This is a genomic window from Streptomyces sp. NPDC012935 (assembly GCF_042900345.1).
Taxonomy (GTDB): domain Bacteria; phylum Actinomycetota; class Actinomycetes; order Streptomycetales; family Streptomycetaceae; genus Streptomyces.
Map to the genome: position 1 here is coordinate 57,357 of NZ_JBIBBC010000012.1, position 53,845 is coordinate 111,201.

At 68.6% G+C, this 53,845-nt stretch carries 58 protein-coding genes and 6 pseudogenes (2 of these 64 only partly in view); 30 read left to right on the plus strand and 34 right to left on the minus strand.

The features are described 5' to 3' along the window. Positions 1–525, plus strand: partial view of a TetR/AcrR family transcriptional regulator gene (locus ACFY5C_RS26550; protein ID WP_389448164.1) — the 3' portion only. 72 nt of this gene lie to the left of the window's left edge; 525 of the gene's 597 nt are visible here — the last part of the coding sequence; its start codon lies off the left edge, out of view; the stop codon is at positions 523–525. A gap of 80 nt (positions 526–605) precedes the next feature. On the opposite strand, the gene ACFY5C_RS26555 is transcribed toward ACFY5C_RS26550, so the two are convergent. From ACFY5C_RS26555 to ACFY5C_RS26575, 5 genes are all read right to left on the minus strand, one after another. Beyond that, positions 606–1,109: a transposase gene (locus ACFY5C_RS26555; RefSeq protein ID WP_389448598.1), complete on the minus strand. Its 504-nt coding sequence runs from the start codon at positions 1,107–1,109 to the stop codon at positions 606–608. 386 nt (positions 1,110–1,495) lie between these two features. After that, a complete protein-coding gene (locus ACFY5C_RS26560; RefSeq protein WP_389448166.1) occupies positions 1,496–2,218 on the minus strand; it encodes a dienelactone hydrolase family protein in 723 nt (240 codons plus the stop codon). Between the two features lie 1,007 nt (positions 2,219–3,225). After that, positions 3,226–3,789 (minus strand): cysteine hydrolase family protein, encoded by a 564-nt coding sequence (locus tag ACFY5C_RS26565; RefSeq protein WP_389448167.1) that lies wholly within the window; start codon positions 3,787–3,789, stop codon positions 3,226–3,228. Positions 3,790–4,121: 332 nt separating this feature from the next. Next, positions 4,122–4,430 carry a hypothetical protein gene (locus ACFY5C_RS26570; protein ID WP_389448169.1) on the minus strand — a complete coding sequence of 103 codons (309 nt, stop codon included), beginning with the start codon at positions 4,428–4,430 and terminating at the stop codon, positions 4,122–4,124. Between the two features lie 1,251 nt (positions 4,431–5,681). Next, on the minus strand, positions 5,682–6,626 hold the full coding sequence (locus tag ACFY5C_RS26575; protein ID WP_389448171.1) for an AraC family transcriptional regulator: 945 nt from the start codon (positions 6,624–6,626) through the stop codon (positions 5,682–5,684). Positions 6,627–6,730: 104 nt separating this feature from the next. Here ACFY5C_RS26575 and ACFY5C_RS26580 point away from each other — a divergent pair, with 104 nt between their 5' ends. Beyond that, positions 6,731–7,726, plus strand: coding sequence for a zinc-dependent alcohol dehydrogenase family protein (locus ACFY5C_RS26580; protein ID WP_389448172.1), 996 nt, complete (start codon positions 6,731–6,733; stop codon positions 7,724–7,726). Between the two features lie 26 nt (positions 7,727–7,752). Here ACFY5C_RS26580 and ACFY5C_RS26585 read toward each other — a convergent pair. From ACFY5C_RS26585 to ACFY5C_RS26610, 6 genes and pseudogenes are all read right to left on the minus strand, one after another. Next, positions 7,753–8,562: pseudogene (locus ACFY5C_RS26585) on the minus strand (IS5 family transposase). Positions 8,563–8,673: 111 nt separating this feature from the next. Next, on the minus strand, positions 8,674–9,240 hold the full coding sequence (locus ACFY5C_RS26590; protein ID WP_389448174.1) for a hypothetical protein: 567 nt from the start codon (positions 9,238–9,240) through the stop codon (positions 8,674–8,676). Positions 9,241–9,254: 14 nt separating this feature from the next. Next, positions 9,255–9,632 (minus strand): PadR family transcriptional regulator, encoded by a 378-nt coding sequence (locus ACFY5C_RS26595; protein ID WP_389448176.1) that lies wholly within the window; start codon positions 9,630–9,632, stop codon positions 9,255–9,257. A gap of 431 nt (positions 9,633–10,063) precedes the next feature. After that, on the minus strand, positions 10,064–10,735 hold the full coding sequence (locus tag ACFY5C_RS26600; RefSeq protein ID WP_389448178.1) for an alpha/beta hydrolase: 672 nt from the start codon (positions 10,733–10,735) through the stop codon (positions 10,064–10,066). Positions 10,736–11,118: 383 nt separating this feature from the next. After that, the gene (locus ACFY5C_RS26605) at positions 11,119–11,292 is read right to left on the minus strand and encodes a hypothetical protein (RefSeq protein ID WP_389448180.1); all 174 of its coding nucleotides are present in this window, start codon (positions 11,290–11,292) and stop codon (positions 11,119–11,121) included. An 86-nt stretch (positions 11,293–11,378) separates the two neighbouring features. Further along, a complete protein-coding gene (locus tag ACFY5C_RS26610) occupies positions 11,379–11,813 on the minus strand; it encodes a hypothetical protein (RefSeq protein ID WP_389448601.1) in 435 nt (144 codons plus the stop codon). Positions 11,814–12,283: 470 nt separating this feature from the next. On the opposite strand from ACFY5C_RS26610, the gene ACFY5C_RS26615 reads away from it, so the two are divergent. Then, on the plus strand, positions 12,284–12,526 hold the full coding sequence (locus tag ACFY5C_RS26615; RefSeq protein ID WP_389448182.1) for a DUF6411 family protein: 243 nt from the start codon (positions 12,284–12,286) through the stop codon (positions 12,524–12,526). 179 nt (positions 12,527–12,705) lie between these two features. Here ACFY5C_RS26615 and ACFY5C_RS26620 read toward each other — a convergent pair whose 3' ends face one another. Next, positions 12,706–13,068, minus strand: a complete 363-nt coding sequence (locus ACFY5C_RS26620; protein ID WP_389448183.1) for a hypothetical protein — start codon at positions 13,066–13,068, stop codon at positions 12,706–12,708. 39 nt (positions 13,069–13,107) lie between these two features. Beyond that, positions 13,108–13,548: an ATP-binding protein gene (locus ACFY5C_RS26625; RefSeq protein ID WP_389448185.1), complete on the minus strand. Its 441-nt coding sequence runs from the start codon at positions 13,546–13,548 to the stop codon at positions 13,108–13,110. A gap of 452 nt (positions 13,549–14,000) precedes the next feature. Between ACFY5C_RS26625 and ACFY5C_RS26630 the strand changes: the two are divergent. The 5 genes and pseudogenes from ACFY5C_RS26630 to ACFY5C_RS26650 form a co-directional block, all read left to right on the plus strand. Continuing rightward, positions 14,001–14,390: pseudogene (locus ACFY5C_RS26630) on the plus strand (peptidoglycan bridge formation protein FemAB); the annotation flags it as partial. Between the two features lie 291 nt (positions 14,391–14,681). Beyond that, positions 14,682–14,942: a helix-turn-helix domain-containing protein gene (locus ACFY5C_RS26635; RefSeq protein ID WP_389448604.1), complete on the plus strand. Its 261-nt coding sequence runs from the start codon at positions 14,682–14,684 to the stop codon at positions 14,940–14,942. Positions 14,943–15,298: 356 nt separating this feature from the next. Continuing rightward, positions 15,299–15,655, plus strand: coding sequence for a hypothetical protein (locus ACFY5C_RS26640; RefSeq protein ID WP_389448187.1), 357 nt, complete (start codon positions 15,299–15,301; stop codon positions 15,653–15,655). A 91-nt stretch (positions 15,656–15,746) separates the two neighbouring features. Beyond that, a complete protein-coding gene (locus ACFY5C_RS26645; protein WP_389448189.1) occupies positions 15,747–16,163 on the plus strand; it encodes a hypothetical protein in 417 nt (138 codons plus the stop codon). 374 nt (positions 16,164–16,537) lie between these two features. After that, positions 16,538–17,476 carry a class I SAM-dependent methyltransferase gene (locus ACFY5C_RS26650; protein ID WP_389448191.1) on the plus strand — a complete coding sequence of 313 codons (939 nt, stop codon included), beginning with the start codon at positions 16,538–16,540 and terminating at the stop codon, positions 17,474–17,476. Positions 17,477–17,920: 444 nt separating this feature from the next. Here the strand turns inward: ACFY5C_RS26650 and ACFY5C_RS26655 are convergent. Next, positions 17,921–18,103, minus strand: a pseudogene (locus ACFY5C_RS26655) (alpha/beta fold hydrolase); the annotation flags it as partial. Between the two features lie 46 nt (positions 18,104–18,149). Further along, positions 18,150–18,323: pseudogene (locus ACFY5C_RS26660) on the minus strand (STAS domain-containing protein); the annotation flags it as partial. A 322-nt stretch (positions 18,324–18,645) separates the two neighbouring features. Between ACFY5C_RS26660 and ACFY5C_RS26665 the strand changes: the two are divergent. After that, the gene (locus ACFY5C_RS26665; RefSeq protein WP_389448193.1) at positions 18,646–19,074 is read left to right on the plus strand and encodes an ATP-binding protein; all 429 of its coding nucleotides are present in this window, start codon (positions 18,646–18,648) and stop codon (positions 19,072–19,074) included. A gap of 164 nt (positions 19,075–19,238) precedes the next feature. Here ACFY5C_RS26665 and ACFY5C_RS26670 read toward each other — a convergent pair whose 3' ends face one another. The 4 genes from ACFY5C_RS26670 to ACFY5C_RS26685 all read right to left on the minus strand — a co-directional run bounded on the left by ACFY5C_RS26670 (position 19,239) and on the right by ACFY5C_RS26685 (position 24,898). Next, positions 19,239–21,290, minus strand: a complete 2,052-nt coding sequence (locus ACFY5C_RS26670; protein WP_389448194.1) for a CocE/NonD family hydrolase — start codon at positions 21,288–21,290, stop codon at positions 19,239–19,241. Positions 21,291–21,312: 22 nt separating this feature from the next. Further along, a complete protein-coding gene (locus ACFY5C_RS26675) occupies positions 21,313–22,602 on the minus strand; it encodes an acetyl-CoA carboxylase biotin carboxylase subunit family protein (RefSeq protein WP_389448196.1) in 1,290 nt (429 codons plus the stop codon). Between the two features lie 158 nt (positions 22,603–22,760). Continuing rightward, the gene (locus ACFY5C_RS26680; RefSeq protein ID WP_389448198.1) at positions 22,761–23,585 is read right to left on the minus strand and encodes an alpha/beta fold hydrolase; all 825 of its coding nucleotides are present in this window, start codon (positions 23,583–23,585) and stop codon (positions 22,761–22,763) included. A gap of 473 nt (positions 23,586–24,058) precedes the next feature. Next, positions 24,059–24,898: an SDR family oxidoreductase gene (locus ACFY5C_RS26685; protein ID WP_389448200.1), complete on the minus strand. Its 840-nt coding sequence runs from the start codon at positions 24,896–24,898 to the stop codon at positions 24,059–24,061. Positions 24,899–24,990: 92 nt separating this feature from the next. Between ACFY5C_RS26685 and ACFY5C_RS26690 the strand changes: the two genes are divergently transcribed. Together ACFY5C_RS26690 and ACFY5C_RS26695 are read left to right on the plus strand one after the other, a co-directional pair. After that, the gene (locus ACFY5C_RS26690; protein WP_389448201.1) at positions 24,991–25,362 is read left to right on the plus strand and encodes a winged helix-turn-helix transcriptional regulator; all 372 of its coding nucleotides are present in this window, start codon (positions 24,991–24,993) and stop codon (positions 25,360–25,362) included. A 35-nt stretch (positions 25,363–25,397) separates the two neighbouring features. Further along, the gene (locus ACFY5C_RS26695) at positions 25,398–25,523 is read left to right on the plus strand and encodes a hypothetical protein (protein WP_389448635.1); all 126 of its coding nucleotides are present in this window, start codon (positions 25,398–25,400) and stop codon (positions 25,521–25,523) included. Positions 25,524–25,802: 279 nt separating this feature from the next. Here the strand turns inward: ACFY5C_RS26695 and ACFY5C_RS26700 are convergent, their stop codons facing one another. Beyond that, the gene (locus ACFY5C_RS26700) at positions 25,803–26,258 is read right to left on the minus strand and encodes a VOC family protein (RefSeq protein ID WP_389448203.1); all 456 of its coding nucleotides are present in this window, start codon (positions 26,256–26,258) and stop codon (positions 25,803–25,805) included. 92 nt (positions 26,259–26,350) lie between these two features. Continuing rightward, complete coding sequence (locus tag ACFY5C_RS26705; RefSeq protein WP_389448205.1) at positions 26,351–27,364, minus strand: NADP-dependent oxidoreductase; 1,014 nt, start codon at positions 27,362–27,364, stop codon at positions 26,351–26,353. Positions 27,365–27,478: 114 nt separating this feature from the next. On the opposite strand from ACFY5C_RS26705, the gene ACFY5C_RS26710 reads away from it, so the two are divergent. After that, the gene (locus ACFY5C_RS26710; protein WP_389448206.1) at positions 27,479–28,072 is read left to right on the plus strand and encodes a TetR/AcrR family transcriptional regulator; all 594 of its coding nucleotides are present in this window, start codon (positions 27,479–27,481) and stop codon (positions 28,070–28,072) included. 719 nt (positions 28,073–28,791) lie between these two features. Here the strand turns inward: ACFY5C_RS26710 and ACFY5C_RS26715 are convergent. Then, a complete protein-coding gene (locus ACFY5C_RS26715) occupies positions 28,792–29,424 on the minus strand; it encodes a type III effector protein (RefSeq protein ID WP_389448208.1) in 633 nt (210 codons plus the stop codon). A 128-nt stretch (positions 29,425–29,552) separates the two neighbouring features. Here ACFY5C_RS26715 and ACFY5C_RS26720 point away from each other — a divergent pair, with 128 nt between their 5' ends. The 8 genes from ACFY5C_RS26720 (at position 29,553) to ACFY5C_RS26755 (ending at position 35,709) form a co-directional block, all read left to right on the plus strand. Continuing rightward, positions 29,553–29,984: an Hsp20/alpha crystallin family protein gene (locus ACFY5C_RS26720; protein WP_389448210.1), complete on the plus strand. Its 432-nt coding sequence runs from the start codon at positions 29,553–29,555 to the stop codon at positions 29,982–29,984. A 100-nt stretch (positions 29,985–30,084) separates the two neighbouring features. Then, a complete protein-coding gene (locus tag ACFY5C_RS26725) occupies positions 30,085–30,480 on the plus strand; it encodes a DUF2267 domain-containing protein (RefSeq protein WP_389448212.1) in 396 nt (131 codons plus the stop codon). 59 nt (positions 30,481–30,539) lie between these two features. Further along, positions 30,540–30,974: a DUF2267 domain-containing protein gene (locus tag ACFY5C_RS26730; protein ID WP_389448213.1), complete on the plus strand. Its 435-nt coding sequence runs from the start codon at positions 30,540–30,542 to the stop codon at positions 30,972–30,974. Between the two features lie 328 nt (positions 30,975–31,302). Continuing rightward, on the plus strand, positions 31,303–31,506 hold the full coding sequence (locus tag ACFY5C_RS26735; protein ID WP_104782251.1) for a cold-shock protein: 204 nt from the start codon (positions 31,303–31,305) through the stop codon (positions 31,504–31,506). Between the two features lie 275 nt (positions 31,507–31,781). Continuing rightward, positions 31,782–32,282, plus strand: a complete 501-nt coding sequence (locus tag ACFY5C_RS26740; RefSeq protein ID WP_389448215.1) for an ester cyclase — start codon at positions 31,782–31,784, stop codon at positions 32,280–32,282. 311 nt (positions 32,283–32,593) lie between these two features. Continuing rightward, entirely contained in the window at positions 32,594–32,818 is a 225-nt protein-coding gene (locus tag ACFY5C_RS26745; RefSeq protein ID WP_389448607.1) for a DUF5133 domain-containing protein, read from the plus strand. Positions 32,819–32,956: 138 nt separating this feature from the next. Then, positions 32,957–34,171: a polysaccharide pyruvyl transferase family protein gene (locus tag ACFY5C_RS26750; RefSeq protein ID WP_389448217.1), complete on the plus strand. Its 1,215-nt coding sequence runs from the start codon at positions 32,957–32,959 to the stop codon at positions 34,169–34,171. An 86-nt stretch (positions 34,172–34,257) separates the two neighbouring features. Next, entirely contained in the window at positions 34,258–35,709 is a 1,452-nt protein-coding gene (locus ACFY5C_RS26755) for an FAD-dependent oxidoreductase (RefSeq protein ID WP_389448219.1), read from the plus strand. A 241-nt stretch (positions 35,710–35,950) separates the two neighbouring features. On the opposite strand, the gene ACFY5C_RS26760 is transcribed toward ACFY5C_RS26755, so the two are convergent. Beyond that, the gene (locus tag ACFY5C_RS26760; RefSeq protein WP_389448221.1) at positions 35,951–36,106 is read right to left on the minus strand and encodes a DUF6131 family protein; all 156 of its coding nucleotides are present in this window, start codon (positions 36,104–36,106) and stop codon (positions 35,951–35,953) included. A 797-nt stretch (positions 36,107–36,903) separates the two neighbouring features. Between ACFY5C_RS26760 and ACFY5C_RS26765 the strand changes: the two genes are divergently transcribed. After that, a complete protein-coding gene (locus ACFY5C_RS26765) occupies positions 36,904–37,248 on the plus strand; it encodes a MerR family transcriptional regulator (protein ID WP_389448223.1) in 345 nt (114 codons plus the stop codon). A gap of 171 nt (positions 37,249–37,419) precedes the next feature. On the opposite strand, the gene ACFY5C_RS26770 is transcribed toward ACFY5C_RS26765, so the two are convergent. Next, positions 37,420–37,980, minus strand: a complete 561-nt coding sequence (locus ACFY5C_RS26770) for a DUF3662 domain-containing protein (RefSeq protein WP_389448225.1) — start codon at positions 37,978–37,980, stop codon at positions 37,420–37,422. 164 nt (positions 37,981–38,144) lie between these two features. Here ACFY5C_RS26770 and ACFY5C_RS26775 point away from each other — a divergent pair, with 164 nt between their 5' ends. Then, positions 38,145–38,603, plus strand: coding sequence for an STAS domain-containing protein (locus ACFY5C_RS26775; RefSeq protein ID WP_389448227.1), 459 nt, complete (start codon positions 38,145–38,147; stop codon positions 38,601–38,603). 77 nt (positions 38,604–38,680) lie between these two features. Here ACFY5C_RS26775 and ACFY5C_RS26780 read toward each other — a convergent pair whose 3' ends face one another. Further along, entirely contained in the window at positions 38,681–38,851 is a 171-nt protein-coding gene (locus ACFY5C_RS26780) for a hypothetical protein (RefSeq protein WP_389448228.1), read from the minus strand. A 309-nt stretch (positions 38,852–39,160) separates the two neighbouring features. On the opposite strand from ACFY5C_RS26780, the gene ACFY5C_RS26785 reads away from it, so the two are divergent. Then, the gene (locus ACFY5C_RS26785) at positions 39,161–39,331 is read left to right on the plus strand and encodes a hypothetical protein (protein ID WP_389448230.1); all 171 of its coding nucleotides are present in this window, start codon (positions 39,161–39,163) and stop codon (positions 39,329–39,331) included. A gap of 152 nt (positions 39,332–39,483) precedes the next feature. On the opposite strand, the gene ACFY5C_RS26790 is transcribed toward ACFY5C_RS26785, so the two are convergent. Continuing rightward, positions 39,484–39,882: a DUF6223 family protein gene (locus ACFY5C_RS26790; RefSeq protein WP_389448232.1), complete on the minus strand. Its 399-nt coding sequence runs from the start codon at positions 39,880–39,882 to the stop codon at positions 39,484–39,486. Positions 39,883–40,113: 231 nt separating this feature from the next. Between ACFY5C_RS26790 and ACFY5C_RS26795 the strand changes: the two genes are divergently transcribed. Then, positions 40,114–41,241 (plus strand): sensor histidine kinase, encoded by a 1,128-nt coding sequence (locus ACFY5C_RS26795; RefSeq protein WP_389448234.1) that lies wholly within the window; start codon positions 40,114–40,116, stop codon positions 41,239–41,241. After that, on the plus strand, positions 41,238–41,897 hold the full coding sequence (locus ACFY5C_RS26800) for a response regulator (RefSeq protein WP_389448235.1): 660 nt from the start codon (positions 41,238–41,240) through the stop codon (positions 41,895–41,897). Before ACFY5C_RS26795 ends, ACFY5C_RS26800 begins: the two co-directional genes overlap by 4 nt. A 277-nt stretch (positions 41,898–42,174) precedes the next feature. Here the strand turns inward: ACFY5C_RS26800 and ACFY5C_RS26805 are convergent. Further along, positions 42,175–42,261, minus strand: a pseudogene (locus tag ACFY5C_RS26805) (IS5/IS1182 family transposase); the annotation flags it as partial. 301 nt (positions 42,262–42,562) lie between these two features. Between ACFY5C_RS26805 and ACFY5C_RS26810 the strand changes: the two are divergent. Together ACFY5C_RS26810 and ACFY5C_RS26815 are read left to right on the plus strand one after the other, a co-directional pair. After that, positions 42,563–43,054: a DUF2975 domain-containing protein gene (locus ACFY5C_RS26810; RefSeq protein ID WP_389448237.1), complete on the plus strand. Its 492-nt coding sequence runs from the start codon at positions 42,563–42,565 to the stop codon at positions 43,052–43,054. After that, positions 43,054–43,275 carry a helix-turn-helix domain-containing protein gene (locus ACFY5C_RS26815; RefSeq protein WP_389448239.1) on the plus strand — a complete coding sequence of 74 codons (222 nt, stop codon included), beginning with the start codon at positions 43,054–43,056 and terminating at the stop codon, positions 43,273–43,275. The genes ACFY5C_RS26810 and ACFY5C_RS26815 overlap by 1 nt, the downstream gene beginning before the upstream one ends. Before the next feature lie 450 nt (positions 43,276–43,725). Here ACFY5C_RS26815 and ACFY5C_RS26820 read toward each other — a convergent pair whose 3' ends face one another. The 4 genes from ACFY5C_RS26820 to ACFY5C_RS26835 all read right to left on the minus strand — a co-directional run bounded on the left by ACFY5C_RS26820 (position 43,726) and on the right by ACFY5C_RS26835 (position 46,697). Next, positions 43,726–44,115: a hypothetical protein gene (locus ACFY5C_RS26820; RefSeq protein WP_389448241.1), complete on the minus strand. Its 390-nt coding sequence runs from the start codon at positions 44,113–44,115 to the stop codon at positions 43,726–43,728. A 17-nt stretch (positions 44,116–44,132) separates the two neighbouring features. Beyond that, the gene (locus tag ACFY5C_RS26825; RefSeq protein WP_389448243.1) at positions 44,133–44,573 is read right to left on the minus strand and encodes a protease inhibitor I42 family protein; all 441 of its coding nucleotides are present in this window, start codon (positions 44,571–44,573) and stop codon (positions 44,133–44,135) included. A gap of 17 nt (positions 44,574–44,590) precedes the next feature. Beyond that, the gene (locus tag ACFY5C_RS26830; RefSeq protein ID WP_389448245.1) at positions 44,591–46,207 is read right to left on the minus strand and encodes a WXG100 family type VII secretion target; all 1,617 of its coding nucleotides are present in this window, start codon (positions 46,205–46,207) and stop codon (positions 44,591–44,593) included. Positions 46,208–46,271: 64 nt separating this feature from the next. Next, on the minus strand, positions 46,272–46,697 hold the full coding sequence (locus tag ACFY5C_RS26835) for a type VII secretion target (RefSeq protein WP_389448247.1): 426 nt from the start codon (positions 46,695–46,697) through the stop codon (positions 46,272–46,274). 317 nt (positions 46,698–47,014) lie between these two features. On the opposite strand from ACFY5C_RS26835, the pseudogene ACFY5C_RS26840 reads away from it, so the two are divergent. Then, a pseudogene (locus ACFY5C_RS26840) lies at positions 47,015–47,236 on the plus strand (hypothetical protein); the annotation flags it as partial. A 355-nt stretch (positions 47,237–47,591) separates the two neighbouring features. On the opposite strand, the gene ACFY5C_RS26845 reads toward ACFY5C_RS26840, so the two are convergent. Continuing rightward, positions 47,592–48,512, minus strand: coding sequence for a squalene/phytoene synthase family protein (locus ACFY5C_RS26845; protein WP_389448249.1), 921 nt, complete (start codon positions 48,510–48,512; stop codon positions 47,592–47,594). Positions 48,513–48,661: 149 nt separating this feature from the next. Between ACFY5C_RS26845 and ACFY5C_RS26850 the strand changes: the two genes are divergently transcribed. Then, a complete protein-coding gene (locus ACFY5C_RS26850) occupies positions 48,662–49,759 on the plus strand; it encodes a DUF6183 family protein (protein WP_389448610.1) in 1,098 nt (365 codons plus the stop codon). Positions 49,760–50,176: 417 nt separating this feature from the next. On the opposite strand, the gene ACFY5C_RS26855 is transcribed toward ACFY5C_RS26850, so the two are convergent. Both ACFY5C_RS26855 and ACFY5C_RS26860 read right to left on the minus strand, forming a co-directional pair. Then, positions 50,177–52,111 carry a tetratricopeptide repeat protein gene (locus ACFY5C_RS26855; RefSeq protein ID WP_389448251.1) on the minus strand — a complete coding sequence of 645 codons (1,935 nt, stop codon included), beginning with the start codon at positions 52,109–52,111 and terminating at the stop codon, positions 50,177–50,179. Beyond that, positions 52,108–53,610 (minus strand): tetratricopeptide repeat protein, encoded by a 1,503-nt coding sequence (locus tag ACFY5C_RS26860; RefSeq protein ID WP_389448252.1) that lies wholly within the window; start codon positions 53,608–53,610, stop codon positions 52,108–52,110. The genes ACFY5C_RS26855 and ACFY5C_RS26860 overlap by 4 nt, the downstream gene beginning before the upstream one ends. Before the next feature lie 174 nt (positions 53,611–53,784). Here ACFY5C_RS26860 and ACFY5C_RS26865 point away from each other — a divergent pair, with 174 nt between their 5' ends. Continuing rightward, a protein-coding gene (locus ACFY5C_RS26865; RefSeq protein WP_389448254.1) for a dTMP kinase crosses the window boundary here: on the plus strand, positions 53,785–53,845 show its 5' end (the start). It continues 164 nt past the right edge of the window; only the first 61 of its 225 coding nucleotides appear in the window; it begins with the start codon at positions 53,785–53,787; its stop codon lies beyond the right edge, outside the window.

The following is a 53,845-nucleotide window of genomic DNA, read 5'->3' on the forward strand; positions in this document are numbered from 1 at the left end:
CGCGGCCTCGACGAGGTCAGCGTGCGTACCGTGGCCGCTGCAACGGGCCGTTCCCCGGGCGCCGTTCAGAAGTACTTCCGCACCAAGGAGGAGATGCTCACGTTCGCCGCTGAGCTGGCCGGTGAGCGCGTCGAGCGCCGGATGGCCGAGGTGGACACCGCACTGCCGCTGCGTCAGGCGCTGCGTGACCTGATCCTGACCACGCTCCCCGTGGACGCCGAGCGACGCGCCGAGGTCACCGCCCAACTGGCTTTTGCCGTCCACGCGGCACACCACCCCCGCCTTGCCGCGGTCCGACGGCAGGTCGACCAGGACATCCGTGAGGCACTGGCCACTTGGCTGGAGTCGGCCGGAGGTGAAACCCACGCGACGGCCGTCGCTGATGCCGTCATCGCATTGTCCGACGGCCTGGCACTGCGCATGCTGTACACCCCACAGGAGCACGAACACCTGCTCACAGTCCTGGACCGGGCGCTGGACGACCTGGTCCGGGGCCATGGGACGGCGCGGCATCCCCGCGAGTAGGCGGGGAGACCGGGACGTGCCGGAGTGACCGTCGATCCGGACGGGTCGCGCATCCACCTCGGCGAGGGGCTTTCGTTGGATCATCGGGCGGACCACAGGAAGAGCCCAGCGATCGGAGTTCGGCCAGGTAGACGGTCGCTGTCTAGTCGTAGCGGGTGGCGATACCTCGCCACTGCTTCAGGCGGTGGATGGACCGCTCGACGGTGTTGCGCTGTTTGTACGTCTCGCGGTCGAAGGCTGGTGGCCTGCCGCCCCGGCTGCCCCGCCGCAGTCGGTGGCCACGCTGATCCCCCCGGGATTGGGATCACCGCCTGGATGCCGCGCTTGCGTAGGTGGTCGCGGATTGCGCGGGATGAGTAGGCCCTGTCCGCCAGGACCACGTCCGGTCTGGTGCGTCGACGACCACGTCGTCGGGGAACGCGCAGGCGGGCCAGGACGTCGGTGAAGACGGGCGCGTCGCCGTCCTGTCCGGCTGTGAGAACGAACGCGCGGGGCCTGCAGCGGGCATCGGCTGCGAGGTGGATCTTGGTGGTCGGGGCCCGCCGCGGGACCGGCCGATGGCGTGGTCGTCCGGTTCGCCGAATGGGCCCCCGTTTGCGGGCCCCGACCGCGTGCTGGTGAGCTGAGGCGTCAGGAGGACGCCCGACATCACCCGTTCAAGCTCAGTAGCAAGTCCCACTCGCAGGCGCTGACTTGATCGAGGCCGAAGCCAATGACCGAGAGATGGCCCGGTGGTTCAGGGTGACCCGGATGCCGGCGAATCGCTGGCGGCGGGTCCTGGCTCAGGCGATCAGCAGGCCCTGGCCTCCAACGGTCCCGGTGGTGCCCGCTGCAAGCTTGATGCATCTGGCGGCCACCGCCATCGAGGAAGGCCGGGGCCGTCCTCGATGAGCGGCATCCTGACCGGCACCGATTACGGTCTGTCTGTCCGCCTGCCTGCCTGCCTGTCTGCCTGCCTGCTGGCCCGCCCTCACTTCAGGTGCCGGCCGAAGAATCGGTTCCCGTCGTCCACCTCGAACCACGGGGTACCCGTGTGCCCGCCCATATTGGCGTGCAGCGTCTTCTCCTTGGTGCCGAAGGCGTCGAACAGGTCCAGGGCCCGCTGCCGAGGGTTCCCTTCGTCGTCCCACTGAAGCAGGAGCAGCAGCGGAACAGTGACCTGCCGGGCCTCCTCGCGCTGGGCCCTGGGCACGTAACCCCCGGCGAAGAAACCGGCGGCGGCGATGCGCGGCTCGACCACCGCCAGCCGAATGCCGACGGCCATCCACCCCGAGTATCCGACCGGCCCGCCGATCTCGGGCAGCGATAGGAGCGCGTGCAAGGTGGTCTGCCATTCCGGGACCGCCTTTTTGACCAGGGGGCCGATAAAAGACCCGAAGAGCTCGTCGACCGGCTCGCCGGCCTGCATCGCCCGGCGGAGGTCGGCGCGGGCCTGCTCGTCGGCGGCGGAACGGGGCCGGTCACCGCACCCGGCGGCGTCGATGGTGGCCACCGCGTATCCGTACGCCGCTGAGTGCCGGGCCCGGGCCACCAGCCGCGATTGCCGCCTGGACAGGCCGTTGTTGTGGGCCATCAGGATCAACGGGACCGGTGCGGCGGATTCCGGCGTCCACAGGGTGCCGGGGATCTCACCGAGGGTGAATTCGCGCTCGAGGACGCCATCATCGAGGCGCTGTTCGGAAGTGAACTGCATGGTCGTGCCTTTCGGGAGGGCTCTGGAACGGCGCTCCCGGACGACCTGCCTATCGTCCGACCGTGACCCCGGAGGGGAGCACCCACGTCGATACTGTGTTCACGGGGTACCACCTCCTCGTTCTGTCGCACGGCCTCCGAAAAGGTAGCAACGGCCCCCGTTGTCCGCCAACGAATTTTCGAGCAGGATCGAGGTGCGCGCCCCCACCGCGTCCGAAGCGGTGATGAGTGGTGCCAGCGGGTCCTGAAGGGTCCGCTTACCTCCTACTGGGCCGCATTGATGATGTCGGCGGCCTGTCGATGGTCGCCCGAACCACCCCACTGAAACCGTGGTCTGACGCGGCCCGGGGCTGCGGCTGGTCCACGCAGGATCCGAACCCTCGTGGAGCCGCAGGGGTGCGCACATGTGGCGTATACCCAAATGGCGGGCTCGAGCCCGACCTGGAAAGCGAGATCAAGCCCTCGCGCACCGGCACGGCGTTTGCCGACGGCATGTCCGGGGGGGGATCTGGTGGGGGGCTTGCAGTCACCTACCGGGTCGTGTCGGGTGGTGTCGGCCATGGGACGGCCTGTGTTGTTCGACGACACGATGTTTGACGATCAGTACGCACGGTATGCGCTGCTGCGCGAGACCGATCCCGTCTATTACGCAAGTCAGGTGGGGGCTTGGATCGTCACTCGGCACGACGATGTCGAGCGTGGTGATCGCCGACGCGGTTGGTGTCGAATGCGATCGCTCCGCGGACGACGAGGCTGGCGCCGCCGCCTCGGCGAGAGGTTTCAGGGGCTGACCCAGACCCCCCGACCCAGACCCCCGCCCCCGGCTCTGCGCGCCCATCGTCGACCGCTCACCTTCGGCGGCAACCTGCTCCAGACCCGGTACCGCCTCCTACCAACTCGCCCTCACCCACGCCCGAGCCGCGGCGCAAGACGGCCACCGGCTGACCTCACCCGGTCGGCGGGAGGCGATGCCGTCGTGGCCCGCAAGCGAGTCCAAAGAGCCTCGCGCTATTGCGGTGCGATGGCTTTGAGCCAGTCCTCGACGGCGACGACATCCGCCCACTGCGGGAACAGTCTTTCGGTGAGCATCGTGTGCACCTCGGGGTCGGTGTCCAGGCAGGCATCCGCCAGGACGGTGAGGCCGAAGTCCAGGTCGATGGCGCGCCACAGGGTGGACAGCACCACCGCGCTGGTGGCGATTCCAGTGAGAACAAGGCTGTCGATATCGCGAGCCCTGAGTACCAAGTCGAGGTCACTGCCCGAGAACGCGCTCCCTCGCCTCTTGGTAACCACCACGTCGCCCGGCTGGGGAGCAACATCCTGATGAATTTCGGTGCCAGGGGCCCCTTCGGTGAACAGGCCGGCCCGCACAACGTTCCTCATCACCCTGTTGCGAGGGCTGACTGCCGGATCGCCCGGCCGTAACACCATCACCACGTAGATCACGGGGATGCCGGCAGCACGGGCACCCTCGATCGCCCTGCGCAAGCGCGGCAGATATCCGGAACCGTCGTCGGCGATGGCCACGACGTCCCGTTGGACATCCATCACCAGAAGTGCGCTGCCCGCCATGCTGCCAACCCTTCGCCGTGGGGAAACAAGAGCAAGTCTGGTGGATCACCCGAGCGGCAGCAGAGGTTCTCGAGATTCTCATCAGTCGCGCCGCAGGGTGCCCATGACTGACGGCCATCTCGTTGCGTGCAGCGATGCGAGCAGCGTGGCCCCTCTGGCCCCACCTGCCTCGACCGCTGGAACGACGCGTGGCGCGGGCCACGCTTGGCATGGTCGAAGGAGTGTCCGACCCTCACCCGTGCGGGGTCGCACGACGCCAATGTTGTACGTGTCCTTCTACGCCGGCGACTGGGGTGACCCGTTCCACGCCCGGGACTGGGGTGTCCGGGGGGCTAGACGGCCATGCCGTAGACGATGGTGAATACGGTGCCGAGTGAGCCGATGATGAACACGCCGGTCAGTCCGGCGACGATCAGGCCCTTGCCTTGCTCGGCACTGAATGTGTCGCGCAGGGCGGTGGCGCCGATCCGCTGCTTCGCGGCTCCCCAAATGGCGATTCCGAGACAGATCAGGATGGCGAGTGCCATGACCACCTGGATCATCGTCTTGGCCTCGGTACCGAGAGCCCCGAAGGGCCCCCAGTCGGGCGCGATGCCCCCGATGATCGTATTGATGTCGCCCTTGTCAGCGGCCAACTGCATGGTGTGCCCCTCCCGTTGGTCTCCCGATCTTGTCCTCGAGGTCAGCCCTGGCTGATGTGGTCCACCGTAGCGATTGGACGAGGCGACCTCGAGGGAGTCCAGCACAGTGGCCAGGGGAGTGGGTTGGTCCGGAGCCAGCCGACCCATGACGACACGCGCCTCGGCCACGATGAGACCTGGGCTGACGCGGAGCGACCACAACAACTCGGCGTGGCACGCGGCAGTTGCTGCTCCCTTGCTGTTCACTCCTCGGCCACGGACGTGGAAGGATCGCTGGATGTACCGAGCTGGACAGGGTGGCTGATGATCTGCGGCAGTTTCTGGAACTGCTGGAGCAATCCCTGACACGGTTCATCGCCAACGGCGGGCCGGGATACTTTAGGCCGCTCCCGGCGCCTCATTTAGTGAGCCGTTGTCACTGGAACGGAACGCTGGAACAACTTCCTTGATGAATGGCTCCAACGACTTCCGCTTCTCCTCGTGCGGCAGGCCGGTGTCGATCCAGAGTCGTACTCGTCGACACCGATTTCCTCGTAGGCACGTAGTCGCTCGATGACTTCGGCTGCGGTGCCGATCATCGCGGTCTTGTGCAATGCCTCCGGTTCGAACTCGGGGCGGCCTTCGAACTTCGACTCGGCGCTGGGCGGAAGGAACCCGTTCTGCGGTGGGGTCCTGTTGCCGAACCAGGCGTCGAAGGGTCGGCAGCGGCACCGGCGTGGGGGAGATGGTGTACTCCATCGCGTGGTGCCCGCCGATCCGCACCGTGCTGTACCCGCCGGCCTCGGCCCTCAGGGCCAACTCGGAGAGGTTCTCGAAGAGCTGTCGATGGCTGACCTCCTGGACCCAGCGCGCCATGTGCACGAACAACGAGAACCTCATGACTGTGCGCAAGTCGGCGGCATGGCTGGTGGGTCTCTCCGGGATGGTGTGTCGGATGCCCGGCGTCGCAGGTACTCACGAAGCGCTCGGGCAGGTCGCGCCACTGGCCGCATCGTCCGTTGCTGACCGGCAGGAACGGCCCCAGCTGCTCCCATGGCGCATCCGTTAGAGGCCGTTTCCTTTGGCGGGTACGGCCCTGTGCTCGTGCTCGGTGAGGGGAGGGGGCCCAGGGGTGGTTCCATCCTCGCTGGTCGATTTATTGGCACAGTCCTGCGGTGACGAGCGCGTTGAGGCTGTCGATCAGCGTTCCGTTGCGGCGCTTCTTCTTCTTGCGGTCGTTCCACACTCACCCGGAAACTCCAGCACTCAGTTCTACTGCTCGTGTGTGGGCTGGTCGGGTGCCATGGCGTGTGTCTTGCGGTAGGCGCCGGGCGGTATCCCGAACACCCGGCTGAAGGCCTTGGCGAAGGCGAACTCGGAGGAATATCCGCATTGCCGGGCGATGCCTCGCAGCGGGGCATCGCCCGAAGTGAGCAGTCGGCCGGCTGTGGTCATGCGCCACCAGGTCAGGTATGCCAGGGGAGGCTGTCCCACGACCGCTGCGAATCGCCGTGCGAAAGCCGCCCTGGACATACCGGCGTGCGCGCCGAGTTCCGCCACGGTCCATGGATGGGCCGGATCGTCGTGGATCGCGTGCAACGCATCGGCGACGGCCCGGTCGGAGAGGGCAGCGGCCCAGCCGCCAGCAGCGTTGCCGGCTTGGTCGTGCAGCCAGGCGCGCAGGATGTACACCAGCAGCGTGTCGAGCAGCGCCGGCACTGCGGCATCAGAGCCGGGCCCCGACTGCTCCAACTCGCTGCCCAGCAGATGGACGGCCGCGCGCAAGGCTGGATGGACACCGATGCGGGCGGGCAGATGGACGACGTCCGGCAGTCCGGTGAGCAGGGGGTGGGCCCGGGCTCGGTTGAGCCGGTAGGAACCGCACAGCACAGTGGTGGCCGGGCCGATCCCGAGCGCTACGTCTTCGGTCAGCACCCAGCTTCCGTCCCGTGCTTCGACGACGTCGACCATGCGTGTGGCCGGATGGTCCGCGATGCCGTGCCCGCGTCCGTGCGGGAGGAACACCACGTCGCCTGGGGCGAGCGCGAGAGGGTCACCCGCGGGAGGGAGGAGCCAGCAGGATCCTTCCAAGATGACGTGGAAGCCGGCTCCCTCAGAGGCGGCGAAGCGCATGCCCCAGGGCGCGGGCAGATGGGTTCGGGAGGAATGGGGCCGCCCCGTCCGCATGGCGGTGATGGCGTCGCTGAGCACATCCATAAGCGGCAAACATATCCCAGCATCTGCCCCCTGAGACGAACTGACAAAGAAGCCGCACTGCAAGACATGGATGGTCTCCCACCCCCGTTCGTAACGTCTACAGCATGCCGACACACGCACGAGCAGTGCTTTTCCACGAACTCGGTGGACCAGACGTCCTGAAGCTTGAGGAGGTGCCCATCGGCGCTCCGGAGGCGGGCGAGGTCCGGGTCCGTGTCCACGCCATCGGGCTGAACCGGGCAGAGGTCCTTTTCCGCTCGGGCGACTACTACTACCAGCCCACCCTTCCGGGTTCGCGACTCGGATTCGAAGCCGCGGGAACTGTCGAGGCAGTCGGCCTCGGCGCCGAAAGCTTCGCACCCGGCGACGCGGTGAGCATCCTCAGCGACCAGGAGATGTCACGGCACGGCGTTTACGCCGACCACGTCAACGTGCCGGCGCACGCCCTTGTGCGACGCCCGGCAATGATGGACGCGGTGGCGGGCGCGGCTGTATGGACGGCGTACCTGACCGCGTACGGCGCCCTGGTCGAGGTGGGCCGCCTCCAGCCCGGTGACCGTGTCCTGATCACAGCGGCCTCCAGCAGTGTGGGCCTGGCGGCCATTCAGATCGCCAACCACCTCGGCGCCATCCCCATCGCCGTCACCCGCAGCCCAGCCAAGTCCAAGAGGCTGAGCCTGGCCGGAGCCGCCCACGTCATCACCACAGAAGCAGACGACCTCCTCAGCCAGGTGCACGCCGTGACCGACGGGCAGGGGGCCGCGATCGTCTTCGACGCCGTCGCCGGCCCGACACTGGCCCAGACCGCCACCGCCGTGGCCGCGGGCGGCTCGCTGATCGTCTACGGATGGCTCGACGCCCGGCCCGCGCCCTTGCCCCTGAACTGGCCGCTGAACATCCACGGCTTCGCCGTCGACTTCGTAACAGGTGTCCCAGCTCGCATGGCCCGTGCTCAGGCCTTCGTCGAAGCCGGACTGCGAGCCGGGACCCTTAAACCCGTCATTGACAGCACATTCGACCTGACGGACATCGTGCAGGCCCACCGCCACCTCGAGTCGAACCAGCAGTTCGGCAAGACCGTCGTCAAAGTCCAGCACTGACGCCCGTCCTGGCCCAAGACGCCGTTTCAGTTGGTGAGGCAGCGGTAGCCGATCAGGGCTGCGGCTATGCCGACGAAGGCCAGGAAGTGCTCGGCCTTGCGCTCGTAGCGGCGGTGCAGGCGCCGACATCCGGCGAGCCAGGACGCTGTCCTTTCAACAACCCAGCGGTGTCGGCCAAGACGCTGTGAGGACTCGATGCCCTTGCGGGCGATGCGGTGGCGGATTCGGCGTTGGCGGAGCCATCGGCTCAGGTGGTCGTAGTCGTAGCCCTTGTCGGCATGGAGCTTGGCCGGGCGTCGGCGGCGTGGGCCGCGGCGTGAGCGGATGGGCGGGATGCCGCGCACGAGCGGCTTCAGGCCGAGGCTGTCGTGCATGTTGGCACCGGAGATGCCCAGCGACAGGGGGCAGTCCGTTCCGGTCCGTGATCAGGTGGATTTTCGATCCGCTCTTGCCGCGGTCGGTCGGATTCGGTCCGGTCAGTGGCCCCCTTTTGCCGCCCGCACGCTGACCGAGTCGATGGCACACCGCGACCAGTCCAGCTTTCCTCTGGCGCCGAGTTCGTCGAGGACGACTCGGTGGAGCCTGGCCCACACCGTGGCCCGGCTCCACTGGGCGAAGCGCCGGTAAACCGTGGGCCAGGCCGGCCCGAACACCGGCGGCAGCTGCCGCCACGTGCACCCCGAGGTGGCCACGAAGATGATCGCTGCCAGGGTCTCGCGGTCACCGGCCCGCCGCCGGCCCCCGCCCTGCGAGCGCTTCACCTCCGTCGGCGGCACCACCCGCCGAAACAACATCCATAACTCGTCCGGCACCAACCGCTCAACCAGATCCGTCATGCACGGCTCAACGACCGATCACACCAAAGGAAACGGCCTCTAGGTCACCTAGCCCCAAGTCCGGGACAACGAGCCAACAGCCAGACAGCCGCATGATCGGACGGACGGCTCCTAGTCGACGCAGGGCGCGGTGCTCTTTCTGCCCCGCGCATCTGCGACGGCGTACGGCAGTCCGGGAAGGAGCAGCACCGGGGCCGCCCACAGTGGCAACGTGAACAGCGCCCCGTCTCCGACCAGCCACCGGGAGAGCAGTACTGCGGTCAAGCCGGCCACAGCAGCGACCGCCAGATTCTTACGGAACCCCAGGCTGCCGCGCCGCAGCTCCCAGGTGACCGTGACCGCTGCGACGACGACCCAGAAGGCGACCTCGTCAGCGGTCACGACCCGTTCGGTGGTCCACCGGACCAGGCACATGGCCAGCATCAGCCAGCCGATCGCGAAGCAGACCATCGCCGCCGTGCGCAGCAGTCGGCGGGGGAACGGAGCACGGGCCCGCGCCCAGGACGCGGCGAACTCTTTGACGTCGTCGCCTACTACGTCCTGAGGCGTACGGCCTGCGGCCACCGCGTCCTCGAGATGAGCGGAGAGCTCGTCCAGCATCTCCCGGACGGATCCGTCGTCGATGCCCCGGTACTCCCAATTGCTGCGGCAGACCGCAAGCACCTGCTGATTCGTCATGGTTCGCTGATCCGTCATGGTGCGCTTTCCCCCGTGGGTTCGTTGTCGGTCAGGATCCGCCCCACACGCCCGCTGAAGGCGTGCCACACGGCCCGGCCGCTGGTCAGTTCGGTACGTCCCGCTTCGGTCAGGCGGTAGTACTTGCGTGGGGCGCCACCACTGGCCGACGCGGCGCTGTACGAGGAGATGAGCCCCTCCCGCTCCATCCGGGCGAGCAACGGATAGATGCTGCCTTCGCTCACCAGATCGAGCCCGCTGTCGGCGAGTGCCGTCACGAACTCAAAGCCATAGCGCGGCCGTTCGGCGATCAGCGACAGCAGGCACAGATCGAGCACTCCGCGCAGCATCTGACTACGACGCTGGTCACCGCTGGCGGGTCGCCCCTTTGTCATGCGGTACAAGATAGTCAGCGATTGTCATGCAGCGCAAGATACTTGCGGCGCATGACAATGGCTCCGATGTTGCAGGTACGAACGCCAACTGCACGCGCCGGACGATCGGGCGTAAGGCCAGTCGTCGGGACGCGAGCTGCAGTCACTTCGCCCCGAACTCGATCGCCTACTGCTCATCGACGTTCTGACGACCCATTACCCTGACGCATCAGGCCAGGTTCCCCTCAACCTTGCTCTGACGCGCGCCGGGCGCTCGTTGATCGGGATGGCGGCTGCGGCAGCACGCCGGAAAGTGCGGCTTCATCCGAACCGATGATGTGCGCCACCCGGGCACGGGCCTTGCGATGCCGTGCGTTGTCGTCCTCCTGAGTACTGCCTGCCTGCGACCCCGGGGCGGGCACACAACTACACGCGAGGCTGCGGCGAACGGCTCATCGGACCGCGCGTGCGTCGGCCAGCAGGCCGACCACGGCCGAAGCGGCGGTGCGGTGCCAGTGTCCGCTCCGACGGAGCATGGCATGGCCCCCTCCGGCCATGATCTTCAGCTCGGCCCGTGCGCCGGCCGCACGCGCACGGCTCACGAACGACGCCGACGCGTGTGGATCGGTGACTCGGTCGCGGTCACCGTGGAGCACGATCACGTCCTTGCCTCGCAGGTGGGCCACCGGCTCCCCGTCCGGGCACCAGGGCGCAAGCGCGAGGACCGCCCGTACCCGCGGGGCGACGGCCGCGCGCAACGCCGCACGGCCTCCCATGGAGTGCCCGACCAGGACAACCGGTACGTCTTCGGCCAGCACGGCCAGTTCCCGGAGCGCCTGCTGGGTATCGTGGACAGGATCAGCGTCATCACCGTTCCAGCCGCACACCCTGTAGCGCACCTCTGCCAGCAGGACATCGTCATCCGGCACAGCCGCGGCGACAGCCCGCACGAAGGGTCTCATCCGGACCGGTGAGGGGTACCACCCGCGCGACGTGGCCCGACTGTGCGCCTTGCCGCCGTGGAGGAACAACACGGCTGCGCGAACCGAACGCGGGCGGCGCCGTGCCAGGAGTGCGGCTGCGCTCTTCCGCGTAGCCGCGGACGTGCGTTCGTTGCCGCCCATTCATCCTCCTCAAGGGGCGCGCCCGATCCCAGCGGATCCGGATCGATCGCTTCGCTGATCAACAAGCGTCGCCGACCGTCCTGCAGCGTAGACGGTCCCCTCGAAACGCCGTGCTGTTCACCTGCGTCTTCGAGTCGATCCCAGGGGATCAACATCGGCCCAAGAGCTGTTTGGCGGTTCGAACGACATGTTCGGCATCGCAGGTTCATGATGCCGGGCCTCTGGTGAACGGCCCATCGACACCCGCGCCGCCCCGAAGGGATCTTCCAACTGGCATGAGACGGCATTCACCGAGACACCGGTGCTGCCGGGCGGCTGATCCGATCCCCGTCGGTCATAGGCGGAAGCCCGCGATGGGTTCGGCCCCAGCCCGCGTGGCGTCGTCACGGCCCGGCAGCGTCGTCGTCCGAAAGCAATGCGTGCACACGTTGCAGGACGTCGAGTTGGGCTTCGTTGTAGAACTCGACCAATGCCTGCACGACAACCGACTGGGTGATCGCCCCTCCCCGGCGAGAGGCGGCTTCCAGGTCACGCAGGAACGGGTTGCGGGGCGACACCGCACGCAGCCTCACAGGCAGTGTGAAGTCGCCGCCCCTACTGCGTTGGCGGGCTTGCCGTAATGCGGATGGGCGCGCCGCGCCTGTCAGAACCGGCCACCGGTCATACGGGTGATCGGACCCAGAGTGCGCCTGCCCGCACGCCGACCCGCCGCGTAAGACGTCGCGCCAAGCACGGTCAGCCCCGCGCCCACGCCCGCGACGAGAACTTTGCGGTTCGCGATGAGAGTCCAGGTCGTCTTGGCGAAGGCGGCAGCCTGCCCTGAGGCGGCGACGAGGGCCTGACGACCGGCCTCGACACGCTCGGCTGTCGTGTGGACGACGTCGGTGGTCGCCTTTGCCGTCCGTTCTGTCGCCTCAACGGCAGCTGACGCCGCTTCACCGGTCTTGTCGGCAGCCTTGCCCGCGGCCTTGGACGCCGGAGCGGTCGCCCGCGACGTGGCGCGACGGGCCTTGGACTCCGCCGCCTTCTCAGAGACGGAATCTTGAGTGGTGTGGTTGTTCGATGAGTTCATGGACATCGCGTAGCCGCTCCGCCCGACAGCAAACATGTTCGACGTCTTCAGGTCCGACACCACCTGTCCCTTGTTTCGTGATGAGTCGGGGGTGTCACTAGGCCCGGAGGCCTCCACGGACAACTGATGAGGGTGTGCGCCCGCTCCAGCGGACGCACCGATCAACCGATCAATCCTGGGATCCTGTAGCGGCGTCGAACCAACTCTTGCGATAGGTGTTCCAACCGCACCGGTGTTCCAGCAACGCGTGTGTGCCGAGAGCGATCACGTCGGCAGCGGCCTCGTGGCCGCCGAAGGGCAGCGGCGCCTCGCGGAAGCAAGTGGAGGAGCCGACGGCGCGGCATGGTGACGCGTGCCGCGGCAGGTGCGGGGGAGGGTTGGTGATCGGACGAACCCTCGATAACGCGTCTGCTCCTCACATGGGAGCGACAGTACGGGGCACCCGTGCGTCCGTCCGTCAGTGAAGGGAGCCGATCATGGTGGTCGTCGCCGTAGTTGCCGTGTGCGTGGTCCTGGCCGTTCTGGCCTTCGTCGTCCCTCGTCTTTCCCGCCATCCCGAACGCGGCACACAACGTACGCTCGGTGCCGGGGCGCGGGCCGGCGGCAAGGCGCCCGGCATTCTGGGTCGGCTCTTCAGCAAGCCCTTTCACACCAGTTCGCGCGCGGTGAGCCGGAGCGGTTCGGCAGGTCGGCGCTCCCGCGGCCGTATGCCCTTCTGACGGACTGTGCGGGCCCAGCAGGTGTCCCGTGCCCCGAAGTCGCGGACAGCTGCGACGCGGACAACTGCTGAGGGCGGGCCCCCGGGCCTCAAGCCCCCGGCCCCAAAAGCGCGGCAAGCCCCCTGGAGTGGCTGGCACTAGCGAGTCCCTCGCGCCCATCCGACGGGGCCCGGGCTACGTCATCGCTGCGTGGAGTGACGCCTTTCGGTGCGGTGGTCGTAGTAGGCCCATACGGCCACCGCGACCACGCCAGTGAGTCCGACCGCCAGGACCCGTACGGCGCCGCTGGTCAGGAGAGCGACCAGACCGGTGAGCCCTGCTCCACACAGCATGAGCACGCGGCTGAAGAAGCGGTACTTGGGCGGTTGGGGATCCTCCCGGTCCTTGAGGTCGTGCAGCGCGTCGCGAGCCGGATGAACGGAGCCGCGCCGGGCGCGGGCACGATATGTCAGGCCGTAGCTGATCAGAGCGTACAGAGCGAGAGCGCCGAGAACCCAGAGCCATAGGTAGGGGTCATCGCTTGATCCTCGTGCCAGGTACACGACTCTTCTCCTCCAGAGACGGTTCCACCGTTGGGCAGCTCAACTGCTGTTGTCGCCATAGCGGTCGATGTCGGCATCGACATGGTCGTTGCCGGGGCGGAAGCATGCCGTCACCGTCTTGCCGTGCCGCTGGCACCTCAGTCCCCACTCATCGGCGAGCTTCCGCACAATCGCCACTCCGCGGCCAGAAACCGCCCCTGGCTCTGCTTCTCGCTGGCGCGGCAACGTCGGGTCCTCGTCGTGGACGCTCACATGGAGGCACTCGCCGTCCCACGTGAGAACCAGGTGTGCGTCGCTGTGCGCGTGGATATGGGCATTGGTGATCAGCTCGGACACAGTCAGCACGATGGCGTCCACCATGTCCGGTTCGGCAGCGGACCAGGGCAGAGCCTCGAGACGCCTGCGTGTCCACTCTCGCCCGGCGCGCACTCCCTCGGACATGGGAAACGAGTGCGCCCACCCCATCGCCTTAACCGTCATTGCCCCGTCCCCGTCTCCTTCGACCCTGCACGAACAGGCGGGTGAGCCGAGTACCCGGTGCCTGCCTCAACAGACATGACGATTGGCGGATGGTGCTGGCCGGGCGGGTGTGAGCCAACGACCTGGATGTCGCGGCCGGCTCATGCTCGTGGAGGGCGCGGCCGAACCGGGCGGTGAGGAGACGCTGCAGCGTGAATGGGGGCCGTCGCGACGTCGCCCACGGTGTGCGGTCCGAACGGGACCTCCGGGAGCGACGAGAACGGGTGGGTGAGTCGGCGATGCCGTGCCTGTGAAGCGGAAAAGCCGAGGTCATCCGCTATGTAGCTATGTGATGGCGTCTGGTGAGGAACGGTCATGGTCCGGTCACATTCGCCGGACGGAGCGGTCATGGGCAGCTGTGAACCTCCTTTGCGTCCCCGCGACAGGCCCGGGGAGAGGGAGAGGTTCAGACTGTGTCAGCGCTGCTCGTGCCGCCCAGCCGCGTGTGCCAAGCACGGAACCGGGGCGTGGTCCTGCGAACCATCACTGCGGAGACGTGCCGCACCTTCCTCGCGTCCCCCGGCGGCACGGCCCTCGGCGCCGGTTTCCTCCAATGCCCGTCCTCGGCCGACGTCAAGGAGGGCTGGCGCGCCCAACTGCTCGGCTGGGGGCCGGATCCGGAGGCGGGAGCGCTGACGGGCGTGGCAATCGTGCTGTTACGTCAGCTCCCCGGCACCCGTAATTACATCGCCTGCCTCCCCGAAGGACCCGTCGCCGACTGGAACGACCCTGGCCCCGACGTCGACGTCGACGGCTGGCTCGGTACGCTGAAGGAACACCTGCGTCGATTGGGCGACTTCGCCGAGGCGGCGATGGACAACGCTTTCACCGCGCAGACCGGCGCGCATCCCGCCGCTGCCCTGCCTATTGCCCCCGCTCTCGCGGACGGTGACCCGGCGGTGGTCGCGTGGCTGGGGACCGTGCGGGCCTTCGCGCAGTTCGAACAGGTCCTCGTGCACGGCCTGGTGGACCTCCAGCCGCACGACCACTCCGCCGCCCTGCCCGCGTACGCCCATCCGGCGCTGTCGCGTGCCGTGCGACGTGCCATGGCGTACTGCGAGGAACATGCGGGTGAGCCGGTGTCGGTCGCGGACATGGCCGCGGCGGCGCGGGTCAGCCTCCGTACCCTCCAGGACCGCTTCCGGATCGACCTCGGGACCACCCCGGCGGCCCACCTGCGGCGCGTACGGCTGGACCGGGTGCACCGGGACCTGCTGCGCATCGCCGACGGTTCCGCGTCCGAGACGGTCGCCGAGGTCGCGACGCGCTGGGGCTTCACCCACTTGAGCCGGTTCGCCGCGTACTACCGCGAGGCGTACGGGCAGGTGCCGTCGCGCACCGCCGAAAGGCGCTAGAGCCCGCCGGTTGAGGCGTACTCAGGGCTATTTCAAAAACGGATCCCGGGAATCCCGGGGTCAGTTCTTCTTTCCGGGGGCGTATCCGCCGGGGCCTGAAGGCTCCGGGAAGTCCGGGCGATCCGATAAGCGCGGTCGACTCGGCGGAGATCGGATAGACGGCTGTCGTCCGCCATTCATAGTCTGAAACCGAGCCCGGAACACGGTAGTTTCCCGACGGGCTTTCACCTGACCGGAATCCCGAAAGGCACAGCATGTCCTTGCAGAAAAACGAGAATCGGAAGACGCGGAGCCGGGGGGTCCGGCTGACCCGGCGAGGTCTCGCCCTGGCAGGCGCGGGGGCCGTTCTGGCCACTATGGCGTCCGCCGGGCCCGCTTCCGCCGCGGTGGGCGGGGGTTGTACCCGGATTCAGGGGGTCACTGGAGTCCTGTGCGTCGAATGGAACGCCCAGTCGCCCAAGTACATCAACACGATCCACGGGGACTTCGTCTCCACCTTGGGCGTGGGGAATCCGCGCATCCACGTGCGGGTCCTGGATGCCCAGAACAGGGAGATGTTCAGCAGGGACCGCTCGTGGGGCGGCACGAGGCGCGACGAGGAAGCCAACTTCGAGGTCACGGTCCTGATGCCCCGCGACGCCTCGCGCGTCTGCGCCAGTCTCTACGAAGCGGGCGGCCTCATGGACACCGCCTGCAGCCCGGTCATCACCTGAGCCGGTCATCACGTGAGCCGGTCATCACCTGAGCCCGGCACGCATCCGTCCGGAAACTCCGTACGCTCTCTCCGAAAGGAAGAACGACAGCATGAAGCGCATGGCCGCCGCGATGGCCGCGGGAATCGTCCTGGCGGGAATGGCCTCCGCCTCCGCCTCTGCCGCCGAGACCGCACCGCAGCAGGACCGGACACGTTGTCAGTCGACCACACTTTTCATTTCTCACACGTTGTGTGTGAACTTTGAGGGTGACCTGTACGACGCCGACGTCGTGAAAATGGAGGTCCGCGCCTCCACCAAAACGAACTTGGGCCACTGGGAGCTGTTCGGCCCGCGCGGCACCATCAGCAACAGCACGGACGGGGAGTGGAAGGACCGTACGCATTACTGGTCCGGATACCAGGACGGTGCGCACGGTGACCGCTGGTGCGCCGTCTTCTGGATGAACGTCGGCGGCAGCTACATCAAGGGCACCCAGCCGCTGTGTGTCACGGCCGGCGGCATCTGACCTGACCCGCCTCCCAGCGCCCGCTCCCGGCTCCCCGACACGCGTGAGGGCCGAGAGCGGGCTGCGCCGGCCGTACCGTTCGCTGGCAGCAGCATCGGCGCAAGCGGCGGGCGGATCGGGGTGGGGGCGAGCGAGTCGGAGCTCTCCCTGACTGGGTTGCACTGGGTTGTACGGCAGGCCGCGCTGACCGGGGACGAAGCTGAGGCCGTGATCAGCTGGAATTATCCCGGTGGCCGGCTGGGCCACGATGGCAGCGGGGCCTGCCGGAGTTCACCGACAACCGAGGCCGGCCACAGCTCAAGGCTCATAAATCACCTGAACGGACATCGGTGTGTCCGAGAATGCCGAATGCCGCATCGCATAATTTGACGGCCATGGGGAAAAGTCGAATTTCAGTGAGCGTTCGGCAGCAGGTCAAGCGCGCTGTCAAGCGCCAGGCGGTCGCTGCGAACAGGGCCCTCTCTCGACTGGGGATCCTTGTCGCACCGCGCCATTACTACTCCTCTGCTCCGGACCTGCGCGGTCTGGCGGAAACTCGCGAGTTGTGGCGTGCCCCTTCCAGTCTGCCCGGCCTGCACATCGATCTCGATGAACAGATGGTCTGGCTCGAGAAGGCATGTAAGCCATTCGTCGACGAATACCGCGGAAATAAGGTGTTTGAGGAGTCGGGTGAACTCGGCCCGGGATATGGCTATATCGAGGCACAGGCCCTGCACGGTATCCTGCGCTCGCTGTGTCCGCGCCGATACGTCGAAGTGGGCAGTGGAGTCTCGACGCATATCGCGCTACAAGCACTCACCCGGAACGCCGAGGACGGTCGTCCGGGGACGGTGACCTGTATCGAACCGTACCCGCGTGACTGGCTGTCCCAGGACACTCGTGTGCACCTGCACCGCGTCCCGGTCCAGACCGTAGGTCTGGCGACCTTCACCTCCCTGGCCGCGGGTGATGTGCTGTTCGTGGACTCGTCCCACGTCGTGAAGCCTGGTTCGGACGTGAACTTCCTCGTTCTCGAGGTCTTCCCGCGTCTCGCGCCGGGCGTCATTGTTCACGTTCACGATATTTACCTACCGTACGACTATCAATGTGACCTGTTGGACAGCGTGTTGCACTGGGCGGAAACCTCGCTCGTGCGGGCCTTCCTGGCGAACAACAGCCGTGCCCGGATACTCGCGTGCATGTCCCACCTGCACTATGAGAGGCCCGACGAGATGCGGGCGGTTTTTCCGGACTACCGGCCGGCGCCCCATCGTGACGGCCTCTTGGCCGGGGAGGGGCATTTCCCCGCTTCGCTGTGGTTCGAAGTCTGTTGATGCCCGAGTTCTGCTCGATGCGTGCCACCGAAGACGCCCAAGATCCCGTCCGGATCGCCGCAGCGGCAATCCACGCAGGATGCTCCAACTGCCCGAACTCCGGGGTGAGCGTGTTGCCGTATTGGTAGTGGAGGAAGCCGACGGTTCAGCATGGGCTGAGGTGGGGACGTCGCGGCGAGGGGCCAGGGCGCCGAGGGCAGCGCCGAGCGTGTGCGAAGTCAGATGGGGGACTTCCTTTGTTCGGTGGACGTCGACTGGCGGCCGGCCATCCGTCACTGAGCATGCCGCCGGGCCGTAGGGGCGCTCCTGAGATCGGTCCAGCTCAGACTGGGGATCTTGGGGCGCCCTGGTAGTGGTATCAGTACACGTCGAGCGCGGTGAGTCGCCGGTCATTTTCTTGAGCGGTCCGGTTGATGGCCGGGCACAACGGCGCTCGGCTCCCGGCCCGAGCGGGAGCATCGCCTCGGCGACCTGACCGGCCGCCGCATCGGGGATCGCTGTGGCGGCCTCCTCGAGGACGAGCAGCCGTGCCCCGGGAATCTCGCGCGCGATCGCCTCGCCGTTGCCGACGGGGAAGAACCGGTCTCGGCGGCCGTGGACGACGAGCGTGGGCGACGATCTGCCGGGTGCGCATCACCGGGTCGGTCGGTGCCGCCAGGCGCAGCCAGCCGCCGGCCTCGCAGAGTGCGCGGCATCCGGTGAGCGCGATGTTGATGCCGGTGGAGTCCATGAAGCTGACGCCGCGCATGTCGATCACGACGCGGGGACCGCCGGTATTCGAGGCATCCAGGGCCTGTCGCAGCGGTCCGCCCGTGTGGTGGTCGATCTCTCCGCTGAGGGTCACCACGCGACGCCGTCGTCGGCAGTGGAGATGACCGACGGCCGACCCGGCTGTTCAGTGTGTCCGGTAGCCGCCGTCTCGTCGTCGGCCATGTCGGTGATCCTGGCACATGGGGTGCTTTGGCATGCTTCGCCTGCAGTGCTGCCTGCCCCGGTGGCGGCGATGCCTGCGTGTGGGGGATACGACAGCGGAGTATGGCGTTACACGCCCGTTTGTGGGTAAGCGCGGGGGAAATGAACGGGGAATTGAAGTGAACGGGGATTTCGGGACAGCCACGATGGGACCAAGCCCGGCGGGTGAAGACGCCACGAAACCGGGGAGCAGGGCCATGCATACCACCGTGGCTTTGGAAGGCGACGGGGCAACGATCGCCCAGGCGCGCCACCTGGCTGTTGGCTTCCTGGCCCGGCTGCGTGATGAGCGCGGTCTGCCGGTCTCGCAGCGCAGCATGGATCTCACGCAGTTGGTGGTGAGTGAGCTGGTCACCAATGCCCGCAAGTACGCGCCGGGACCGGTGCTGATGGACCTGCGGGTCGATGGCGGCATGGTGGAAGTCGTGGTGTGGGACTCCGATCCGGTCCTGCCGGTGGCCCGGGCGGCCGACGTGGGCCGCGTGGGCCAGCATGGCCTGGAGATCGTGATGGCCGTTGCCGAGAACTTCGAAGCCCAGCGGGTGTCGGTCGGGAAACGCGTAACTGCCCGCATCGGGCTCGCGGACGAGCCGAGCGGCCCGCGCGCGGGGCAAGTCTGCCGGTAGGAAGTTCGCGGCCCTTGGTCAGGGGGCCGGCTGTGTGACGGCGGTGGTGCGACGGGCCAGGGCTGCGCGCAGTTCCGTGAGCATGCCGCCGGGCCGTAGGGCGGATGGCTCGGCTCGCTCGTTCGCGTGCGGTGTGTGAACCCGCACGTGCGCTTCGCCGAGTTCTACAGCAGATCGCGCGGCACCGTCTCGTTCCAGGTGCGGGAGAAGACGCGGCGGCCGGCCTCGTAGGCGTCCAGGGTCGCATCCACGAAGAAGTCCGTCTCGTCGCAGCTGAGCTGGGTGTGCGTCACCACCCGGACGTCCCAGTCGTCGCGCCGGAAGCTCATGGTCCAGGTGGAGGAGCCGTTAGCCGAGGTGAAGTCGTCGGCGACCGTCGCGTAGCGCTCGTGGGCGCGGCGGTCGGCCTCGAGCCCGATGTCCTCGAAGCGGACCGTGCCCCGGTCCTTCACGATGTCCAGTTGGGCGTGATAGCCGACCAAATCGCGCTTGACCTCCCAGCGCTCCTCGGGTGGCGTTATCTGGCTGGTGACGAGCGGTGGTGTTCCCTCGGGCTCGCCGAAGGGGGCCGACGGCACCTCGTCGGGTTCGTCCACCGGTCGCACGGGCAGGGTGAGCGTGCTGGAGCCCTCATGGACGCTGAGCAGCGCGGGCTTCGGGGGCGGCCAGGCGAGGGGCCAGTAGGACGTGGAGAGGGAGAGCCTGATGCGGTGGCCCGGCGGGAACGCCTGCGCCACTCCGTTCAGTGGGATGGTGGCGCGGTAGCGCCGTCCCGGTTCCAGGGGCTCGGGGGACTCCGTACTGTCGCGGCGGGTGAGGTTCAGCAGGCCGTACGAGACGCGGGTCGCGGCGCCGTCCGGGCTCACGTCGGACAGGCGCGCGGCCACCATGGCGACCGGTTCGTCGGCCGACAGATCGAGCTCCACGCTCGGCGAGCCGAGGATCTCCAGCGGTTCGGTCAGGGGCTCGCTGTCGAAGACGAGTGAACCACCGTCCTCCTCGCGCTGGTCGTACGGCAGGTCCGGGGGCGCGTTGTAGGAGGCCCACTTGCCTGCGAACTGGCCGACGGACAGCGGTGACTGCACGGTCATCGCGTCGCCGTCATGGGCCGGTGCCGGGTCCGCCGGGGCCGCCGGGTCCCGCGGAGGTTCGATCGTGTGCCGGGTGAGCGGGTGGACGACCTCACGGATGTGCGGGGAGGGCCAGTCCGGCTCGCCGACCCAGCGCCCCGGCCGCTCCTCGTACGCGGTGGAGGGCGGCACGCTCTCCTGCATCCACGTCCGCAGCATGGGCCCGTCCATGACGCCGTTGTCGATGCCCTTGAGCCAGTGGTCCCACCACCGCACGACCTCCTGGAGGTAACCGATGGCGGGTCCGGGCTCCCCGAGATGGGGGAACTTGTGCGACCACGGGCCGATCAGCCCCTTGCGCGGCACGTCCAGGTGGCCGAGCAGCCGGGTCACGGCGTTGGAGTAGCCGTCGGCCCATCCGCTGGAGGCCAGGACCGGGCAACGCACGCTGCTGTAGTCCTCGCACACCGAAGCGTGCCGCCAGTAGTCGTCGCGGCGCTGGTGGCGCAGCCACGGAAGGACCCAGGGCTCGGTGTGTTCCAGCCGTTCGTGCCACATCTCGCGCCAGCGGTCGCCCACCACGGCGGGGTCGGGCGGACAGGTGCCGTAGGCGAACATGGTGCCCGCCTCGGCCAGGCTGTCCGACAGCAGGGCACCGCCCATGTAGTGCATGTCGTCGGCGTGCCGGTCGTCGGTGAAGGAGGCGATGACGATGGCCTTCAGGCCGGCCGGGCGGCGGGCCGCCACCTGGAGCGCCGCGAACGCGCCCCAGGAGATGCCCATCATCCCGGTGCCACCGTCGCACCAGGGCTGCTCCGCCAGCCAGGCCAGGACCTCCTCTGCGTCGGCCTGCTCCCGTTCCAGGTACTCGTCCCGCAGCACGCCTTCCGAGTCGCCGGTGCCGCGCAGGTCGACGCGGACGCAGGCATAGCCGTGTCCGGCGATGTAGGGGTGGTGGATCGAGTCCCGTACGGCCGTCAGGTCGCGCTTGCGGTACGGGATGTACTCCAGCACCGCGGGCACCGGCTCGTGGTCCGAGGAGGTGGGGCGCCAGATGTGCGCGGAGAGAAGGACCCCGTCGGACATGGGAATCGTGACGTGTTCTTCTTCCTTGGTCGCGTACGGCAGGTTGGTCACATAACGCATCGGACCGACGTCCTCCTTACTCTCACGGGACCTCGTCGAACGTGAGGCCCAGGGCCGCCACACAGTGGTCGTACTTCTCCCGCAGCTCCTCCTCGTTCGCCCCGCCGGTGAAGATGTGCGCCAACTCGTAGCTGTAGCTGTCCTGTTGGGGAAGCTCCGAGAGCCGACTGCCCTTTTCGGGGACCACCTCGATCCGTACGCCCGGTGTCTCCCGCTCGATGCGGGCGATTTCCTCGGGCCCCGGCACGTGGCTTACCACGCCGTCGGTGAACCACCGGTGGTACCACTTCGCCGCCATCGCGTACGGGCCCTCACGGTGCGGCATGCGCGGGTCGTCGCCGAGGGCGAGGCTGACCATGCAGTGGTGGTTGGGTACGCCGTCGACGTACTGAAACAGCTCCGCGTGCGACTGGGAGTGCCGGGGATTGATCTCCAGCAGGTTGATCTGGCGCGTCCGCGGGTCGTAGAAGTACTCGACGCTGAAGGTGGCCGAGTCCATGCCGATGCGCCGCATCACGCGCTCGGTGACGTCGTGGAGTTGCGCGATGACCGGTGGGGGCAGCATCGAGGGGTACTGGTGGCGCAGGAAGCAGGGGGAGTCCGGGTAGTTGATGGAGTCCAGGACCCCGTAGACCGTCACCTCGCCCTCGTGGACGTAGCCCTCCACGGCGACCTGGACGCCGGACATCGCCTCCTCCGCCAGGCAGACCGGACCGCCGACGCCGTCCATCTGCGGCGGCAGGTCAATGCGTTCGAGTATGTGCTCGAAGGGGCGGCCGATGCGGGTGATGCCCTCGCGGATCTCGGTGACGGCCGTGCGGAACTCCTGCTCGTCGCGGACCCCGAAGGCGAGTTCGGAGGAGTACGAGAGGGCGGGCTTGACCCACATCGGGAACCCGACGTTCTCCGGCGGGCGCGGCGGCTCGGCCGTCAGGTCGACCCTGTCGAAGCGCGGGTGCCGGTCGGTGATCTTCTGCTGCTCCAGCCGGCTCCAGTACTTGTGCTCGCACTTGACCACCGACTCCAGGCTGGTGCTGCGGGTGCCGTAGCGCTCGCTGAGAATCGGGACGAGGGTGCTGGCGGGGAAGTCCCAGTAGCTGACGATGGCGTCGACGCTGCCGTCGAAGGCGTCCAGCACGCCCTGGGCCTTCTCGATGAGAGCGGGCAGATCCACCTCGCCGATCTGCAGTTCCTCGATCGTCAGCAGCTGGTGGAAGCGCAGTGAACGGGCTCCCGGGACCTGCCGCAGCGTCGGCAGATTGGCCTCGTCGAGCCCGATCACGAAGACGTTCTTCACCTTTTCGCCAGGCACGGCTCTCCTTTCGACCGGTCCGGCCCGAGGGCCGGTCTCCCAAGATCGTCGGAGTACCCTTTCGCGCTACGGTCAATCAGGCCCGGACCGGCCTCGGTACAACAGAGCGAGGGCGCGGCAGTCACTGACCAATCGCCGCTGGCGCGCGCATGCCCGCCTCACCTGTCTGACGGGAACCTGGCGGTGAGATAGGCCGACAGCTGCCCCGGTGCATCTTCCTGGAGGAGGTGGCCCGCTCCCTCGATCCAGTGCAACTCAGCGTGTGGGATGCGCTCGAGCAGCCATTCGGCGTACGTCGGGGGGAGGATGCGGTCCTCGCGGCCCCAGATGAGGCGTACCGGAAGTGACATGCCGCCAAGCAGGTGCTCGTACGCGGCGGTGTCTGCCTGCCTGATCTGGCTGTACTGGCGGTAGAACGCGGCCTGCCCCGCCGCCCCCCGCCACGGTGCGAGGAAGGCTTCGAGGACTTCCGGCCGCAAGCCGACGTGCGTCGCGTGCCGCATGTGGCTGGCGACCAGCGCTTCGTGCGCGTAGTCCGGAAGCTGCTGGAAGACATCCGCGTGCTCCAGGATGAGTTGAAAGAGCCCCCGCTCCCACTCCCCGCCGCTTACCGCGTCGAAGAGGGTCAGGTCCCGGTAGCTCCTGTCTTCCAGCAGCAGCGTCCGGAGTGCCACGGCCCCGCCGATGTCGTGGGCGATGACGCTGGGGCAGGTCAGCTCCCAGTGATCGAGGAGCCGGGCGAGGTTTCTCGCGTGAGCCGCCAGGCTGAGGTCCTGGCCCTCACGCTGGTCCGACTGGCCGAAGCCGAGATGGTCGAAGACGAAGACCCTGCGGGTACGGGCGAGCGCTGGAGCGATGTCCCGCCAGAGAAAGGAGGAATACGGAGTGCCGTGCACCAGCACCAGCGGATCTCCACTGCCGAGGACCCTCCACCGCACCCTCCCCTCAGGCGTCTCGAATTCCTCGCCAAGCGTCCAGTTCACCCTTGGTCTCCTCGTCTTAGCACCCCCCTCGGCAGATCACGACCACCTTGCCACCGCAAGCCCCGGGGTGGGGCCACTTAGCCTCGCCACCACCTCCAATGGCCTCTGAACACCCATTTCAACGGGCCAGTCGGAACCGCCCCGGGCGGAGCCAAATAGCACACGACGCCGAGCCTGGTGGGGACCCGGTCCGGAAGAAGCCGGGTCAATCACACACGATGGAACTCCGCGAAGCCGGCGTCCGATGACTCAGCCTGGTTTCTCCTCGCCCACGCGTTGCTCCGAAACAGCCGATGAGGGCACGGCGCGGGAATACGCTCTGCTGGGGCGCGTTGAGTCCCGTACCTCGGGTAAGAGCAGCACTGCCGCGGGTCGCCAGGACGATCAGGATCGGGCAGCGGGCCAAGGCCTGGCCAAGACCTGGCCAAGGATTACCGGTGCTCCACCTACCACCGGGTCGGTGCCTGCCCCTGTCACCGGAACGCGTTGATATTGCGGGCGGCCCAGTCGGCGAAGGGGCGTGGGTCGCGGCCAAGGACCCGCTGGACATCCGTGCTGATGCGCAGCTCGGCCGGGCTCGGGGAGCCGAGGATGTCCAAAGTGTCCTCGGCGAGCTCGGCCGGCATGCTCCGGGCCATCGCGGCCTTGGCCTCGTCGCGGGTGAGGTCGTGAAACCGCACGGGCGAGCCCAGCGCGGCGGCAATGACCTCGGCCTGTCGGCGCGGCGTGATCACCTCCGGGCCCGTCAGTTCGTACACGCCGCCGGTGTGCCGGTCATCCAGCAGGCAGGCGGCCGCGGTCTCGGCGATGTCCGCAGGGTCGATGATCGGCACCGCGACGTCGCCGAACGGTGCGGCGACGACCCGCCGCTCCCGGATCGACTCGGCCCACCACAGGGCGTTAGATGCGAAGCCGCCCGGCCGCAGGATGGCCCACTCCAGGCCGGACTCCCGCAGTACGTCCTCCACCGCGCGCATCGCGATCCGCGTCGGGCCGAAGGGCCTGGTCGCCACGCCCTGCGACGAGAGGAGAACGACCCGGCGGACCCCGCTGGCCGCGGCTTCGCCAATGATGAAGGCCGGGCTGGCGCCAGCAGCATGCATGTCGCCGGACAGCAACAGGAAAAGCGCCTTCGCCCCAGCCAGCGCGGGCTCAAGGCCCGCCGGGTCGGCCAGGTCGGCCGCCACGTGGCGGACGCCGTCCGGCACCGCCGCCGCGTGCCGGGAGACCGCCGTCACCTGCTGTCCCGCCTCGGCCAGCGCCCGCGTCAACGGCCGGCCCACGTTCCCGGTAGCCCCGGTCACCACGATCATGATCAGCTCCTTGTTCGATGCCCTTCGGTGGGCTTCACGCTAGGAGTCCGGCTAACTTTTGGTAAGGACATACCCCGAGGTAAGCTCCCCACGTGACGGGAAGCGCGCAGCACACACGGGCCGAGGCGGGGGAGCGGTATGACGTGCTTCACACGAACTGCCCCGCGCGCGACGTGGTTGACCACGTGACCAGCAGGTGGGGCGTCTGGGTGTTGATCTCCTTGCGGGGCAGTGACCTCCGGTTCTATGAGCTGCGCGAGAGCATCCAGGGCATAAGCGAGAAGATGCTCGCTCAGACCCTGCGCGCGCTGGTCCAAGACGGCCTGCTCTGGCGGGAGGTTGAGCCGACCACGCCGCCCCAAGTCACCTACGGGCTGACCGAGTTCGGCCGGGACGTCAGCGAGCCGCTGACCGATCTGTTCGACCGGGTTACACGGCGGCTGACGCCGCGCGACGCGGGATAGCGTGGTAGCACCTGGGCGGCGCTGCGCAGTACTACATGACGGTGGGCGGCGCGCCGGTGGAGGTCGGCGTGAAGGCCGTGGTTCAGCCCGGCGGCTCGGTCCGCGACGAGCAGGTGGTCGAGGCCGCGAAGAAGGCCGACGGCGGCCGACCAAGAAAGTGAGCAGCCGCTCCCCTCGAATCGCACAGCCCCTCCCGCAGAAGCCGGATCCAAGCCCGCCGCAGCCTGCAGCCGCGCCAGGAGACTGACCAATTGGGTCGCCGTTCGTGTTCGGACACCTGACCGATGCTCAAGGCCATGCTCGCCGTGCCCGCAGGGCAGGCAGCACCCCTACGGCCCGATCGGGTACGCGCAGATCGGGCGTACTCCTCCCGCAAGAACCCGCGCCTACCGGCAGCAGCCGTGAACGAGTGGTTGTGTCCAGCACCGTCGCAACGGCCCTCAGACGACGTCGAATTCATTGCCCTCGGGGTCCTGCATGGCGGCGGCGTAGACCCCCATGTCCGGCTCGTCCTTGATCCGCAGCACGGTGGCACCGGCTTTGACCAGCCGTTCCACCGTAGCCTTGACCCGCTGTGTGCGGACGTCCAGTGGGACGTCACGGCCCCCGCCGACCTTCAGGTCGAAGTGCCATCGGTTCTTGGCGACCTTCGGCTCCGGAACCTGCTGGAACCACACCCTCGGTCCACGTCCCGCGGGATCGATGATCGACTCCGGTATATCCCCGGCACCGGTCGGCAACTCTGCCTCGGGCACCCCCACCGCCGCCCAGTAAGCACGCCACGTGGCGTGCCCGCCCGGCGGAGGCTCAGGTACGTAGCCCAGGGCCTCGGCCCAGAAAGTCACCATGCTCTGCGGATCGGAGCAGTCGATCGTCAGTTGCACTGTCATCTCCATGTTCGGAGCATCCCAGGCAGGTCTGACAGACGATCCACGTTCGCAACAGGCCCTGGAGGGAGTGCCGGACACGCCTATGCAACAGCGCAGCTCTAATCGACTGTGAGCACGATCTTGCCTTGGATGTGCCCTCGGGCGGCGCGCTCATGCGCCGCCCGGGCGTCCGCGAGCGGGAACGTGCAGTTGAGCGCGACACGCACCGCGCCCGCGTCAAGCAAGCGACTCAGTTCGGCGAGCTGCGCGCCGTTCGATCGGACCTGGGTGGCCGTGACCGTGATACCCAGCTCCGCGTTCTCCGCGTCGTCGAACTCGCCGAAGTACACCGGATAGAGGGACCCGCCGCGCGTGATGGTGCGCAGGAAGCGCCTGCTGTCGGGCCCCCCGACCGTGTCCAGGACGAGATCGACGCCACGGGCGACTTCCTCGGGCCGTTCCTTGGTGTAGTCGATGAACTCGTCGGCGCCGAGTTCACGCAGGAACGTCTCGTGGGCGCTGGAGGCGACGGCGATGACGCGGGCCCCCTTCCACTTGGCCAGCTGAAGAGCGAGGTGCCCCACGCCGCCGGCAGCGCCGTTGATGAGCACTGTGGTCTCGCTGTCAAGTGCCATCGGGCGGTGCTGGGCCTCCTGGAACGGCGAGGGATGCTCGTGCCCGAGCTCGATCAAGAACTGCCACGCCGTCAACCCGGCCATGGGTAGGCCAGCGGCGTGCGCGTGGTCGACCGTAGTCGGCTTGTGGGCGAGGTCGGTCACCGGAGCGGTGACGTACTCGGCGTACGCGCTGCCTTGGAGAGCGGTGGGGAAGCGTACAAGGCCGATCACCTCGTCCCCGATCGAGAAGCTGTTGGTGTCCGGGCCGAGGGCTTCGACGACGCCCGAGACGTCGGTCCCCGGAATCAGGGGGAGTTGGAATGCGGGCTTGAGCTCGGGAGGTACGTCGGGCATTCCCTCACGCGCGTACCAGTCGGGAGGGTTGATGCCGGCCGCGTGCACGCGGACGAGTGCCTCACCCGGCCCCGGTTCGGGAATCGGCGCCTCCTCATAGCGCAGAACTTCAGGGGCGCCGAACTCATGCAGCCGGATCGCTCTCATCGTGCGTGTCGCCATCGTTCTTCTCCTGCCCGCGCCGCGGTATACGCTTATCCGGATCAGTGATCCATATAAGCGGATCAGTGATCCGAATATATGGATCACTGATCCGGATAGTCAAGGGGAGGGCACGTGCGGGCCGACGCCAGAAGGAACCGCGACCACCTGCTCGCAGTAGCGGGCACCGCCATCGCCGAACAAGGTGTCGACGTGTCCCTGCGCGACATCGCGCGCAGGGCCGATGTCGGGCTCGCAACGCTGCTGCGGCACTTCCCGACGCGCGAAGCGCTGCTTGACGCCCTACTCCGCACGAGCTTCGACGAACTGACGGCGAAGGCATGCGAGCTCGAGGCGTCGAGTCCGCCCGAGGACGCTCTCGTTTCGTGGCTACGCGACTGCGTTGCGTGGACGACCGAGTACCGGGGCGCGACCGTGCTGATGGCAGCCGCCATCGAGGACACCGACTCCGCACTCCACGCTTCGTGCGTCACCCTGCGCGCAGCCGGTGCGCGCCTCCTCGCCCGTGCCCAGGCCGCAGGCGTGGCGCGGAGCGATATCGATGGCGCCGATTTGTTTGCCTTGGTAGCGATGCTCGCTTGGCTTGGCGATCAGCCCTCGCTCGCGCCACGCGCCGATCACCTCTTCGGTGTCGTTGCAAGCGCGATTCTGATCAGCGCAGAGAGCAGCCACGCCAAAGGGGGAGCGCCATCCCGGGCGCATGGCTGAAATCGTCGTGCACGGGGACCAGCGGACTCGGATTGGCTGTGTCGACTTCCTTGGGCGGGCGTCGTCTGTCGGTGACTTCCGGAGCCGCTTGACATCACCAAAGGTGAGCAACATCGATGAGTCTTGGGTTCTGGCGCAGATCTTGGGGAGTCGTCGCGGAGGGGCACCCGGTGTTCGATTGTGAGGAGACAAGCTTGTGTGAGACCGCGAGCGCCTTGTCGTCCGACGCCCGGAGTTGACGCATCGCGGCTTGCGGCTGCGCCGGCATCGCCACCGCGGCGGCGACGCGCTCGGCACGCAGGTCGCGGCGACCTCATTGATCAGCACTGTCGAAGCAGCGCTCGACGGTGCGCCCGACTTGCCCGGGTGCAGACGGACGCGGCGGAAGTGGCCTGCCGGGTGCCTCACAGCATCGCGCCCCATGCCGCCCAGATCCAGGCCGAGCTCTGCGAGCTGCCGGAGTGTGTCTGCGGTGAGCTCGCGCGTCTGGGTTTGGTGTTGAAGAGAAATCCGGAGTTGGAGGCCGATCTACTGGCCTGCGGTCAACGCGCCATCGACGAAGGCTGGCGGGCTGAAGTGGAAGGACTCGACCTCACCCTGAGCATCCTGGCCAGCATGCTCTCCCAGGCCCACCGGGCCGCCGCGACAGTCAGGTTGGACCTGGGCATACCTCACGGCCCGGGGGCCGAGCAGGAACGGCACAGAGAATCGGAACGGCTTCAGGGGTGCGTGAGGGTGTCGAGTTGGGCGGCGAGGTCGGGGTGGGCGGTGGTCAGGTGAGGGCGGGTGGCGTTGAGGGGGCGGATGAGCTCGGCGGGGTCGTCGTGGGCAAGGGCCGCGTGGAGCTGGTCGACAGGGAGTCGGGCCGCGGCGGGCAGGTCGGTGAGGGCGGTGATCTGGCCGGCGATGCGGCGCAGGTCGGCTGCGTTGTGGCGGGCCCAGTTGGCGGTGGTGCGTTCGGCGGCGCGGCGTTCACGGGTGGCCTGGACGCGCTGTTCGCCGGTGGTTCCGGCGGGGCCGGGGCGGCCGCGCAGATAGCGGCGTTCGGCGGCCTGGCGGCTGGCGACGCCGAGGGGACGGGCAAGGTCGGCCCAGCTGGCTCCCGCGTCGCGGGCGGTTTCGATGAGGCCGGTCTCCCATCCGGCAAGCTGCTCGCGCACCTGCCGCAGCAGCATCAGGGAGGCAAGTGCCTGCTCCGGTCCGGGGCCGGGCCCATCCGGGGTGTCTGGGGACTCCAGCTTGGCATCGCGCAGGGCGTCGTCTATGGCATGCAGGGCCGCCGCGGCGGCGAGGAACGACGCCGGGCTGTGGGCATTCGTGCTGGTCGTGGACGGCTGGTCGGCTGCGGTCACGGACACCTCCCTGTTGTTGTCATCCCGTGGACGACATCAAGTTTGTCATCCATTGGATGACATGTTACAACGGTGTCAGTGAGGCGCATTGGCAGCAACTGCCTGAACCTGCTGGAGGTGTTTTCACGATGTTGATGCGCACTGACCCCTTCCGTGAGCTGGACCGGCTGGCGCAGCAGCTGATGGGCCCGGGTACCTGGTCGAAGCCGTCGGCGATGCCGATGGACGCCTACCGCGAGGGCGACGAGTATGTGGTGGCCTTCGACCTGCCCGGTGTCACCGCGGACGCGATCGACATCGACGTCGAGCGGAACATGCTGACCGTCAAGGCCGAGCGCAGGCCAGCGGCGAAGGCCGACGACGTGCAGATGGAGCTGTCCGAGCGGCCGCTGGGTGTCTTCTCCCGCCAGATCGTGCTCGCCGACACCCTCGACACCGAGCACATCCAGGCCGACTACGACGCGGGCGTGCTCACCCTGCGGATCCCGATCGCCGAGCGCGCCAAGCCCCGCAAGATCTCCATCGGCGTCGGATCAGGCCGCAAGGAGATCTCCGGCTGACACCGGCCGGATGCCTGCGGAGGGCGGGCACCTGATCTCCCCCTCAGCCCGCTCTCCGCGCCCCCGTGGACAGTCCGAAGAAGAAGGGGCGGCGGCGAAGATGACTCTGCGACGCGAAGCGTTCCTCGGCTATGTGAAGGAACGCGGCGAGTACGACACCGCCGAGGAAGCCGAGCGCGCCGCCCGGGTGGTACTCGCTCTCCTCGGCGCGCACCTGGTCGGCAACGTGCGCGCCGAGCTGGCGGCGCGCCTGCCTGAGGCGTTCGCCCTGATCCTGCTCAACCCGCTGCAGAGCGCCGAGCCGCTGTCCCCGGAGCGGTTCGTCCGCGCAACCGCCGCGTGGATCGAAGGCGCCACCGAGCAGACCGCGGCCTGGGACGTCAGCGCAGTGCTGTCCACCGTCGCGGACGCGACAGGCGGAGACCTGCTGAGCCAGATCCTGCTCCAGCTCCCCGCCGGCTACGACCTGCTCTTCGGCCGCCCTCAACCCATCTGACCATCCCGCACCCCGGTGCCTGAACACCGGCCGCAGCAAGAAAGGCAACCATCCCAGTGATGTCCGACCGGCACGCACCGTCCCAGCAGCCGTACGGGACGGCATACGAGCAGATGCTGGAGAAGGTCCGCTACGAGGGCGCCTACCCCACCCGCGAGAGGGCCGACGAAGCCGTCCGCCTGGTTCTCGCCGGACTGGGGCGCCAGCTGACCGGCGACGAACGCGTCGACCTGGCGAGCTGCCTGCCCTTGGAAGCCGCACGCGTGCTGACCGCCCAGATCCCCGACCCCCACCCGCTGACCGGCTGGTCCTTCGTCAAGGACCTCGCCGCCCGCACCGGCGCTTCCCTGGCCACCACCCGCTGGGACACCGGCTCGGTCTTCTCCGCCGTCGTCGCCTATGCGGGACCCGACCTGATCACCCGCATCCTCCACCAGCTCCCCACCGGCTACGCCTTGCTGTTCGGCCGCGCCGAACTCGCCCAGGCCGCGTAGACGGCGACGTGTGTGCGGGCGGGCACGACGACCACTGCGTCGCTCTCCGCCCTGCGTCCCCGAGGCGTCGCTTCGTACCCGCAGTCCCGGCCCCAGGGGCCTTCGGCATATCTCTGGTCACACGCCCACCACGTCCGCCGTGGATGAACAGCCCCCACCACAGGCCGAGGTCGGGCGAGCGCCCGGAGGAACTCGTCCCGGCTGTGGCGGCGTTGGTCGGATAAGCGGGGCGGTCCGGGGTAGAACGGATGAGGCTCGTGTGGTTGCAGGAGCTGGGGCATGCCCGGTAAGTGGGCTGTTTCTCTCGCATGAACGAAGGATTGACGGTATGGCCAGCGGCACCGTGAAGTGGTTCAACTCTGAGAAGGGCTTTGGTTTCATCGAGCAGGACGGCGGGGGGCCGGACGTGTTCGCCCACTACTCGGAAATCCAGGGCAACGGGTACCGCGAACTGACCGAGGGCGAGCACGTGACCTTCGACATCGGTCAGGGTCAGAAGGGACCGCAGGCGCAGAACATCGTTCGGGGCTGAGCGAGGGGGTCCGTGCCGGTGCGTCACCGGCACGGACCCCGGTGCAGGTTCTCACGCGGGCCCTCGCACTGATGCCCGTGCCGCAACGCCCTGAAGGCTCCTCCGGAGGAGCCTTCAGGGCGTTGCGGCGACTCCGGGTCCCGCTCCGGCCGCAGCGCCCGGCGAGCAATCGGCTGATGATCGCTTGCCGACGGTCCCGGTGGTCGGCCGGTCGGCGCCTTCCTACGATCGAGGAAGGGACGGTCCGACCGGGCGCCGGAGGAGGGAGTGCCGGTATGGACAGCACCGAGATGCGCCGCCTCTTCGAGGCGCACCGTGAGGCGGAGACGGCACGGGACATCGACGGCATCCTCAGGACGTTCGTGGCGGACTGCTTCCTCGAGACGAAGGCGCTCGGGCTGTGCAGCCGGGGTAGGGACGCGGTGCGCGCCGCCTACCAGCAGCAGTACTTCACTGCGTTCCCAGACCTCACCCCCGAGGACGAGGGCATCGCCTACGGCGACGGAGTCATCGCCGTATGGGGGACTCTGCGCGGGACCAGCCGGGGGGAGTGGCTCGGGATACCGCCCGGAGGGGGCGCCTTTGAGGTGCCCTTCGCCAACATCGTCCCGTTCCACGACGGGCTGATGGCGGGCGAGGCGATCTACTTCGACCTGGCCACCCTGTGCGAGCAGGCCGGTATCCCGCTGGACCGGATACGGGCCGCCGCGGCCGCGCGCCAGGTCGCCATGACCCATGCGGAGAACGACGAAGGGGACTCCACCCACAGGGCGTAGACCACCTTCGGTCCACGCCCGACCGCCCACATTGATGAGCCGAGTAGTCCCGAGACGAGTAGTCCGTGGTCTGCGAGTTGCTGGGGCGCCCACTCGCCCGGCCGCACGGTTCTCCCAGCGGCGTAGCCATCCCTGGCATACGCCGCTCGCCTTCTTGGGCGCGCCACGGTCCCCGCACGGTACGTAGGGCCTCACTCCCGTCCCGTCCGGCAAGCGTGACGGGACGGGTGACGGCTTCCGGATGCGTGCGGCGCTGATGGCTGGGACCGTAGCGGGGGTAGTCCGAAGGGGTGAGGACGGAGGTGGCCGTCATGTTGAGGGCGCATCCTTCGCTCCTGCGGGAGCTGGTCGAGCGCTGCGACACATTACACCGGCGGTTGGCGGCCGGTGCCGGGCCGGAAATCCGGCGTCAGCTCGAAGACGTGACGTACACGCTGTGTGTGGTCACGGGTACTCGTCAGCTGGACGCGGCGCTCTATGTAGCCCGTCGGCAACTGGCCGATGCGATGACACGCCTGCACCCTCTCCAGTGCTGAAGCCATGCCCGGCTGCCTCGGAGGAACTGCCGGGCGGCACAACTGCCCACTGCCGTGGCGTGCAGGCAAGGCTCCGGCATCGTCCAGGCCGTACATCTTGTGGGCTTCGGCTTGCTCTTCTCGAACGGGGAGTTCCGGATGACGATCAACCCGCACCCGTCGCCCGTCCCGTCCTCGCTTCGGATCGGCCTGCTCGGCTCCTACGGCGGGCGCAACACGGGTGACGAAGCGATCCTGGAGTGCGTCCTGAGCTGCCTGCGCGCCCACCGGCCGCACGCCCGGCTCGTCGTCTTCAGCCGGAACGCCGAGCACACCCGCTCCCATCAGGCACAGGCCGACGAGGTGATCGACTGGGAGGGCGTCCCGCAAAAACCCGTCCTGGACGCCCTCGGCGGCCTGGACCTGCTGGTGCTGGGCGGCGGCGGGATCCTCTACGACGGTGAGGCGCGACGTTATCTGCGGCTGGTCAACGCGGCGCACGAACGTGGCGTGCCCACGTTCGCCTACGCGATCGGCGCGGGCCCGCTGCGCGAGGCGGACGACCGGGAGGCCGTGCGCACCGTGCTGCCGCAGATGACCGACCTCGTGGTCCGCGATGAGGAGACGCGCCTCGTCCTGGAGGAGGTCGGCGTGGACCTCGACCTCGCCGTCACCGCTGACCCGGCGCTGCTGCTCACGCCGGAGCCCTTCACCGAGGAGATGATGCGCCAGGAGGGCCTGCCCACCGGCACACGGCTGGTCGGGATGTCCGTGCGCGAGCCCGGCCGGGCGGCGGAGAAACTCGACGAGGGCGACTATCACGCGCTGATCGCCGACGTCGCCGAGTTCATCGCGCGCCGCCTGGACGCGCACGTGGTCTTCGTGCCGATGGAACGCCAGGACGTCCGCCACGCCCACGGTGTGCTGTCCCGGATGAGCGCCCCCGACCTGGGCCGCATCCTGCACAACCCCTACAGCCCCGGCGAGATCCTCGGCTTCATGAGTCATCTGGACATGGTCGTCGGGATGCGGCTGCACGTCGTGATCTTCGCCGCGCTGGCCGGGCTGCCCGTGCTGCCGCTGCCGTACTCCGGCAAGGTCTTCGACTTCGCCCGCCGCACCGGCGCGCCCGCCCTGGTCGGCGTGGCACGGGAGCAGGCCGGGCTGCTGCTCGCGGAGGTGGACCGGCTGTGGGACGAATTCCCCGGGCGGCAGCAGGATCTGACCACGCGGGTGCGGCAACTGAAGGCACTGGCCCGGGAGACCTGCGCCCGCTGCGGCGGGCTCCTGGACGACATCGACGGCGGAACGGCCGCACCCCGGCGAACGGCGGACCTCCACCTGCATGACGTCGTGGCCCCGTCGCCCCCGTGAGCCCCCGGTCCGACGGTCCATGGCGCCGCGGCCGCCGGCCAGGGAGCGTGCTGTCCGCGCCCGCACCGATCCGACGGGAAGATGCGATGCCGATCCTGGAACCGCCCCGGCCCTCCCGGAGTGTCACCCTGCCCCCGCGGGCAGCCCAGCACGGCGGCCGCACGGACGTCCTCGTCATCGGGGGTGGCCCGGCCGGTACCGCAGCGGCCTACGCGGCGGCCGACGCCGGCGCCGAGGTCGTGCTCGTGGAACGCTACGGCTTCCTCGGCGGCAACGCCACCGTGGCGCTGGTGATGCCGCTGATGTCCTTCCACAACGAGCAAAAGCAGGCGGTGTTCGACGAGGGCGGCCACGGCAGCCGCCTGCTGCCCAGCGACCACGGCCAGGGCGAACCGGTGGTGGCGGGCTTCCTGTGGCTCCTGCTGGACCGTCTCACCGCACGCGGCGGCTGCGTCCCGCCGTCCACCGACACCGGCTACACCGTCCCCTTCGACCCGGAGATCTACAAGCTGGTCCTTCTCGACCTGCTCGACGAGGCGGGCGTGCGCATGTTGTTCCACTCCTTCGCGTCCGCCGCGCTGCCCCTCGACGACGGCTGGCGGGTGGTCTTCGAGACGAAATCAGGTCCGGTGGTGATCGACGCCTCCGTGATCGTCGACGCCACGGGGGACGGCGACATCGCAGCGGCCGCCGGGGCACCGTACGAGATCGGGCGACCTGAGGACGGACTGGTGCAGCCCATGACGCTCATGTTCCGCGTCGTCGACTTCCTGCAACCCGTATTCACCGAGTACATCAGGGACCACCCCGACCAGTGGCGCGGCGTGCACGGGCTGTGGGACCTCGTCCAGGAGGCCACCGAGGCGGGCGAACTGCGCCTGCCGCGCGAGGACATCCTCTTCTTCGGCACTCCGCACCCCCGCGAGGTCAGCGTCAACAGCACCCGCGTCACCCGGGCGCTCGGCACCGACGTGTGGGACCTCAGCCGCGCCGAGTACACCGCGCGCCGCCAGCTGGCACAGATCGACCGCTTCCTGCGCCGCCGCGTGCCGGGCTTCCAGGAGTCGTACGTGGCACAGAGCGGCCTCCAGATCGGCGTACGCGAGACCCGCCGCATACTCGGTGATTACCACCTGACCGGACACGACATCCTCACGGCGCGCCCCTTCCCCGACGCCATCGCGCACGGCGCCTACCCCGTCGACATCCACAACCCCAGGGGCAGCGGCACCGTCCTCAAACGCGTCCCGCGCGGGCACTTCTACGACATCCCGCTGCGCTGCCTGCTGCCCAGCGACACGGACCGTCTGCTGGTCGCCGGACGCTGCATCTCCGGCTCACACGTGGCGCACTCCTCCTACCGCGTCATGCCCATCGCGATGGCGACGGGTCAGGCGGCCGGAGTCTGCGCCGCGCTTTCCGTCCGCCTCTCCCGCACTCCCCGCGAGGTGCCCCACCACCTCGTCCAGCGCGCCCTGAAACGCCAAGGCGCCCATCTGCGCCTGGAGCCCCGCGAGCAAGTGCCACAGCACCGCTGATGCAGGGGCACGGTTACTCCCGGCGCTCTGAAGCCCCTCCGCCCGAGCCACTGGCCCGCTGATGCGCGAGCGCTCTGTGTGGCGCGGACGGCGGCTGGTCAGGAAGCGACTGACGGTTCATTACGGTCTGTGGACCATCGGGAACGCATCTCGCGTCCACCCGGGCACGGCAGCGAAACGCGTCAGCTGCCCACCCGGTCCGGCGGTCGGCACGTCGCCGAGGCGTTGGTCTGAGAGAAGATCACCAATAGTGGCGACGGCCGGCGACAGCGTGTCCCATGGCGCCCATGATCCACAGGACCCCGCCGATGACCGCGAGGATGAGTCCAATCGTCCACAGGACCGCTACGCCGGTGACGAAGCCGATAACGAGCAGGATGATGCCGAGAAGGAGCATGACCGCCTCCAGTGCGCGATGGTGCTTCTCTCACTGTGGACCGCTACGTCGCGTTAGGGAAGCGGTGCCGTGCCGTTTTGACCTGGGAAATTGCGCGAGGCCGGCCAGCAGGGCGAGACCACGAAGGCGCTGGAGGCCGGGCCGGACGAGCAAGGGGAGCAGCGGGCCCCGGACACTGTGACGCATCTGGTCAACTCGCCCTCAACAATCACAGGGGCCCTGGGCCTTGCGTAAGGGTCGTCTCCGCGTCGGTCATGCGCCAGCGCCCGCCCGGGATCTGTTCTGCCTTCAGGCTCAGCGTGTGTCCGCCGGGCAGGGGCAAACCCGGGCAACACTCTTCTGGGGTGTATCTGCGGCAGAACTTCGCACATCAGTCCTGAAGAAAACCTCCCGCGGTCACAGTAGACATTGGCTCGCAGCAGGGCTACGCTTTCTGTTGTACCCAGGAAGTCGAAGTGGGCGCGGCAGACACGAACTGCCGCGCATGCAGGACGCGGCCCGAGAGGCCGCGAGCAGTATCCGAGTTATCCCAGCAGTACGACCGAGTAACCGAAGGTAAAGGAGCAGACGCCATCAGGATCGCCCGGGCGAGGAAGAAGTCCGCCCGGGTACGCAGGCCCCGGATTGGAAGGTGGTCCCCGGTCACGCATCCGCGATCCCCGCAGCCTCGCCCTCCCAGGCGGAACCTGCGGACGAAGAACGCCGGCGCAGGTTGCCGGTAGATGGTGTTGAAAGCTCGGGGCCCGGGTGCCGTTCGGCACCCGGGCCCCCCGACGCGTCCCTGAAAGAAGAGGTCTATGCCCCCTACTGGTTCCAGTCCCGTCGACAATCTCGACGATGACACCTACCCCGCCTACACCATGGGGCGGGCCGCCGAGCTGCTCGGCACCACTCCCGCCTTCCTCCGCGCCCTGGGCGAGCACCGCCTCATCACCCCGCTGCGCTCCGAAGGCGGCCACCGCCGCTACTCCCGCTACCAGCTGCGCATTGCGGCCCGCGCCCGCGAACTGGTCGACGCGGGCACCCCCATAGAGGCCGCCTGTCGCATTGTCATCCTCGAAGATCAGCTCGAGGAAGCCCGGCGCATCAACGAGCAACTGCGCACCCAAGGCGACGAGTCGCAGCCAAAGACCTCAGCTTGATCAGGACGCTGGGCGCCGGCTTCTGACTATCCCTCCTCCTGGCGCAGGGAGGACGCAACGGCGCACGCCTCAGGCGCGGGCGACCTGGGGGTCGGTCCGCGCCTGGGTCTGTCGGTTGGGGCGGGCAGGGCCTGAGAGACGAGTGCGGTCCGGAGTCCCACACCCAGCCTTTTAGCGGGTGCCGGCCGGACGAGGGCATCCCCGATCGGGGGCGGTCGTCCGTCCTGCGGGCTGCCTTCCGCATCCGCACCGATCACGCACAGGCGCTGAGCAGCGGGCATACGGCTTCGGCTTCGCCGGATGCCTCGTCACCTGTGAAGGGGGGGCGATACGGCTTCGGATACGGAAGCGACCGACACCGGCGTCATCGGCCGACGCCAGGTCAACTGCGACCGGCCCGGCGAAGGTATATCCCTGCTCTGCTGCGTGGCGGCGAACTTGAGCCGCGAGGTGCCCTGCCACCTGGGCACTGTCGTCAGTCAGCTGTCGGTGGGATTCCGGCGGGAGCTCGATGACGAAGGCGTTGGGCACCAGGGTGCGCCGCCTGTCCAGGATCAGAGCGCGGTCGTCGCACTCGCGGCGCAGCATCCCCACCACCTCGGCCTGCTTCGCGGCACGAGGGACCAGCGACACCCACATGACGTTGGACCAACGCTCCATGGTGCGTTCCAGACCGACAAGAAATCTCATCCGTTTCCGCTGCCCGCCGGAATGCGGGGCATACGCAGCCATACGGGTATCGAGTCAGATCGCGCCCGGAGCACACGACAGCGCACGAAGCCGAGGTGGCTTGAGCAAGTGGCTGCGGGCACTCGATCGGTCCGCGGGAAGCGCCGACGCGCAGGGGCCGATCGTGTCGGTCCTGCGTATGAGGGCCGGATGGAGGTGCGATACCCGTGCAGACTCACCGTCTGACCATCACCGAGCTTGCCGACTGCGACGGCTGCGCGGTCCTGCGGGTCACCGGAGAACTCGATCAGGCCTGCGAGGAGTTCTTCCTGCGCGCGCTCGGCCCTCTCCTCGGCGCCGGGCATCGATACCTGGTGCTGGACGTGACGGCTCTGGTCTTCTGTGACTCTCGGGGGCTCAACTGCCTGCTCGCCATCCGCTGGCTGCTGGAACGCAGGCACGGAAAGCTACTTCTGGCCGGCGCAGGGCGTCGCCTGACGGAGCTGCTGGCGCAGACGGGCAGCACGGAGTTACTGCCGGTCCGGCCAACGGTCCTCCAGGCGCTGAAGGACCTGCCAGCGGCCTATCGCCCCGCTTGGCCTCCGGCGCCGCACATTGGGAAGGGCGCTATCCGCGACCCATGGCAGCCGAAGCCTGACTCTCAGCGCGGCACGCAGGCCGGCTGATGGCAAGCACGGGCGTGGCGGCAAGTTCAGCCGGGGCTGATTCGGGTGTCAGCGCTTCGGTGGCCAGCTCGGTTGCGTCAGCAGCGGTCGGCACTCCTTCGGAGCAGTCGGGCCAAATCGGTGCGGTCGTCGCCCCCCAGGCGAGCGCCAAAGACCTCCAGCACGTTCTGGGCGGTCCCGCCTGTGGGGCCGTCGTAGCCTGCGCGTCCCGCGACCTGGGCGAGGAAGGTGTCCAGGCTCTCGTCCATGACGACTCCTGATCGCTTGTCTGTTCTCTGCGGTCCGGCCGCCGGCCGATGCGGCGCATTGAGAATCCGGAGATCACTGCTTGCAGGCCGACACCCGTTCCTTGCTCTACGTCGGGTCGGTGCCTGCGGCACGGCTCACTGAGGTCAGACGGCACGCAGTCGGGTGAGCACCCGTCAACTTCCCGTTGTTCCCGCGTGTGCCGGACGCGCTTCCCCGATACATGTACCGGTGGATCGCGGGCAGGCGGACAGTAACGAGCATGTGAACAGCACGCGAGTGATTCAGCGACGTTGGAGGTGGTTGCCGCCATGAACACGAAGGTCTTGGAGCGGTTTCCAGCAGGAGCTCCGCGCGGATCGTGGCCTGCGGAGGAGTACGCGGCTCGACTGCGGGCCGAGGGCGAGCCCGGCGCGACCGTGGTGATGGACCTGAGGTCGGACGCGTTTCTCGTGGTCGTCCGGGAGCGCGGAAAGAACTGACGTGGCTCTGACGGCTGACAGCGGCTGCACTTCTCCTGCTTGAGTCGGTCCCTCGAAGAGCATTCGGTGACAGCCAGCGGCATCAAGCAGCCGCGGCAGCGCTGCGTGCGGTAGGGGCTGGTCGGCCTGGCGCACGGTCGTCGGCCAAGGGCCTACGACGTGGACCCGAACTCCCGCTCGTGTTCGGCGCGGTCGGCGGTCCGCTCAGTGCGTCGGGCGTGGGACAGAGCGCGCCGGCCGAAGGCCATGGCAATCAGCCCCAATGGGATGGCCGCTACGGCTCCCACCATCCCGTTGCCGGTGCCGGGGCCACCACTTGAGGTGGCCAGATGAAGCGCCGCGAGGGCCGTGCCGACCATGCCCACCACCATGGCAGCCATGGCGCCGGTGCGCGCGTTGCCGGTGCTGAAACGGCCGGCGACCCGGGCCAGGGCCAGCCAGCCGATGGCCACGCCGACCAGCCCCACCCCGAGGGCCAGGTTGGCCCCCGACCGCCCGTCGCCGATGACTCCGCCCTCGGCGGCCACCGCCAGGACATCAGTTGCGCTCATGTCACTCTCCTCCTTCGTGCGTGGCGAGTTCCGCGGTTTCGCTGTGCCTTGAGCGTGCCTGCCGACCGCCTTGCCGGTCGTCCAGCGGGTGCAGTCTCTTGGGACTGCCGTCGCCATGGCAGTCGACTGCTGCGCACGCGGCAGGCGGCGGGCATGTACCGCAGGTGCGGTAGCCGGCCGCTCGTCCGTGGGCGGGACTCGCTGCCGGCTGTGTCCGGCTAGGGTGCGCGCATGGACACAGGGCGTTTTCGTGTTCCGGCCGGTGCCGTGGACTGGGCGATTGCCGTCAGCGTGGCGGCACTGCTGCTGGGAACCGGGTTGACCGGGCAGCGCCCGGCCGGGGAGCGCGAGCTGTTCGGCGCCGTGCTGCTGGCGGCGGGCGGTCTGGCGCTGGTCGCCCGTCGCAGGGCTCCGATGGCGGTGCTGGCTGTCACAGGCCTGTGCGCGGTGGGGTACGAGGCGGCGGGTTTTGAGGTGCTCGCTGTCTCGTACCTGATTGCGGTCTATGGCGCCGTGCGGGCCGGGCTCCGGGCCCTGACGGTGACGGCATCCGTGTCCTTGCTCGTCGTCCTCCCTCTTACAGCGCTGGCCTTCCGCGACGGGCAGGCGCGCGAGGCGTTCGCGCAGGCCCGGAACGTACTGGAAATCGCCTGGCTGATTGCCGCCTTTGCCGCCGGGGAGGCGCTGCGGCAGGCCGAGCGGCGGGCGGACGAAGCCGAGCGCACCCGAGAGGAGACCGCTCGGCGCCGCGCCGACGAGGAGCGTTTGCACATCGCGCGGGAGCTGCACGATTCCCTCACCCACCAGATTTCGATCATCAAGGTGCAGTCCGAGGTCGCCGTCCACGTGGCCCGCAGGCGCGGCGAGCAGGTGCCCGCGACACTGCTGGCGATCCAGACGGCCGGACGGGAGGCCACCCGGGAGCTGCGCGCGACTCTGGAGGCCCTGCGCGACGACGACACGACTCCGCCGCAGAGTCTCGAGCACGTACCGGAACTGGTAGAGCGCGCCCGTTCGGTGGGCTTGGACGCGACGCTGACGATCCAAGGGCAACGCCACGACGTGCCGGCCGCGGTGGGCCGGACCGCCTATCGCATTGTCCAGGAAGCGCTGACCAACACCACCCGACACGCCTGTGCCACCACCGCGACGGTCCGGATCGAATACCGGCCCGACGCGCTGTCCATCCAGGTGGACGACGACGGCAAGGCCACCCCCGATGACGTCCCGGCTCCCGGCCTCGGGCTGCTCGGCATGCGCGAACGTGTCACCGCCCTTGGCGGCCGGCTGCGCGCGCAGCCGCGCACCGAGCACGGCTTCACCGTCCAGGTCGAACTCCCTGTGGAACGAGCCTCATGATCCGTGTCCTGCTGGTCGACGACCAGCCGCTCATCCGCAGCGGCTTCCGCGCGCTGCTCGACCTCGAGGACGACATCGAGGTGGTGGCCGAAGCCGCCGACGGCGAAGCGGGTTTGATGCTCGTCAGGGAGCACCTGCCGCACGTCGCGCTCATTGACATCCAGATGCCGGTCATGGACGGCATCGAGGCGACCCGGCGCATCGCCGCGGACCCCGCCCTGACCGGGGTGCACGTCGTCATGCTGACCAACTACGGCATGGACGAGTACGTCTTCGACGCGCTGCGCGCCGGCGCCGCCGGGTTCCTGGTCAAGGACATCGTGCCGGAGGACCTCCTGCACGCCGTACGGGTAGCCGCCCGCGGCGACGCTCTGCTCGCCCCGTCCATCACCCGCAAGCTGATCCACCGGTACGTCACCCAGCCGCTGCCTGCCACCAGTGCCGCACTGGAGGAGCTGACCACGCGCGAACGCGAAGCTGTCGCCCTTGCCGCGCGGGGCCTGTCCAACGACCAGATCGCCGACCAAATGGTGATCAGCCCGATGACCGCGAAAACTCACATCAACCGAGCCATGACCAAACTCCACACCCGCGACCGGGCCCAACTCGTGGTCCTCGCCTACGAATCCGGTCTGGTCGCCCCGCGCAACCGCTGACCTCCGGGCAGCTGTTGCATGGGGAGGGGTCAGGTGGCCGGCCAGCGCGGCTACGATCCGAGCGCACCTGCTCCCAGCATGGCGCTCACCACCTTCCTGCCGCAGCCCCGGCAGCCAGACCGCGTGCCGGGGGATGGAGCATTCGGTGTCCCTCGCCGCACACGCCCGAGAGCTGCGCACGTCATTCGACTTCCTCTGGTTCGCCCGTGGAGGCTGCGGCTGGAAGAGTCCCCGGTTGGCGGTCGTGTGGCCTACGGGTGGTGGCGCCGACGTGAAAGGTGCCGTTCCCGCCCCGCTCCCGCACCACCTTCAACAGGTGTGCAAACTGCGTCACCTGCAGCCCGGTGAACGTCTCCACCCACACCCGCTCAGCCCTTTAGGCCCCCGCCACGTAACGGAGATGCCCAGCTCACAGCCTTGTGCAAGACGCTTTAGAGGAGATTGGTGGTGGGGCCAGGCATCGGCCTAGTCGGATGGTGTCCGGTTTATGCCCAGGCGAGGCCGACTTCGACGAGTTCAAGACGGTTCGCGCGAACGCCATGTCATGGGAGGCGGCGGCTGAGTCCCGCCGCGGTGCGAAACCGCCTCCCGGCCTCCGTCCCAGCCCTTGATTAATCTATCGATATTCGATAGATTCCCATCGCAACTCGATGGAGGGACGGTTCATGGGAAAGCTGACCGTGGGTGCGCTGCGCGCCGTGCTCGTGGTGGTGCTCGCCGGCACCCTGTTCGTGCAGGCATTGATGGTGTGGACGTTGGTCAGTGGGAGCGACCCGGAGGACGGGTCGCTCCCACTGACCCCGCTGCGCGTGATCACGATCCTGGGCATGGTGTCGGTCCAGGTAGCCCTGGTCTGCGTGTGGCGGCTGGTGACGATGGTGCGACGCGGAACCGTGTTCTCCCACGCAGCCTTCCGGTACGTGGACGGCGTGATCGGCGCAATCGTGGCTGCTGCCCTCGTGTGGTTCGCGGTCACAGCCGTCAACGCGCCTGGCCAAAGGGAAGACCCGGGCGTCACCGTCATTATGGGCGGGGTCGGCGTGGCCATTTTGGGGGTCGCGCTCATCGTGCTCGTGCTGCGGATGCTGCTCGCCCAGGCCGTCGCGCGCGATAGTGAAGCGGCGCAAATGCAGGCCGAGTTGGACGAGGTGATCTGATGCCGATTGCCGTCGACATCGACGTGATGCTGGCCAAGCGGAAGATGTCCGTGGGCGAGCTCGCGGACCGCGTAGGGATCACTCCCGCCAACCTGGCGGTACTCAAGAACGGCCGCGCCAAGGCGGTGCGCTTCGCGACACTCGCCGCGCTCTGCGAGGTGCTCAAGTGCCAGCCGGGCGACCTGCTGCGCTGGGAGGCCGAGGACGCCTCGGCCGGATGACGTGCCCCAGGGTGGGTGTGAAAGCGCCTGCACCACCGGCCCGTTGCGCGGCGCGTGGACCGCATGGACGTGGATCGCCGATCACCCGCAGCACTCTCCAACTTTGGTCCCTGCACCCGCTCCCAGTCGGTGGCACCAGTGAGAAAGCGGAGACAGAAGTCTCCTGATTCCGCCGGAAGTTCCTCCTTGCCCGGCATCTAGGGCACGTAGTCACCGGCAACTTCCGAGACGTGCAGCGGGACGTTGTTCAGCTGGGCGCCAATCAGGCGTGCGGTCTGCTCTGCCCGGGGCGGGTCTGAGCGTGCCGTATCGGGCTCGCGCGGGGACTCTCTGTACCGGGGGGCAGGGCCAGTCAGTTCCTGACCCATCAGCCAAGTTCCAGGCATGACCCGCCTGGAGCTGTTGACGCCGCGGGCCGTCGCGGGCGGTTAAGCGGCTAAGGGACTGAGCTCAGCGGGCGGCGCGCTCACGGGCAGTGCGGCGAAGCCCGACGAGTTCGGCGACCGCCTCCAGCCAGCGGGCCACGACCTCGTCGCCCTCCACGGGCCGGGCCACCGACGCGGCCGCATCCAGCCAGCCGCGCACCAGGTCGGAGGCCGCTGGCTGGGGCAGCAGCTCCGGCAGGCGGGCGGTGTAGGCGGTACCACCGCTGCGGACGGTCCTGCCGAGGAACGCCACCGAGCGGGGCTGGACCCCGAGGCGGTCGAGCGTGACCGCGGCGCCCACGGCTCCGTCGCCGAACAGGGCGCTGCGACGTGGGCCCTGGGCACCGATCCCGTAGCGCAGGAGCATGGCGATGTCGGCCTGCGCTGACTCTTCGTCGGTCTTGCTGGGGTTCATCGGTACGTCCGTTCCGGTCATCGCACGGTGACCGTGTAGATGAAGTACGCCGGGTCGTTGCCGGGGCTGCCCGTCGCGGTGCGGTCGTCGCCGTCGGGGCACTGGCCCAGCACGCAGTAGCTCATTTTGATCTTCGTGGTGCCCGCGGCAACGGCCTCGAAGGTGAAGGTCTGCGTACCGTCACCACCCCCGTCGACACCGCTGTCGCCCCCGAAGTCCTCCTCCCGGCCGCCCTCCTGGCGCACGGTGGCACGGTCGGGACCGGGGTCAACGATGCTCCAGTCCTGGCCCATCGACGGGCTGGCCGGGAGCTTCAGCTCGAACGTGTCGCCCACGTCCACTTCGATGGACCGATCGCCGGCCTCGAACGTCTCGGGGCCGAAGAGGCCGCACCCGGACAGCATCACGGCCGTCAGCGGCAGGGCCAGGGCGGTGGACAGGCGGTTGCTGGACTTCACGGGGATCGGCCTTCCGTTCACTGGGCGGGCAGGTGGACGCCGTAGGCGTCGGGCAGGTCCTTGTCGGAGGCCTTGCCCATGTTGCCGTTGACGAAGTCGTCCTCGCTGACCCACGTGGTCGTTCCCCAGGGGTTGTAGACCTGCAGCATGTCGCCCTCCTGACCGACGATCATCATGGAGTGGCCTACCCGGTCGCCGTTCTCGTCCTTGCCCTCGACGCCGATCGGCACCGGTCTGCCCTCGGCGACGGCCCGCTGGATGTCGGGGAGCGCGTCCCGGCGGTCGTCCGCGCTCCTGACCTCCTGGAACTCGTACTCGCCGCCCGTGTGCGGACTGATCTCCTTGTTGGAGATCTCGGTCTTGCCGTCGTTGTCCATGCCGTCGGGTGTCGAGCCGAAGGGGAAGTCGTACGCGTCGTTGCCGTCGCCCTCGTCGTGCATCCGCAGCTGCTCGTCGCGCAGCCGGTCCCGGAAGGCGCCGGGGTCGTCATCCTGCCCGGAGGGGCCCCCGGTGAGTTCGAGGGCGTACACCGGATCGACCATGGCGCGCCCGGTGACGACGGTCGACGGCACGCAGGTGTTGCCTTCCTGCGACCACCTCTCGCCCTTGAACGTCTGCTGGTCCGTGTTCTTGTTTGCGCCTTCGTTGGGGCCGCTGGTGTTGACCCCCTCGTTGTTCATGCTGTCCCCGGCCGTGGTGACCGGCGTCAAGTGCCGCTGCAGCCAGTCAGGGTCCTTGCCGTGGATCTTGTCGCGGAACTCGCCGACCTCCTTGACGTCGTACCCGGCGGCCAGTGCCTTGACGAGGTACGCCCGTTCCTGCGGGGTCTTCGCCTCGGCGAGCATCCGCTCGAACTCGGCCTCCTCACGGGCGTCGAGGCGTTCCATCGCGCGACCCGAGCGCTCCAGGTCGTTCGCGGTCAGCAGCTCGTTCATCTCCGCGGGGCCGCCGGGGCCCGCGATGTCGGCGAGCACGAGGCGGTCGGCGGCGGAGATGTTGTCGGTCTTCATCTGGCCCGCCCGGGCCTCGGACGCCAGCTTGTTGAGGTCGCGCGCCGCGGCCCGCGCCGCGTCGTCGGCCACCTCCGCGGCGGAGTGCATCGTCTTGGCGCCCGCGGCCGCGATGCTGCGGGCCCGCAGCCGCTCCGCCTCCTCGGCGTCCTTCTCCACCATGCCGTCGAAGAAGCCGTCCTCACCGCCGAGCATGCCGAGCGCCTCGCGCAACTGCTCGCGGCCACCCCTGTCCTGGGCCTTGGCGTTGGTCAGCGCGTCGGCCAAGCGGAACAAGGCGCCGGCCGCGCCGCTGAACGCCTGCTCCATCTGCTCGGCGGAGCGCGCCGCGGCCATCACCACCTCGGACGCCCGCGCCCCGGTGCTGCCCACCCAGGCGTCCGGCAGGCCCTCGTTGGCGACCTTCTGCACCCGCCGGTGCACGTCGGCGACGTCGTCGATCTGCTTGCGGTAGGTCTTGGCGAGACCCTCGAGGACCCCGGGGTCACCAACAGGCGCCGAGACGCCCAGGGCGTTGTTGATGGCTCCGATGAGATCGTTCTTGCTGTCGGCCGAGGAGATGGAGTCGTGGTACTCGGCGAGCTTCTGGCGGCGGTCGGTGGTGGATTCGCCTGCGTCGGGCATGACGGTGCGGCCTTCTGTCGTGGTGAGGGCAGGAGTGCGGACTCGTACGCGGTACGAAGGACGCTCAGCCGAAGTCGGACAGGCCGCGCGGCGGCGTGCCGGGCGCGGGCATGGTGCGGTAGCCCGGTGCGGGAACATCCCCGGCGGGCGCGGGCATCGTCGTCACGCCCTCGCCGCCCGCCGCGCTCATGCCCCGAATGGAAGCGTGCTCGGCGCCCTGGTAGTTCGCCTTGGACACCCGCACCTTGTCGGCCAGTTCGTGCAGGGCGCTCTCCAGGACCTTGGCCTCTGCCTGCCAGTCACCGGCGAAGTTGTTGTAGGCGGGGCCCGAGTCGGAGCCGCCGAGGACGTCCGAGGGGTAGCAGGCGGTGTCCTTGACCGCCCTGGCGATGGCGCCGACGTCGTCACCCGCCGTGTCGAGTGTCTGCGCCTCGCTGTCCATCGCGCTCGTCTGGACTTGATAGCCCCCGACGTGCCCTTGCACGGTCATGTCCTGCCCCCGTTTTTCTGATCTTGAAGCGCAATGTAGCAGGGGAGGGTGGCATGAACACAGCGACCTTCACCGCTCCCGCGCACGACAGCGGCCTGTCTCCGTGGACGGGTACGCGGCATAGCAGAGTCGGCTCTTGGCTCGCGCGGAGGAGCGAGGTCTGCCACGCGGGTGGGGGGACGGGGCGGGCCTCGGTACCAACATGCACGAGTGTGCGGGAGTTGATATCAGACATGCCGTGTGACGAGTGACTGACGTAGCTGCCCACCCGATTTTGCCGGACGTGTTGCCGTCTCCGACCTCGATCAGGACCCGGCCGCGACCTGCTGGAAGCCACCGATCGTGTCGATGCGGGCACCGACCTCGACGCCGACGAGCACGAAGCCCCGCTGGAACGCGTACGGACCCACCAGCAGGCCGCAGCCGAGCAGGTGGAGAAGCTACGGATCCAGCTGGCCGGGGTCGAGGACTTCGTCGCCACCCTGGACGGAGTGGCGGCCAGCCCAGTCCAGCGGTGCGTCGGCCTGCGCCAGTACTAAGACGAGCCCCAACTGGCCATCGCCGGCCTAGTCTGCGACCGCACTGCCGAGCGGTCATCACCAAACGGCCAACTCGCCAGGCCGGCGCGGCCCAACCTCAGTCGTGCACGACGCCGTTGGACACCGCCCGGAAAGTCCCGTCGTCCTGCTCGGGGGCTTTGGCTTCGGTCGCATCGGATCCGGCTAAGGCACGAAGGCCGGAGCCCGCCAACTACCCGCGGGAGCGGGCTTCGTGCAGTGAGAGGCCGACGGCTGACCAGGAGTCCGCTTTGAGGTCGCCCGCACGCTGAACTCTCCCGTCAGACGGCTCACACATTCGCGGGCGGTCAGCAATCCTGTGTGTGCAGCGGCGCGGTTAGGTCACATTCTGGAGCTCCCTGCGAGCCCTTCGACGAGCGTCCAGCATCACTCGTAGCGAGCCCACCACCGGCGGTGATACGGACCCGCGCAGCAACCGGGCTCCGTGCGCGAGCGCCGCATCAGCGGTCAAAAGCTCGATCTCGACGACCGCCTCCAACAGAACCCCGTTGGGGTTCGCGGTCAGGGCCGGCATTTCCTTGGCCGTGAGCAACGAAGAGCGGGCTGTCTCGATCTGGCTTTCCAACAGCTCGCGTACGCCCGGTGATTTGCGCCCTCCTATTAGGTCTCTCTCCGTTACCGAGAAGCGTTCCAGCGTCTCCACCGGAATGCCCAGCCGCCCTTCGGCGAGGTCCTCGGCGAGGTCGTTCACAAAGTCCAGCCGCTGGCTGCCGTCGATGAACATCCGGCACCCTGCCCGGAAGGTCCCGTCGTCGTGCTCGGGGCCGAGCAGGGACGCGACCAGCATGAAGGCGGGCAGCGAGTAGGCGTCGACATACTTCTGGTAGTCGGCCTCTGTGGCGAAGCCGGTGAAGTCCAATTCGGCGGCGGCAGTGGAGAGGTACTCCTGCACCACCTCCCGGAGCCAGGGGAACGCTGCCGTGGTGTGCAGCAGCGTGCGGATCAACGCATCGTCGCTCACGCCGCTGTCCAGCGCCTTACGGATCGCCTGCTCCCACGACTCCCATGCCGCAATTCGCTGCGGCTTCGCGCCGGTGTCCAGCAGGTTGTCTCCGTGGTGCATCACTGCTGTTGCCGCCACCACATGGGGCAAGACCGCCTTAGGCAGTAGCAGACGGGCCGCGAGATATGAGGCACGCCGAAAGCGCGCCACGGACTGCCGCTGGGCGCCGTAATCCCGCCGCAACTGCGCCTCTTGGATATCCGCAGCGTCCAAGCTCTGATTCCACGCGCTCATATGCTGATCGTAGGGGAACGCTTCGGACGAGGGTGCCGCCCGGGGGAGCGCCGGGCCATCCGAAAATGCGTTTCCGGCGCGCCATCCGCCCCTCGTAGGATCGCGGAGTGCCTGACCGGATAGCGAAGATCGTGACGCGACTGCCCCGCATGAAGAGCGTGGCGAAGGTCTGGGATGAAGCGGAGCAACGCCTCGCTGAGGGGGATGCGGCCTTTCTGGCGGACCTCGGGAAGGCGCTGGCGAAGCAGTACGGTTCCGCCGTCCCTCAGATGTGGCAGTACCGCAGTGTCTTCGACCGCGTCCTGCGTCTTCTCACCACTACGCCCGGAGTAGGCCACATCGAGCACGCGGTTCGGCTGGTGGCCTCGGCCACGTCCGTCGCTCCGAAGCAGGCGCGCTATGCCGCATCCCTGCTCGCCTCCGGCCAGGACCCGGATCAACTTGGGACCGTCTTCGTCGGCGGCTCTGCGCGGGTGAGCGGGGTGGAGGAACTGCGGGCCTGCCTCCTCCAGGAACTGATACTGAGAGGCCTACAGGTCAGCGCACTTCCTGACATCGCAAGGTGGGCAGGCTCCTCACACTGGAACCATCACCCACTCCGCTGGCTGCCCTTGTCGCTGTCCGAAGTGGAAGCCAGGCCGCCGCTGCCGAGCTACACCCTCGGCGGAAGCAGCTATGAACTGCCCTCTTCCGAAATGGACAGCCCCACGAAACCTTCCCACCAGGACGCAAAGGTCCCTGCCGTCGTGGAGACGACATCGGATCCGGGGATGTCGGCCCTGCCCTCGGCTGTGGCCAACTGGGCAGCCGAATCCAACGGACGTTTCGAGGCCAGGATCTTCGACCTCGCGGGGGACCTCGGCGCCCCAGCGGTCGCCAGCCTGCTGCGGGTGCTGGACCTGGAGTGTCTGACGGGGCTGGGGGCACGTAACGGCTTCACCGTCTCGGCCGTACGTCCTGAACGAGCTTGGCGGACTCTCTTCGCAGCAGCGTCCGCCGGCGGGGCCTACAACCACGGTGAATACGGCGCGTACGGGCGGCTGGCCACCTGGCGATCCCTCGGCGCGGCCTCCGGCTCCGCCGAGGGCGCGTCGTTCGACACGGTGGAAAATGACGTCAAGAACACCGACTGGTATGGCTTCAGTGCCGACAGCGTCTGGTTCGAGCACGTGGCCTGGGACATAGGTCTGGTCGCGGTCTCCTCGCGTCGTCGCCTGGCCGTGCTCGCCGCCACCGACACCGATTGAACTGCCGCCCCCCGGCTCCCGGTCCGGTCCAATCCTGCGAACTCGACGGCGGACCTGGATCTCGGTGCCGTCCAACCGCAGGTGCACGCCCTCGGCCTGGGCATAGGCGAAGACGTGGGCCAGGGTGCACGGGCGGAACCCGGCGGGGGTAGCTGAGCCGAGGGCGACCGGGCATCGGCGCCAATGCAGCCTCCGCAACGCGAAGTGCCTCCGCGAGCCCGGGAACCCGATCGCTGTCACCGAAGGCCGCGTATGAACCTCGCACACATCTCGGTGATCGTCAGCCGTCTCTTGCCGGATCACCAGCCCGGCACCGCCGGGAGCGGTCCGGGAGCCGTCAGGCGCATCGTGCGACGTCATGGCCGCGAGGATGGATCGCGGGGCGGCGCAGGTGCGAGGCAATTGCGCACCAGGTCGTCAGCCTTCATGCTGCTCGAAAGGCCGGTCGATTCTGGAGGTCTGATCTTCCGTGGGTTTACTCCAGCGCTCCAGCGCGTTCCAGGTGGCGAAGGTGTGAGGGTGCTCAGGCCCCAGTACCCGCTGCCGGACTGGCAGTAGTTCGGCGATCTCGGCCGCTGCGCTCGCCGCATCTCCCGATTCTCCCCGCCAACGCGCCAGTTGGTACCAGGTTTCGAGGGTGTCGGGGTGGTCGGGTCCCAGTACCCTCTCGAAGTCCGGTAGTAGCTCAGCGAAAGCTTCCGCGGCGGTGGCCGCGTTGCCTGCTTCCCCGCGCCAGAAGGCCAGTTGATAGCGGGTGTGCAGGGTGCTGGGGTGGTCAGCTCCCTGCACCCGCTGCCGGACGGGCAGCAGTTCGGAGTAGTCGGCCACCGCGCCGACCGGATCCCCCGATTCTCCCTGCCAGCGGGCCAATTGGTGCCGGGTGGCGAGCGTGTCGGGGTGCTCGGGTCCTTGGATGCGTTCTCGTATGGGCAGCAGTTCGGCGAAGTCTGCGGCTGCGCCTGCCGGGTCACCCGCTCGTCCCCGCCAGAAGGCAAGCTGGTACCGGCCGGTGAGGGTTCTGGGGTGCTCGGGGCCGCAGACGCGCGCCCAGAGGGGCAGCAGTTCGGTCAGTGCCTCTGCGGCGCCTGCCGGGTCGCCCGCACGCCCCTGCCAGCGGGCGAGCTGTTGCCGGGTGGAGAGGGTGTCGGGATGCTCGGCGCCCAACACGCGTTCTCGTACGGGCAGCAGCTCAGCCAGTGCCTCCGCCGTGCCGACGACATCCCCCGATTCTCCCCGCCAGCGGGCTAGTTGGTTCCGGGTGGCGAGGGTGGCAGGGTGCTCGGGCCCCAGGATGCGTTCTCGTACGGGCAGGAGCTCGGCGAAAGCCACGGCCGCTCTGGCCGGATCTCCCGCCTCGCCCAGCCAGCGGGACAGGTTGTGCCGAAGGGCGAGGGTGTCGGGGTGCTCAGCCCCTAGTACCCGTTCGCTGACGGGCAGCAGCTCAGCCAGAGACTCCGCCGTAGCGGCGGCATCCCCTGCCTCTCCCCGCCAGACGGCCAGTTGGTGCCGGGTGGCGAGGGTGTCGGGGTGCTCAGCTCCTAGTATCCGTTCGCTGACGGGCAGCAGCTCAGCCAGGGACTCCGCCGTAGCGGCGGCATCCCCTGCCTCTCCCCGCCAGACGGCCAGGTTGTGACATGCCGCGAGGGTGTCGGGGTGCTCGCTTCCCAGCGCCCGTTCCAGGAGAGGCCGGAGCTCAGCGAATGCAGCTGCGGCGCCTGCCGCGTTCCCCGAGCGACCTCGCCAGAAGGCCAGGTCGTGCCGCGTGGCGTGGGTTTGGGGGTGCGCGCGGCCATGCAGTCGCTCGCGGATGGCCAGCAGTTCGGCGAGCGTGGCCGCCGCTCCGGCGGCATCCCCTGTCTCCCCCCGCCAGCGAGCCAGTTGCTGCCGGGTCGTGAGGGTGTTGGGGTGCTCCGCTCCGCGAACCCGCTCCATGAGGGGCAGGAGCTCAGCGAACGCGGCGGCGGCTCCGGTCACTTCCCCTGCCCGTCCCCGCCAGGAGGCGAGGTCGTGCCGGGTGGTGAGAGTGTCGGGGTGTTCAGCGCCGAGGACCTGCTCGCGGACGGGCAGGAGCTCGGCGAAGGCCTTGGCGGCTCCGGCTGCATCCCCTGCGCGTCCCCGCCAGGAGGCCAGATTGTGCCGGGTGGCGAGGGTGTCGGGGTGCTCCGCTCCGCGGGCCCGCTCGACGAGGGGCAGGAGCTCAGCGAACGCGGCCGCGGCACCGGCTGGATCTCCCGAGCGGCCCCGCCAGAAGGCCAGTTCGTGACGGGTTGTCAGGGTGTAGGGATGCCCGGCGCCCCGGACCCGCTCCATGAGGGGCAGGAGCTCAGCGAACGCGGCGGCGGCTCCGGTCACTTCCCCTGCCTGCCCCCGCCAGAAGGCCAGGTCGTGCCGGGTGATGAGGGTATGGGGTGCTCGGCGCCGAGGACCTGCTCGCGGACGGGCAGGAGCTCGGCGAGAGCGATGGCGGCACCGGCTACTTCTCCTGCCTGCCCCCGCCAGGTGGCCAGGTCGTGCCGGGTGGTGAGAGTGTCGGGGTGTTCAGCGCCGAGGACCTGCTCGCGGACGGGCAGGAGCTCGGCGAGAGCGGCGGCGGCACCGGCTACTTCTCCTGCGCGCCCCCGCCAGGAGGCCAGGTTGTGCCGGGTGGTGAGAGTGTCAGGGTGTTCGGCGCCCTGCACGCGCGTCACGACGGGCAGCAACTCGGCCAGCGCCTTCGCGGCACCGGCCGCATCCCCCGCCTCCCCACGCCAGAAGGCCACCATGTGCCGGGTGGCGAGGGTGTCGGGATGCTCAGGGCCTTGCAGGTGAACGGAGGCATTCAGTCGGGCGGTGTACAGCCGGATGGCCTCGCGGAAGTCACCTCCCTCGGCTGCCGCTTCGGCGGCCGCCCGCAGGGCGGTGAGGTTGTCCGCGGCGCTGGGGCTGGATGCAGGGTTGTCCGGCGTGTTGTTCCGGACAACCTCTTCCGTCAGGACGTCTTCGACAAGGTCGTGAGTGATACGCCGCAGCGTTTGATCGTCGCGGTCATTGACGGCCACGACCCGGGCCAGTGCCTCGTCGATGTCGTCTCCGACCGGATCGGTGGTGGCGAGATGGGCGGTCCCGGGGACAGGGTCGTCGTATCCCGTAATGGTGGCGCTGGTGGCGCCCGTACGCAGCCGGTCGAGCTCGTCGGTGAGCTGTTCGACCTGGGCTTGAACTCGGGCGGCGAGCTCCTCGGCCTGGCGTTGTTTCTCCTGGGCGCGTTGGAGTTCCTGCTGGGCGCGCTGTTCCTGTTCTTGAGCGCGGGTGAGCTGCTGCTGAGTCTGCACAAGTGCGCCGGCGTCGGCGTGTGCGGCGTGCAGCTGGTCGCGTTCGCTGGTCAGGTCGGTAATCCGCCGCTCCAACCCATTGATCATGGACAGGAGGATCATGACGAGTTTCGCGGAGTTCCCGGCCGCCTCGCGTAATTCGTTTTGCTGCTCCAGGGAGCGGGTGAGCCGGTCGTAGATCTCGACCTGCTGGGCCCGGGCCTCGGCGAGTTCCAAAGCGGATGTGGCGGAGGGCTGAGGCTTCACCGGCGAGGGGTGAGCGGCGGCCCGCAGCAGCTTCCCGGCTTCGGCCATACGGCGTTCCCGCAGCCGCGGTTCGGGAACCGTCGCGCGAATCAGTGCGGACACAAACTTCTGGTCGGGGACCTTGCCGCCGAGATAGTCGCTGATCCGGGTCTTGGAAACGGGGATCTCGCCTGCCAGCCCGTTCAGGGTCTTGCCGCTGGCGTCGACCTGCGCGCGCAGAAAGTCGGCGAGTGCGTTTGCCTCCGCGCTCTCGGCCCGGATCGGCCCCCACGGCCTGCCTGCCCGCCCCGCCATCGGTGATTCCCCCTTGCCACGCCGGGCCTCGTTGTCCGCGACCGTCCCGGAACAACCCTCCGTTTTCCGGACTCTACCTGCGGCAATGCCCCGGACGGGCGTGAACTACCCAACCGCGCGGCACAGTTGCCTCACCGCACACCGCGGACCCATCCTCGACCACAGGAGGCTTCCGTGCTGCCCGTCTGGCTGCCCTCGCCGCGTACCGTGGGCGCGCTCCAGCGCGTTCTGATCG

Coding starts and splice junctions, on each gene's coding strand:
- ACFY5C_RS26850 (WP_389448610.1), top strand. CDS start 48,662: ATGAAGAGCGTGGCGAAGGTCTGGGATGAAGCGGAGCAACGCCTCGCT.
- ACFY5C_RS26835 (WP_389448247.1), bottom strand. CDS start 46,697: ATGACCGTGCAAGGGCACGTCGGGGGCTATCAAGTCCAGACGAGCGCG.
- ACFY5C_RS26635 (WP_389448604.1), top strand. CDS start 14,682: ATGGCCGCGGCGGCGCGGGTCAGCCTCCGTACCCTCCAGGACCGCTTC.
- ACFY5C_RS26615 (WP_389448182.1), top strand. CDS start 12,284: ATGGTGGTCGTCGCCGTAGTTGCCGTGTGCGTGGTCCTGGCCGTTCTG.
- ACFY5C_RS26590 (WP_389448174.1), bottom strand. CDS start 9,240: ATGACGAATCAGCAGGTGCTTGCGGTCTGCCGCAGCAATTGGGAGTAC.
- ACFY5C_RS26695 (WP_389448635.1), top strand. CDS start 25,398: ATGACGGTGGGCGGCGCGCCGGTGGAGGTCGGCGTGAAGGCCGTGGTT.
- ACFY5C_RS26650 (WP_389448191.1), top strand. CDS start 16,538: ATGGGGAAAAGTCGAATTTCAGTGAGCGTTCGGCAGCAGGTCAAGCGC.
- ACFY5C_RS26610 (WP_389448601.1), bottom strand. CDS start 11,813: ATGTCCATGAACTCATCGAACAACCACACCACTCAAGATTCCGTCTCT.
- ACFY5C_RS26685 (WP_389448200.1), bottom strand. CDS start 24,898: ATGATCGTGGTGACCGGGGCTACCGGGAACGTGGGCCGGCCGTTGACG.
- ACFY5C_RS26600 (WP_389448178.1), bottom strand. CDS start 10,735: ATGGGCGGCAACGAACGCACGTCCGCGGCTACGCGGAAGAGCGCAGCC.
- ACFY5C_RS26640 (WP_389448187.1), top strand. CDS start 15,299: ATGGCGTCCGCCGGGCCCGCTTCCGCCGCGGTGGGCGGGGGTTGTACC.
- ACFY5C_RS26745 (WP_389448607.1), top strand. CDS start 32,594: ATGTTGAGGGCGCATCCTTCGCTCCTGCGGGAGCTGGTCGAGCGCTGC.
- ACFY5C_RS26770 (WP_389448225.1), bottom strand. CDS start 37,980: ATGGCTGCGTATGCCCCGCATTCCGGCGGGCAGCGGAAACGGATGAGA.
- ACFY5C_RS26580 (WP_389448172.1), top strand. CDS start 6,731: ATGCCGACACACGCACGAGCAGTGCTTTTCCACGAACTCGGTGGACCA.
- ACFY5C_RS26595 (WP_389448176.1), bottom strand. CDS start 9,632: ATGACAAAGGGGCGACCCGCCAGCGGTGACCAGCGTCGTAGTCAGATG.
- ACFY5C_RS26700 (WP_389448203.1), bottom strand. CDS start 26,258: ATGGAGATGACAGTGCAACTGACGATCGACTGCTCCGATCCGCAGAGC.
- ACFY5C_RS26670 (WP_389448194.1), bottom strand. CDS start 21,290: ATGCGTTATGTGACCAACCTGCCGTACGCGACCAAGGAAGAAGAACAC.
- ACFY5C_RS26575 (WP_389448171.1), bottom strand. CDS start 6,626: ATGGATGTGCTCAGCGACGCCATCACCGCCATGCGGACGGGGCGGCCC.
- ACFY5C_RS26665 (WP_389448193.1), top strand. CDS start 18,646: ATGCATACCACCGTGGCTTTGGAAGGCGACGGGGCAACGATCGCCCAG.
- ACFY5C_RS26735 (WP_104782251.1), top strand. CDS start 31,303: ATGGCCAGCGGCACCGTGAAGTGGTTCAACTCTGAGAAGGGCTTTGGT.
- ACFY5C_RS26720 (WP_389448210.1), top strand. CDS start 29,553: ATGTTGATGCGCACTGACCCCTTCCGTGAGCTGGACCGGCTGGCGCAG.
- ACFY5C_RS26750 (WP_389448217.1), top strand. CDS start 32,957: ATGACGATCAACCCGCACCCGTCGCCCGTCCCGTCCTCGCTTCGGATC.
- ACFY5C_RS26800 (WP_389448235.1), top strand. CDS start 41,238: ATGATCCGTGTCCTGCTGGTCGACGACCAGCCGCTCATCCGCAGCGGC.
- ACFY5C_RS26645 (WP_389448189.1), top strand. CDS start 15,747: ATGAAGCGCATGGCCGCCGCGATGGCCGCGGGAATCGTCCTGGCGGGA.
- ACFY5C_RS26790 (WP_389448232.1), bottom strand. CDS start 39,882: ATGAGCGCAACTGATGTCCTGGCGGTGGCCGCCGAGGGCGGAGTCATC.
- ACFY5C_RS26565 (WP_389448167.1), bottom strand. CDS start 3,789: ATGGCGGGCAGCGCACTTCTGGTGATGGATGTCCAACGGGACGTCGTG.
- ACFY5C_RS26560 (WP_389448166.1), bottom strand. CDS start 2,218: ATGCAGTTCACTTCCGAACAGCGCCTCGATGATGGCGTCCTCGAGCGC.
- ACFY5C_RS26785 (WP_389448230.1), top strand. CDS start 39,161: ATGAACACGAAGGTCTTGGAGCGGTTTCCAGCAGGAGCTCCGCGCGGA.
- ACFY5C_RS26795 (WP_389448234.1), top strand. CDS start 40,114: ATGGACACAGGGCGTTTTCGTGTTCCGGCCGGTGCCGTGGACTGGGCG.
- ACFY5C_RS26815 (WP_389448239.1), top strand. CDS start 43,054: ATGCCGATTGCCGTCGACATCGACGTGATGCTGGCCAAGCGGAAGATG.
- ACFY5C_RS26705 (WP_389448205.1), bottom strand. CDS start 27,364: ATGGCGACACGCACGATGAGAGCGATCCGGCTGCATGAGTTCGGCGCC.
- ACFY5C_RS26780 (WP_389448228.1), bottom strand. CDS start 38,851: ATGGACGAGAGCCTGGACACCTTCCTCGCCCAGGTCGCGGGACGCGCA.
- ACFY5C_RS26810 (WP_389448237.1), top strand. CDS start 42,563: ATGGGAAAGCTGACCGTGGGTGCGCTGCGCGCCGTGCTCGTGGTGGTG.
- ACFY5C_RS26860 (WP_389448252.1), bottom strand. CDS start 53,610: ATGGCGGGGCGGGCAGGCAGGCCGTGGGGGCCGATCCGGGCCGAGAGC.
- ACFY5C_RS26820 (WP_389448241.1), bottom strand. CDS start 44,115: ATGAACCCCAGCAAGACCGACGAAGAGTCAGCGCAGGCCGACATCGCC.
- ACFY5C_RS26765 (WP_389448223.1), top strand. CDS start 36,904: ATGCCCCCTACTGGTTCCAGTCCCGTCGACAATCTCGACGATGACACC.
- ACFY5C_RS26830 (WP_389448245.1), bottom strand. CDS start 46,207: ATGCCCGACGCAGGCGAATCCACCACCGACCGCCGCCAGAAGCTCGCC.
- ACFY5C_RS26755 (WP_389448219.1), top strand. CDS start 34,258: ATGCCGATCCTGGAACCGCCCCGGCCCTCCCGGAGTGTCACCCTGCCC.
- ACFY5C_RS26740 (WP_389448215.1), top strand. CDS start 31,782: ATGGACAGCACCGAGATGCGCCGCCTCTTCGAGGCGCACCGTGAGGCG.
- ACFY5C_RS26570 (WP_389448169.1), bottom strand. CDS start 4,430: ATGCAGTTGGCCGCTGACAAGGGCGACATCAATACGATCATCGGGGGC.
- ACFY5C_RS26625 (WP_389448185.1), bottom strand. CDS start 13,548: ATGACGGTTAAGGCGATGGGGTGGGCGCACTCGTTTCCCATGTCCGAG.
- ACFY5C_RS26730 (WP_389448213.1), top strand. CDS start 30,540: ATGTCCGACCGGCACGCACCGTCCCAGCAGCCGTACGGGACGGCATAC.
- ACFY5C_RS26845 (WP_389448249.1), bottom strand. CDS start 48,512: ATGAGCGCGTGGAATCAGAGCTTGGACGCTGCGGATATCCAAGAGGCG.
- ACFY5C_RS26760 (WP_389448221.1), bottom strand. CDS start 36,106: ATGCTCCTTCTCGGCATCATCCTGCTCGTTATCGGCTTCGTCACCGGC.
- ACFY5C_RS26725 (WP_389448212.1), top strand. CDS start 30,085: ATGACTCTGCGACGCGAAGCGTTCCTCGGCTATGTGAAGGAACGCGGC.